The organism is Rhodomicrobium sp. R_RK_3, assembly GCF_002198715.1.
Taxonomy (GTDB): Bacteria; Pseudomonadota; Alphaproteobacteria; order Rhizobiales; family Rhodomicrobiaceae; genus R-RK-3.
Genome location: NZ_MWLK01000037.1, coordinates 1 through 55321, shown reverse-complemented (window position 1 = coordinate 55321; position 55321 = coordinate 1). Strand labels below are relative to the sequence as shown.

Below are 55321 nucleotides of genomic sequence, written 5' to 3'. Positions count from 1 at the left end.
CGGCGTCTTCGTCGGGCCGAGCGCCGGGTTCCTGATCGGCTTTCCCTTCACCGCGCTGGCCATCGGGCTTTTGACCGAGCGTTTTTGGGCCGGCCTGAATTTTTGGAAATCGCTCGCCATCCACCTGTTTGGCGGCATCGTCGTTATTCATGCCTTCGGCATTCCGGTCTTCGCTTATGTCGGCGGCCTGTCGCTGATCGACGCGACGATCGCCACGGCGGTGTTCGCGCCGGGCGGCGTGGTGAAATCGCTGATCGCGGCCTGGGTGACGATGTTCGTCAAGCGCGGCTACCCGGTCATCGCGCCGGGCGCCAGCCCCGCGGAGCAGCCATGAGCGGCACAACGCTCTTCACGCTGTTGGAGAGTGCCGCCGCCTCGGCGGGCGACGCACCTGCGGTAATCGCGCGAGGGCGGGCGACGTCCTTTGCCGAGTTCCGGGCCAATGTCGCCGCGCGCGCCTCCCGGCTTCTCGGCCATCTCGAACGGCCCGGCGCGGTGGCGATCCTAGCGCGGGACGGGGAGCATTTGCTCGAAGCCTTCTTCGCCTGCGCCGCCATCGGGCGACCGGCCATGCCGCTCGATCCCGATCTGCCGCCCGGCGGGCTGGATCGGCTGCGCGCGCGCTATCCGATTGCCGCCGTTCTCAACGACGCCGACGCGCCGGAGATCGGCACGCCGCGCCCCTTGCCGCCCGTCGAGGACAGCGTTGAATTCTACTGGGGGCTCACTTCCGGCACGACGGGCGAGCCCAAACTCTTCGCCCGCTCGCACGCCTCCTGGATCGCCAGTTTCGAGGCGGCCGAAAGCGTCTTTCCCTTCCCGCCGCGATCCCGCGTCCTGATCCCCGGCCCGCTGCACCAATCGCTGTTTCTGTACGGCGCTGTTCACGCGTTGTGCCGTGGGCACGCCGTCCTCGTCCCGGGGCCGCAATTCCGTACCAGCCGCCTCGCCGACGCGATCGCCAGCGCCACGCACCTCTACGCCGTCCCTTTCATGCTCGCCGAGATGGCGGACGCCGAACTGCCCGCCCCCAATCTGCGAACCATCTTCTGCGGCGGCGCGAAACTGCCCGGCGCGCTTCGGCAGCGTTGCGAGCGCATCTGGCCCGCTGACCTCGTCGAATTCTACGGGGCGTCGGAAACCAGCTTCGTGAGCTTCCATTCCACCAGCCGCCCCGCCAATGACGGCTCCGTCGGCTGGCCCTTCCCCGGCGTGGGCGTCGAGATGCGCGGCAGGGAAGGCCAGATCTTCATCGCCAGCCCGATGCTGTTTTCGCGCTATGTCGGCGAGCCGCTTGCCGGGCCATCGGTCAGCGTCGGCGACACGGGGTTTCTCGACGAGCAAGGCGCGCTGCATCTCACCGGACGCATCAATCGGATCATCAATTCCAAGGCGCTGAAGCTGCGCCCGGAAGCCATCGAGGCGGCGCTGCTGGAACTGCCGGAAATCCACCGTGCGGCAGTCGTTGAAATGCCGGACGCGACGCGCGGCTCCGTCGCCGCCGCCGCCATCGAATTCATTGCAGGCGTGCATCTCCCGCGGAAAAGCCTGTCGGCGCATTGCCGGATGAAACTCGGCGCGAAATACGCCCCGAGCCTCTATTACGCCGCCGACCGCCTGCCGCTCACCCGCAGCGGCAAGCTCGCCGTCGCCGACATCCGCGCCGCGCTGCTGTCGGGCGATCCGGCCTTCCGGCCCCTGCAATGAGCCCCCGCCGCGCCATCGTCATCGCCGCGCGGCGCACCGCCATCGGCAAGCTCGGCGGTATCCACCGCGCGCGCCCGCTCGAGGCTCTCGCCGCGCCGGTCGTGCAAGCGGTCCTCGCCGATGCCGGCCTCTCCCCTGGCGCCATCGACGAACTCATTCTCGGCAACGCGGTCGGCGGCGGCGGCAACCCGGCGCGCCTGATCGCTCTCGCCGCAGGATTGCCGGAATCCGTCCCCGCTTTGACCATAGACCGGCAATGCGCCTCCGGCCTCGACGCCATTATCCAGGGCGCCCGCCTGATCGAATCCGGCGCGGCCGATGCCGTCATCGCGGGCGGCGCCGAATCCGCCTCCACCGCCCCCTGGCGCATCGCCAAGCCTGCCAACCTCTATTCGGCCCTGCCGCAATTCTATTCCCAGCCGTCCTTCGCGCCCGCCTCAACCGGCGATCCCGGCATGATCGAAGCCGCCGAAAACGTCGCCCGCGAATTCGGCATCGGCCGCCAGCGCCAGGACGCCTTCGCCCTGGAGAGCCACCGCCGCGCCGCCCGGGCCGAAGCCTCCGGCATCCTCGCCGCCGAAATCGTCCCCCTCGGCGCGGACGCCCGCGATGAAGGTCCGCGGCCCTCACTGACCGAAACTCTGCTCGCCCGAATGCCGCCGCTCACCGGCCCCGAGGGCACCGTCACCGCCGGAAATTCCTGCCAGATCAACGATGCCGCCGCGCTGACCGTCATCGTCTCGGACGATCTTCACCGCCGGCTCGGCTCGCCGCCCGGCCTCGTCTTCGACCGCGCCGCCTCGGCGGGCGTCGCCCCCCGCATCCTCGGCTTCGCCGCCATGCCCGCCTTCCGCAAGCTCGGCATCGCGGCCGGCGGCGTCGGAGCCGTCGAGCTGAACGAAGCCTTCGCCGCCCAGGCGCTGGCTACCATCGACGTGCTAAAACTGTCTGCCGAAATCGTGAACACGCTCGGCGGCGCCCTCGCCTATGGCCATCCCTATGGCGCGAGCGGCGCGATCCTCGTCATACGTCTCTTCACGCGTCTGTGCCGAAACGCACAGGATGCAACGCCAGAAAGTGCTATCGCCATGGTTGCAGCAGCAGGCGGCTTGGGCGTTGCCGCAATTTTTCACGCAATATCTAGCTAAAACCTTGTTACATCGCAAAATCGTCACATCTTCAGATTACGTTCATAAAGGGCATTCATCGAGAGCCCGTTCGGATAGGCAGCTTTCCAGACTGGCACTCGGGCGCGCTTCGCAGTCTTATCCACCGCGATCCAAGGATGGCAGTGGACAGCGTTAAAATCTTTCTTTTGTAGCCGGCGGCGTTGAACTTAACGTCCAACCAGCGCGTTCTGAGTCGCGTGAAAAGCACCGACGGACGCGGCATTGGTCGTTCCCGAATCGGTCGCAACGCCCAGGCTGTGGATATTGGTGAATGGATCGTCCGATGGATAAATTGGTTCTGGGTTGGCGCGAATGGGTTTCCATGCCGCAACTCGGGCTGCCGGCGATCAGGGCCAAGATCGATACGGGCGCGCGCACATCCGCGCTGCACGCCTTCGCCATCGAGACCTTCGGCCCCGAGCATCAGCCCAAGGTGCGGTTCGGCGTGCATCCGGTCGAGGATCGCGACGATATCGAGGTCTGGTGCACCGCTAAGGTCGTCGACCGCCGCCAGGTCATCAGCTCGAACGGCCAGTCGGAGATGCGCTACATCATCCGCACGCCGGTGAAGGTCGGCGATCGCGAATGGCCGATCGAAATCTCGCTCTCCAATCGCGAGACCATGGCGCACCGGATGCTGCTCGGCCGCACCGCGCTGGAGCCGCAGGAAGCGGTGGTCGAGCCCTGGTCCGAGTATAAGCAGGGCCGGCTCAATTTCGACGTCTACAAGGGCAAGGTCGGCCAGCCGCCGGTGCATCGGCCGCTGCGCATCGCGCTGCTCACCATGGAGCCGGACAATTATTCCAACCGGCGCTTCATCGAGGCCGCCGAGTCGCGCGACCATGTCATCGAGCAGGTGCGCACCGCGCGCTGCTACATGAACATCAACACGCTGGCCAGCACCGTCCATTACGACGGCACCGTGCTGCCCTATTTCGACGCCGTGATCCCGCGCATCGGCTCCTCGATCACCGCCTACGGCACCGCCGTGGTGCGCCAGTTCGAGATGACCGGCGCCTATTGCCTGAACTCGGCAACCGCCATTAACAATTCGCGCGACAAGCTGCTCGGCCATCAGCTCATGGCGATGAGCAGCCTGCCGATGCCGGTCACCGCCTTCGCCAGTTCGCCCGACGACACCGACGACCTGATCGCCATGGTCGGCGGCCCGCCGCTGGTGGTGAAGCTGCTATGCAGCTCGCAGGGCAAGGGCGTGGTGCTGGCCGAGAACAAGAAGTCGGCGCAGTCGGTGATCGACGCCTTCCGCAACGCTGAGGCTAATTTCCTCGTGCAGCAGTTCATCGCCGACGCCGCCGGCCAGGACATCCGCTGTATCGTGCTCGACGGCAAGGTCATCGCCACCATGCGGCGCCAGGCGCCGTCCGACGATTTCCGGGCCAACCTGCATAAGGGCGGCTCGGCGCATGAGGTGAAGATCACCTCGGAGGAGCGCAAGCTGGTGGTGAAGGCGGCCCGCGTGATGGGCCTGAAATTCGCAGGCGTCGATCTTCTGCGCTCGTCGAAAGGGCCGCTGCTGCTGGAGGTGAACTCCTCCCCCGGCCTCGAAGGCATCGAGAAGACCACCCGCATCGACATTGCCGGTCATGTGATGGACTTCATCGAGACGCAGACCTTTCAATCGCGCGCCAGAATCCGGCGGCCGACAGTGGCGGCGGCCTGAGGCGCAAACGCGACCCGTCCGGCCCGAACTACGACCGTCAGGCGGCCTGATGTGCGGCGTAACTCCCCCTCGGCCCTCCCAGGGGGAGCGAAAAATCCGGTTACAACGGCAACAGCTCCGACTCGGCGGGAGAGCGGTCCAATCCGGCGCGAAACGCCATTTCGGCCGGTGGCTGCGGCTGAGCAAATCAGCGAATCCGTCGGCTGCGGTCGCGCCGTAACTCACGAAAATCAAAGCCATTTTCAACCGTTCGCTACAGGGCGAGTGAGTCTGACCGATCAAGACGGATCGGCCTGCATGCTTAAGCCGAGCAGAACCCCCTCGCGCGGCGCTGGCGAAATGCGGCCTTTATGGGGCCATCGCAGCCGTTTACGCCTGCCCGGCCAGATCCCTTGCGAGCCGGCGTCACATGCACGCCAAAATCCTGCGCTGGATGGAAGGCATTCTAGGAGCGTGGACAAGGACGGGGTGGTCCGATGGCCTACTCGCGCAATCGGGATGTCGCGATCGAGCGAATGGAACCCGCCCCGGCGGATGCTCGGCGGCGGACTCCTGAAGCCCAGCCCCCGATCCCGCCCTGCCTTGCGCGCCAGAGGCCCTCATGAGATTCCGGAAGAGCGCGCCCCGCGCGCTGATCGTGGTGGCGGCCCTCGTCATCGCGGGGCTGACTTGCGGCGCCAACACGCTGTTCGGCAGCATGACGTCGGCCGTCGAGCGGAGCCAGATCGACCTCATGCGGGCGATCATCGCCTTCAACCTGGAAGGCACCGCCACCAACGCGCTGGCGCGGGCGGAAATGACGGCGGCCGATCCCCTGGTGCGTAAGCTCCTCGCCGCGCAGGACAGGCCGGGGCTGCTCGCCCATACCCAGGCGATGTTCAACGAACAGCGCGACAAATATGGCGTCGACCAGGTGCAGTTCCACCTCGCGCCTGCCACCTCCTTCCTGCGCCTGCAGAACCCTGTCCTGTTCAGCGACGATCTGAGCCGCTACCGGCCGGTGGTGGTCGCGGTCAACCGCGAGCACGTGGCGCGCAAGGGCATCGAAATCGCGCGCACCGGGCCCGCCATTTTCGGCGTCGCGCCGATCCGCGACCTGGATAGCAATCACGTCGGCAGCGTCGAATTCGGCATGGATTTCGGCGCCCTGCTCGACCGGCTGAAGGCGGCCTATGGGCTGGAGCTGACCCTGTTCATCGACGAGGTGCCCCTGCGCAGTTTCGCGAACGGCATCCGCCCCGGCGTCATCACCGAACAAAATCGCGTCGGCCAGACCATGCGGCTCCAGTCCACCAACTGGACGCTGATGAGCCAACTGGTCAACGGTGAGGATCTGCGCATCCATGACGAGCCGCGCGACTGGGTCCGCAAGGCGGGCGGCATCCCCTATGGCGTGGTGCTACAGCCGCTGCGCAACAGCCCGGGCGAGACGCTCGGCGCCATCGTCATCGCCCGCAGCTTCGAGGCGACACGCGGCGCGGCGGGGCGCACGACCGTGCTGCAATGGCTCTTCGCGCTGTTCGGCTTTCTGCTGGTCGCCGGGACGATCTTGATCGTGATCCGGGGCTGGCTGGTGCGGCCGCTCGAGGCGATCTCTGCGCGTTTTGCCAGCGTCGGGAGAGGCGAGAGGCCAAAGGAGGATGAGGACGACCGGTTCCTATCCGCCGAGATGGCCGCGCTGGCGGCGGAGCATCGGCGCATCGCCGATCTGATCGATGGGACGACGCGATGAGGCGGTTCCTTCCCCTGCTGCTGGCCGCGCTGGCGGCGGCAGCGCCCGCCTTTGCCCAGGCGCCGCGCTCCCTGACCGAGCCGAGCTTCGACAGCCGTCCGGCCTTTCCCCCGGTTCCGCCCCGCGCGCCCGCCGAAATCCGCCCGCAACAGGCCCCGGCCGAGACCGCCACGGCGCAAGCGCCCGCGCCCGTCCAGGCCCCCCTCGAAGCGGGAACGCTGTGGCCGCTGCCCGAACGCCCGGTCGAGGACGCCCCGGCCGCCCCGGTCGAAGCGCCGGCGCCGCTGCCGGCCGAAAATGGCCCCCCACAGAGCCCCGCGCCGCCGCAAGCCCATCCAGACGCGCAGGCGCCGCGCGCGCTGACCGCGTTGCCGGTCGATAGCGGCCTGCCGCTGGTCGTCCGCGCCGCGCTGGCTTTCGTCGATGTCGAGGCGATCGACGAGAACAAGGAGATTTTCGCCGGGACGGTCGACCTGCGGCTCTCCTGGCTCGATGCACGCCTGCGTTATCCCGCCGAGGAGGCGCCGATCGGCTATCATGAGTGGCGCGGCGAGGCGGCGACGGCGCGGCTGGCCAAGATCTGGAGCCCGAAGGTCGGCCTGGCAAATCTGCGCGGCGAACCGACCCGGGAAAGCCGCAGCCTCCGGCTCTATCCGGATGGACGGCTGGAATTGCTGCGCCGGGTCGCGGGCACCTTCGGCTCACCGCTCAATGTCGAGCAATTTCCCTTCGACCGTCAGCAATTGCGGGCCGAACTGGTCTCGCTGGAGGAGACCGCCGACAAGGTCATGCTCGACTACCGGCAGGACGACCTGCTGTTCAGCCGAGCCGATCCCGACATCCAGATCGGCGGCTGGACCGTCGGCGCGGTCAACCTGACCCGCGACCCGCTCGCCGGCTGGTACGGCGAGAGCTATTCCCGGCTGCGCGTGGCGCTGGAGGTCGACCGGCGGGCGATCGAGACGGTTCCGGCCCTGTTCGTGCCACTGCTCGCCTCGCTGCTGATCCCGCTGCTGGCGATCTGGCTCAACCGCTCGAATAACGGCCAGTTCGAGATCAAGTCCTTCGAACTCACCAACATCGTCATCGGCGGCCTGTTCGCGGTGATCGCCCTGAACTTCACCATCAATTCGGAGCGCACGATTTTGGCGTCGAGCGCCAACACCGTGTCCCTGCTGTTCGGACTCAACTATGTCGCGCTGGCCGCGGCGCTGGTCATCAATGTCTGCCTGTTCCGCTTCAACGTAGTGCGGGTGCTGGCCGGCCGGCACGTCCAGCACGAGACCTTCAGCTACATCACCTGGGCGCTGCCGATCGCCATCGCGGCCACCGCTCTGGCGCTGATCCTGATCGCCGCCGCCTGAGACGCAGGCGCTTAGGCCAGCGCCCGGATCCGGAACGGCAATTGCCCCTTCTCCGGCGTCAGCGTGACGGTCGCGCTGATGCCGGCGGGCGTCTCGCCGACATATTCCGGGCGGAAGCGGCGCAGCAATTGCGTCAGCGCCAGCGTGTTTTCGACCAGCGATAGCGCCCCACCGATACAGGACCGCTTGCCCGCGCCGAAGGGCAGGTAGGAATATTTCGCCCGCTTGGTGGCGTTCTCCGGCGAGAAGCGGTCCGGGTCGAAATGGTCGGGGTTCTCCCAATATTTCGGGTGGTGGTGCACGATATAGGCGCACATCACCATCTTGTCGCCGGGCCGCACCTTATGGCCGCCGATCTCATCCTCGGCAACGGCCTGGCGGATGAAGCTCCAGATCGGTGGGTAGAGCCGCATCGTCTCCTGGATCACGGCGCGCGTGTAGCTGAGGCCGTGAACGTCCTCCCAGGTCGGCACGCGGTCGCCATAGGTCTCCTCGCCCTCGCGGCGGATGCGGTCGGCGACTTCGGGGTGCAGATGCAGCAGGTAGAACGCCCAGGCGAGCGTCAGCGCCGTCGTTTCGGTGCCGGCCCAGAGATATTGCTTCATCTCGTCGATGATCTGCGCCTCGGTGAATTCGGGCCGGGCCGGATCGGCCGCCGCTTCCTGCATCATCGACAGCAGCGTCGTGCCGCGCTCCGCATTGCGCGCCGGCGCCGCCAGCACGCCGCTCGGCACCGACAGCCATTTCAGGATCGCGTCGGCGGCGGCTTCCTCGGGCGAGACTTCGGCCGCGCCATTGACCTTCTTCATCCGGATAGAGCTGTGATGGCCCACGTCGGTATAAGTCTTCACCGCGCGAAAAATCACCTGCGGGTTGAACGGCACCTCGCGGTTGAACAGCGCCTTGCAGATCATGCTGGCGGCGAGGCCCCAGGTCTCCTCCAGCAAGTTCAGCGTCTCGCCGGTCTGGGCGAAGCGCTCCCATTCCTGGGTCTTGTCCTTCACCGAGGACAGCAGATACGGCAGATACTCCGTGAACATTTTTGGCGTGAAGGCCGGCTGCTGCGGCATCCGGATCTTTTGCCAGAGCGCGCCGTCGATGGTGATCATCGAATTGCCGAAGATCGGGCGCAGGCCGTCGAAATATTTGGCGTATTTGTCGGCGCCCTTGACCATCACCTGCTCGAAATACTGCACATCGCTCAGAAAGAAGATGCGCTCGTCCTTCAGGTTGATCGGCACGCAGCCGCCATAGCGGTCGTTCAGCCGCATCAGCACCTGCATCGGATGCGTTTCCTTGGTGAGCAGGCCGAGCTTGAACCAGACGCTTTCGGCTTCGCCGAGCGATTGCACATGCGTGTGCGCGATATCCATCGATGCCCCTTTCGAGCGACCGCTCTTGCCGGTGGCGGTGCTCGCTGATCGCCGGGAAATTATGTGATGTGGCGGCTTTCGCGCCGCGCTTCATGCCGTTACTTAGCACCGCGCCGCGCGAAGTGTCCAGCCGCAGGGGGGTCTATGGCCGCCGCATCCAGGCTGTTCGCATAATGCAATCATCGCCTGTGCTTACGAAGCATCACTCGGGAATTGATTGGCCGTCTCCGCACCCGTTCGGCGGAACAAAACTTTACCCTAAGTGACTAATCAGGCTATGAAACACATAAGGCACTACCGCGCAGCAATTCGGGGGAATCATGCGCTCGGCTAAAATCTCACTGAAAGCGCTGGCGATTTGCGCCCCGATTTTCGGGGCGGCGAATATCGCGGCGGCGGCGGATCTCGGCGGTTCTTATAAGGATGGCGGCGATCCGGCGGGCGATTATTCGATCGAATCGCTGAAGGTCGGCGGCATCTTGATCGTGAAGCCCAAATATGAGGGCTCCAAGGAATACGACGTTATCGGCTTTCCCTACATCCTGCCGAGCTTTTCCGGCACGCCTGGGTTCTTCAGCCGCATCGATGCGCGCGGGCTGGACGATGTCCGCTTCAAGGTGATCGATCGCGACGGCTTCGTCGCCGGACCGCTGGCCGGCTACAATCTCGGCCGCGACGAGGATGACGGCGACCGGCTCGAAGGGCTCGGCGATATCGATGGCGGCGTGGTGGTCGGCGGCTTCGTGGGCTATCGCTGGAACGCGCTGCTGTTTGACGTCTCCTATCACCAGATCCTCGGCGACAGCGACGGCTACGAGATCCGCTTCGGCGTCGAAAGCGAGCGCAAGATCACCGACCGCGTGACGCTGACCGGCCGCGTCGGCGCCACCTATGCCGATGACAGCTACATGCAGGATTTCTTCGGCGTCAGCGAGGCGCAGTCGGCGAACTCCGAGGCCGGTCTGCAGGCGTTCGATGCCGAGGCAGGGTTCAAGGACGTCTATGCCCAGGTCGGCATCAAGGCCGATCTCGACGAGCGCTGGTCGGCGCAGGCGAGCCTGCGCTACAGCCGCCTGCTCGGCGACGCGGCGGACAGCCCGGTGACGGAGTCCGAGGACCAGTTCATGGGCCTGTTCGGGCTGGCCTACAAGTTCAACGTCGACAAGTAAGCGCGGGGGCGCTGATAAGGGCGATGGGAAGAACGGCCCGCTTCGGCGGGCCGTTTTGCGTTTGAGGCGTGGGTTATCTTGACGCCGGCCTCTCCTCCGTCGTCCCGGACGACGCGCGGCGGCGAGCCGGGACCCGTCCTGGATCCGCGATCGCTGCGGCAAGAGGCGATGCGAATGGACCCCGGCTCTGACAGCCGGGGCGACGGAATGATCAATTCGCGAAGCGGAAATGCATGATGTCGCCGTCGTGCACGGTGTATTCCTTACCTTCGAGGCGCATGCGCCCGGCATCCTTGGCACCGGATTCGCCGGAATGGCGGATGAAATCGTCGTAGGCGATGGTTTCCGCGCGGATGAAGCCTTTTTCGAAATCCGTATGGATGACGCCTGCCGCCTGCGGCGCGAGCGTGCCCTTGCGCACCGTCCAGGCGCGGGATTCCTTCGGGCCGGCGGTGAAATAGGTGATCAGGTCGAGCAGTTGATAACCCGCGCGGATCAGCCGGTTCAGCCCCGGCTCGGTCAGGTTCAAGCTCTCCAGATACATCTGGCGCTCATCCGGCGGAAGCTGCGCCAGCTCCGCCTCGATCTTGGCCGAGATCACCACCGACACCGCACCCTCGGCCTTCGCCTTCTCCTCGACACGCTGCGAATAGGCATTGCCGGTCGCGGCGGCGCTCTCATCGACATTGCAGACATAGAGCACCGGCTTCGAGGTCAGCAATTGCAGCATGCGGAAGCGGCCGCGGTCCTCCGGCTCGATCTTGGCAAGGCGGGCGGCTTTGCCGTCGCTGAGCACAGCCAGCGCGGCGTCGATGACGACCAGCGTCGCCTTGGCGTCCTTGTCCTGGCCCTTGGCCTTTTTCTCAACGGCAACGCGGCGCTTCTCCAGGCTGTCGAGATCGGCGAGCATCAGCTCGGTCTCGACCGTCTCGGCATCGGAGAGCGGATCGACGCGGCCTTCGACATGGGTGACGTCCTCGTCGTCGAAGCAGCGCAGCACATAGGCAATGGCGTCGACCTCGCGGATATTGGCGAGGAACTGGTTGCCGAGACCTTCGCCCTTGGACGCGCCTTTGACGAGCCCGGCGATGTCGACGAAGGTTAGGCGCGTCGGCAGGATCTGCGCGGATTTGGCGATGGCGGCGATCTTGTCGAGACGCTCATCCGGGACGGGCACGTCGCCGACATTGGGCTCGATGGTGCAGAACGGATAGTTCGCGGCTTCGGCGGCAGCCGTCTGCGTCAGCGCGTTGAACAAGGTGGATTTGCCGACATTGGGCAATCCGACGATCCCGCATTTAAAACCCATCGAAATTCATCTTTCTTCAAAGCCATCGGAAACCCGCGCGCCGCCGAGGGGAGGCGCTGAGTTTCCGCTGAGTGCTTGTCCAATGTTTCCTGCCGGTCCGCAAGCCGGATAAGGCGCTTGCCGGGCGTTGGACTAATTGCGCCGCAGCCAGGCCACCAGCTTCGCGCCGAGCGAGGTCTCCGGTTGCGGCGCCCGGCCGGCGCCTGCAAAGGCCGGCTCACGCTTCGGCTCGGCCTTCTTGGGTGCCGGTTGGGCGGGCTTCGGTGCCGGTGCGGCCGCGACAGGCTCCGCCTGAGCGGGCGTCGGCACGGAGGCGGCGGTAACGGGCTCGACGGATGGCGGAGCGGCCTCGGGCGGTTCCGGCTTCGCCGCTGGCGCCGCTGCAACGACGGGCGCGGGCTTCGCTGCGGGCGCCGCCTTCGGCTTCTCGGTCACGGGGCGGCCCGCACGGGCAACTTCGTTCATGAACTTGGCGTCATTGCCGCCGACCAGATGCGCCGCGCCTTGCCCGATGGCGGTCAGCAGCGGCTCCAGCCATTCGCGATCCGCTTTGGCGAAATCATGCAGCACATAGCCCGCGACCGCCTCGCGATTGCCGGGATGGCCGACGCCAATACGCACACGCTGATAATCGTTGCCGATATGGGCCGAGATCGATTTCAGCCCATTATGCCCGGCATGGCCGCCGCCGAACTTCACCCGGATCTTGCCGGGCTCAAGGTCGATCTCGTCATGCAGCACGATCACATCGGCGGGCGACATCTTGTAGAAGCGCACCGCCTCGCTGACCGAGCGGCCGGACTCGTTCATATAAGTGCCGGGCTTGAGCAGCAGGTAGCGGGTGCGGCCGATATCGATCTCGGCCGCAAGCCCCTGGAAACGCTTGCGCCATTGCGCACCGCCATGCCGCTCGGCGATGGCGTCGACCGCCATGAAGCCGACATTATGCCGGTTACGCTCGTATTTCTCGCCTGGATTCCCCAGACCGACCAAGACCTTCATGGCGCGCCCGCTCAATTCCCAACTCCCCCATTGGCAAAGACCGGACTTATTCTGACGCCTCAGCCTCGTCGCTGGCAACCCCTTCTTCGGCCTCGGGTTTCATCGCCGAGGAGGTGGCAATGGTGGCGATGGTGAAGTCGCGGTCGGCGATCGTCGGGGTGACATTCGCGGGGAGCGTAACAGCCGAAATATGCACGCTGTCGCCGATATCAAGCCCGGCGAGGCTGATCTCGATGGACTCCGGGATGGCGTCAGCCGGGCAGCTCAGCTCGACCGTGTGGCGGACGATGTTCAAAACGCCGCCGCGCTTCAGGCCGGGAGACTTTTCCTCGTCCGTGAACTGCACCATGACTTCGACGTCCAGGCGCGAGGACTTGCTGACGCGCAGGAAATCGACATGCAGCGGGAAGTCGCGCACCGGGTCGAGCTGGATGGCGCGCGGAATGACGCGGATCTTCTCGCCCTCGATGTCGAGCATGTAGACGGTGGACAGGAAATGGCCGGTCTCGAGCTGGCGCCAAACCATCTTGCGCTCAATGGCGATCGACTGCGGCTGCTTGTTGCCGCCATAGACGATACCGGGGATGATCTCATCCTTGCGCATTTTCCGGGCGGCCGTGGAGCCCGTCGTGTCCCTGTTCTTGGCCCGTAATTCGAGCATTTCTGCCATCGGTTGTCTCCGGAATGAAAATGGGCCCGGTCAGGCCCAATCAGGCGCGGCGGCGGGCGCGCTCAAATGCCGCCATAATCTCGCGTCGCTTTATAGACGGAAAGGTCGGCGAACTCAATCGCCTCGCAACCACGTTGTCAATCAAAAAGGCTGGAAACCGATTCTTCCTTGGCCGTACGTGCTATCGCCTCACCGATCAGCGGCGCGACGGTGAGGAATTCGATGTTCGGCGTGGCGCGCGTCGTGTCCTTGGCGAGGATGGAGTCGGTGATGACAAGCGCCTTCAGCGCGGAATTGCGCACCCGCGTTTCGGCGCCTGGCGAGAGCACGCCGTGGGTGATGTAGGCGTAGACTTCCTTGGCGCCGCGCTCCATCAGCGCGTCGGCGGCGTTGACCAGCGTGCCGCCTGAATCGACGATGTCGTCGATGAAGATGCAGGTGCGGCCCGAGACATTGCCGATGACGCTGACGACTTCGGACTCGCCCGGCCGCTCGCGGCGCTTGTCGACGATGGCGAGCGGCGCGCCGATACGCTGGGCGACATTGCGCGCCCGCACCACGCCGCCGACGTCAGGCGAGACGACCGTGACGCCATTGGCGTCGAAGCGCTCCTTGATGGCGCGGACGATGACCGGCGCGGCGAAGAGATTGTCAGTCGGGATGTCGAAGAAGCCCTGGATCTGGCCGGCGTGCAGGTCGAGGGTGAGCACGCGGTCGGCGCCGGAGCGGGCGATCAGATTGGCGACCAGCTTGGCCGAGATCGGCGTGCGCGGTCCGACTTTGCGGTCCTGGCGGGCATAGCCGAAATAGGGGATCACCGCCGTGACGCGGCGCGCCGAGGCGCGCTTCAGAGCGTCGATGATGATCAGCAGCTCCATGAGATTGTCATTGGCGGGATAGGAGGTCGACTGCAGGACGAAGACGTCCTCGCCGCGCACATTCTCCTGGATCTCGACGAAGATCTCCATGTCGGCGAAGCGCCGGCAGACGCTTTGGGTCTGGGCGATGCCGAGATAGTCGGCGATGGCAGCGGATAGCGGCAGGTTGCTATTGCCGGAGACGAGTTTCATGCGAGAAAGCCTTCGCTTGGAGCATGATAATGCAAAAAACCGGCGCGCTAGGGTCCGATTATCTGGGCAGATGCTGAGTGATGTTCCACACAAGAACGGCCCGCTTTTAGCAGCGAGCCGTTCTTATGTAAACTGTATTGCCGAACAATAGGTTCGAATAAGCTGCCTAAGTCGCGGGCTTGATCAGCTTGGCGACGCTTCTTGCCGCTTCACCGGCTGCAAGCTCGGCCACCTGGCCCCAAGTGCCGTCGAGCGAGCCCTCAGGTACCTTGTTGCGCTGCACGACCGCCTTTTCCATGGTCTTGCCGGACGGATCGACCACGAGCCAGCGGATGGTGATCGGCTGCTGCCCGCTCTCCGCCGTGCCGAGCTGGACCGAACCGCGCACCGTATAGGCCGTCGGATCGTCGCTCTCGACCAGCTTGACGCCGGCCTGCTGCAGATGGCGCCGCATGGCCGAGGTCAGCGATGCCTGACCGTCACCCGGAGCGCCCGTCACCGGAGGCACCACCGCGATCGGAACGCCCGCATTCGCGCTCGGTGCCGCGGCCGGTTCCGCCGTCTGCGCCGACAGCACATTGGCGACGGGCTGAGCGGCGGCCTGGCGCGGCTGGCCGCCCTGAGCCGGAGCGGTGTTTTCGGTTGCATTGCCGGTCGACGCGGTGGTCCCGGCCGACGGCATCCAGGCCACGATCTGCTCGGTGGTCTTGGCGGCGATGCGCTGCATCGCGGCGTCGTCGACCAGCGTCCAGGGATCGCCGCCCTTCTTGCCTTCGATCAGTTCGTCGCCCTGCAGCCGCTTGGCGCGCTTGCCGGACTTATCCGTGACGTCCCAGATATAGGAGAGCTTGGTGCCCTTGGGGTCGGCGGCGGCGACGAGATAGCCGCGGATCGTATATTCGGCATCCTTGGACGCAACCACCGGGATGCCTTGCTGGCCGGCGGATGCGACCAGCAGCTCATTCATCTTCGACGAGACCTTCGCCGGAGCGCCGATAACCGGCGCAAAAGCGATCGGCTTTGCTTGCGCTTGCTGGGGCTGCTGCGGCGAGGTCAAGGCGCTGGCGACGGGGTCGCCGGAGCCGCTCGAACTGGTTTCGCAGCCAGCCAAAAATAAAGCGATTAAGCCCCCCAAAAGAGGCAACGCGACACGTCTCGCTCCGCAACGTGCCGTCTTGACGGTAACGCGCGTCACTGGTGAAGCTCCTCTAAGATTCATTGCCTCGCGCTCCAAAGGTCGATTTTGAGAATCGCGCGATGCTGCGCCGTTTCCACAGGGCAATGCGTAACCCCAAATCAAAGGATGCGTCCAGACACGTTCGAGCGCGCAAGACAAGCATCAACAGCATAACGGCGGGAAAAAGCCCCTGAAAGCCCCTTATCCACATCACATAATAACAATGGCGGAAATTTGGCGGCCATAATCGGGCTCCTTGCGGTGGACGGACCGGCGATAACTGTAGAAGAGCGAATCATCAGCGTAGGTGCATAGGCCGAGATTTTCGACCGAGGCGACGCCCGCCGCGAGGGCGCGGTCGTAGCAGAAGCCGGTGAGGTCGAAATGCCGGCGGCCGCTCTCGCCGCGCGGCGCAAAATAGCGGCTGTTATCCGCGTTGTCATCGGTGAAGGCCGCCTGGAATTCCGGGCCAACCTCGTAGGCGGCTTGCGAGATGGCCGGGCCGATGGCGACGCAGATACGCTCGCGCTTGGCGCCGAGCCCTTCCATCGCCCCGATAGCTGAATCGATCACCCCGGCTTTCGCGCCCCGCCAGCCGGCATGGGCCGCGCCGACCACACGCGCCTCGGCGTCGGCGAACAGCAGTGGCGTGCAATCCGCCGAGAGCACGCCGATGGCAAGGCCCGGCGTCGCCGTGACGATGGCGTCGGCCTTCGGCGCATTGGCCGGCGACCAGGGCGCGTCGGCGACAATGGCGTCCCTGCCGTGCACCTGATAGACGGTGATGAGCCGGTCCGGCACGGTGCCGAGCTTGGCCGCGACGAGCGCCCTGTTGCCGATGACCTTGCACGGGTCGTCGCTCGAGCCCAGGCCGCAATTGAGCGATGCATAAATCCCCTCGGAGACGCCTCCCTGCCGCGTGAAAAATCCGTGGCGGATGCCGGTTTGCTCCTTGAGAAGATCGCTGACGATCATCGGACTGCCCATCTCCTTTGCCGATCCGAGCGGGACGCTGTTCAAGCGTCGCCGCCGCGCCGCCGCATGCTGAGAGGATTAAACACGATTTTCTTGCCAAAATGCAGGCGGAACGCTGTCGAAATGGCAGCTATCCGCGCAGCGCAGGTCTGGCCTCGAACGGCGCGGGCGGCGGCAGGTCGCGGCTGGTCATCGCCATCACCTTGAACAGATTGCCCATCTGGAAGGGGTCGACCAGACGCCGGGCGCCGAGGAACAGCGCCGAGCGCTGCTCCCCTCTAGCGGCGGACATCAGCACCCGCAGCCGCGCCTCCAGCCCCAGCGACAGCAGGAATTCGCTCTGCGGCATCGGCCCCCAGACATTCAGACCGGCCGATTCGGCGGCGTGGGTCAGCTCGGCGAAATTGACATGGGCGCTCAGATCGGTCTCGCCCGGCGCTTCGAGCGGATTGGCATAGCCGTGCGTGCGGACCGCCTGCAGCGTGTCGCCATAATCGCGGCGCTCATAGCCGTAATCGGCGACCAGCACGGCGACCGGCGCGGATTGCGCGCGGCGTCCGAATTCGGCGATCAGCGCGGATGCGGAGGGCCGGTGCTCGAGGATGTCGCCCTCGCGCGGCGGCTCCGGAGGCATGAGTTCCACCGGCGGAACGGCGAGGCGCCCCGTCGAGAACGCCGGACGCCCGGCGGCGTTCAGCGAGACGACGCGCCGATGCCAGCTTCCCTTCTCGAACACATGCTGCTCGACCGGTAGCGCGTCGAAAAACTCATTGGCGATGACGATCAGCGGCTCATGCGGCACGGCCTGCACGGTCTGATGCCAGTTCGGCGCGCAAAAGGCGGACAAGACCTGCTGCTGCTTGGCGCGCAGGGCCTCGGAGGTCTCAACCAGATGGATTTGCGCCGCATCGATGAAGCCGGGCATGGCGCGGGCGGCGCGCAGCGCGTCCTGCATCAGCGTGCCGCGCCCCGGTCCCAGTTCGGCGAGGTTGAACGGCCGGGGCATCCCCATCGACTGCCAGACCGTATAGGCCCAGATGGCGATCAGCTCGCCGAAGATCTGGCTGACTTCCGGCGCGGTGACGAAATCGCCGCTCGCGCCGATCGGGTTGCCGCTGCGGTAATAGGCGGCCTCGCTGCCGGTCAGGCACCAGGCCATGTAATCGCCGACACTCATCGGCCCACGCTCGGCGAGGTGGTTTTTGAGGCTATCGATGGGAGAGCGGCCAATCTCGTCCATCAGAGCTCCGTCGTGACATAGTCTCCAGAGTATCGGCAGATGTTGAATTTCACAATCGTGTTAAGCCGCTACGGGATGACGCCGCGTCGCCCGCGCGATCAGGTAGACGCCATAGGCCAGCATCGGCAGCGAATAGACCATGCCTTCCGAGAAATAGGGCGTGGTGAAGTACTGGTTGAAATCCCATTCCTTGAAGAATTCGACGCCGATGCGCGCCAGCGCGTAGCCGCATAGGAACACGCCTGCCGTCAGGCCGGGAAATTTCAGCGAGCCGCGCGAATGGGTGAGATAGCGCAGGATCAGGAACAGCACGATGCCTTCGAAGAAGGCTTCGTAAAGCTGCGTCGGATGGCGCGGGCCGGGCAGGTGGCCGGACTCCAACACGCTGGCGGGGAAATCGACCGCCCAGGGCACGTCGGTCAGGCGGCCGTAGATCTCGCCATTGATGAAATTGGCGATGCGGCCGAAGAACAGCCCGAACGGCACCACGGCGGCGCAGAGATCGGCCAGCTTGAGCCAGGGGATGCGGTTGGCGCGGGCGAACAGCACGATGGCGGTAATGACGCCGGCGAGGCCGCCGTGAAAGGCCATGCCACCCTGCCAGACGGAGAAGACGCGCAGCGGATCGTGCAGGAAGAGATTGGGCTCATAGAGCAGGATGAAACCCAGCCGCCCGCCGATCACCGTGCCGAGCGTCGCCCAGAGCAGGAAGTCGTCCGCCTGCTCCGGCCGCATCGGCGCGGCGCCGCCCCACAGCGCCGGTTCGCGGAGCAGCCGGCGCATATAGAGCCAGCCCAGCGTCAGCCCGCTCAGATAGGCTAGCCCGTACCAGCGCACCTGCACGGGACCGAGCCCGATGGCGACCGGATCGATTCCTGGGAAAGGAATGGCCATCAAATCCATTGCGCGTGTCCTCCGTCGCGGCTTCCCGCGCATGTTCGAACGCGTTAGTTAGCAGAGCGCGCCGCCGCGAGCCAAGCCTTGATCCGGCGAGCTCGCGCCGCCAATATCCTGCATATGATCCGTGCCTGGACAATTTGACCATCGGAGACCACAGTTTCATGACACAGACCACCAGCCGCTTCTTCGACGAACTGGCCAAGCTGATGACCGACGCCGCCGGCGCCGCGCAGGGTTTTCGCCAGGACGCCGAAGGCTTTTTCCGTTCGCAGGCCGAGAAGGTGCTGCGCGATCTGGATGTGGTGCAGCGCGAGGACTTCGAAGCCGTCAAGGCGATGGCGTCGAAGGCGCTCGAGGAGAATGAACGGCTCGCCAAACGGGTCGAGGCGCTCGAGGCGGCGTCAGGTGTGACAACGCCCGCACAGCATCCGTAGTAAAAAGCGTTTTCCCCGTGGAGAAGATGGCGTCCGCCTTGCGGCTGCCGAGCGAACACTGCTACGCGCTTCGATGGGTACAGAGGGACTAAGGCGCTTCGGCGCTTCTCACCTTCTTTTTGCGCAGAGTACGCCCGCCAACGCAACGGAACGCGAAGGTTTTCGAATGGCATCTGCTCTACCGGATTTCACGCGCCTCACCAATCCGATCGATCTGACGGAACAGATCGCCTCGATCAACGACTGGCCGTTCGAGAGATCCGCCGATGACGAACTGACGGTGGCCATTGCGGGCACCTGGAGCGACTATCATCTGTCGCTCAACTGGCGCGACGATCTGGAGTCGCTGCATATTGCCTGCGCCTTCGACCTGAAGGTACCGATGTCGCGCACCGCCGAGGTCTACCGGCTCCTGGCGCAGATCAACGAGCAGCTCTGGATCGGCCATTTCGATCTGTGGGCGCATGACGGCGTGCTGCTCTACCGGCACAGCCTGATGCTGCATGGGGCCGAACCGACGCCGGGGCAATGCGAGGCGCTGTTGCAGGCGGCGCTGGAATCCTGCGAGCGCTATTATCAGGCGTTCCAATTCGTGGTCTGGGCGGGCAAGCGGGCGGAAGACGCCATCGCCACCGCCATGTTCGACACCGAAGGACAGGCATGAGCGAAACAGCCAATGCGCCGATATTGCTGGTCGGGGCGGGCCGCATGGGCGGCGCGCTGCTGAAGGGCTGGTTGGCGCAGGGCATCGAGCCGGGGCGGATTTTCGTCGAGGACCCGTCGCCTGGGGCCGGGATCGCCAGGATCATCGCCGAGGCGGGCCTCGGCACGGGCGTGCCGCCGGTGCCGCCGGGGGTGATCGTGCTGGCGGTGAAGCCGCAGCTCATGGATCAGGTGCTGCCGGGAGTCGCGCCCATGGCGGGGCCGGATACGGTGGTGCTGTCGATCGCGGCGGGGCGGACGATCGCCGCGATGGCGGCGCATTTCACGCAAGGTATCGCGATCGTGCGGGCGATGCCGAACACGCCCGCCGCGATCGGCCGGGGCATTTCGGCGCTCTATGCCAATGACACGGTGCGGCCCGAACAGGCGCAGCTTTGCGAGCGCTTGCTCGCGGCGGCGGGCGAGACGGTCTGGCTCGACGACGAGGCGCAGATGGACGCGGTGACGGCCGTGTCCGGCTCCGGTCCGGCTTATGTCTTCCTGCTGGCGGAATGTCTCGCGGAGGCGGGCGTCGCGGCCGGGCTGGCGCCGGAGCTGGCGGCCAGGCTGGCGCGGGCGACGGTGTCGGGCGCGGGCGAGCTGTTGCATCAATCAGAGCTCGATCCCGCCGAATTGCGCAAGAACGTGACCTCGCCGGGCGGCACCACCGCCGCGGCGCTCGCCGTGCTGATGGGCGAGCCCGGCGCCGCCGATGCGCCGCTGCGCGAGCTGCTGCGCAAGGCCGTCGATGCCGCGGCCCGGCGCTCGCGGGATTTGGCGAGCTAGGCCCGGGGAGCGGGCGAAACGGCGCGCGTGGTGGGGCTATGCTTACCCTCTAGTTCCGCTTAGCCCTCTCCCCTTGAGGGAGAGGGTGGGCGCGCAGCGACCGGGTGAGGGGACTTTGCAGCCCGCGTCTCGTCCACATCGCTCAGCAAATCTTCCCGGCTCGGCGCAAAACCCGAGGCAACCCACTTGGCTTCAAGCGCGCGCAGCAGCGCTCCGACGCGCGGGCCGGCCGGGATGCCGTGCGCCAAGAGATCCTGGCCTTTCAGCGGGAAGACCGGCGCCTTCCAGCGGCCGGGCAACGCGGCCAGTCCGCGCCAATCCTCATCCGATGTACCCGCCGAAGACCGTGCCCAGGTGATCAGCACGCGGTCGCGGAAAACGGAGGAGCCGAGCCGGTACAGCGCCTCGCGCGCGGCCGCTTCGCCCAGGCTTGGGTCGAGCACCGGCTCCAGCGCGGCCATCGCATCGAGCCGCGCCGCCTCGGCATTGGACAGCCGCAGCCGGAGCGCCAGACGCGCCGCGTCCTCCTCGACCATCACCGCCAGCGCGGCAAGCCTGCGGATCGGCGCGGGATTCTCGCCGAGTGCCGTCTCCAGCGCCGCCAGCCGTTCGAAATGCGCCAGCCGCGTCACGCCGCCGAGGATCAGTGTCAGCAGGCCGCTCTCGGCCATCGGCTCCAGCGCCGCCAAGGGCCGCCGCGTCACCAGAATGCGGAACAGCTCCGCATGCACCCGCTCCGGCGACAGTTTCGCCAACCCGGCCCTTTCGGCGACGCAGGCCGCCAGCCCCTCCGCGTCGGGCGCGCCGCCCGCATAATCGGCGGTGAAGCGGAAAAAGCGCAGGATGCGCAGATAATCCTCGCGGATGCGCTCGCGCGGCGCATGGATGAAACGCACCCTGCTCTCGCGCAGATCCGGCAAGCCGCCGAGCGGATCGATCACCCGCCCATCCGCCGCCGCGTAGAGCGCGTTGATGGTGAAATCCCGCCGCGCCGCATCCGCCGCCCAGTCGCGCGTAAAGGCCACCGTCGCGCGCCGCCCATGCGTCTCGACATCGCGCCGCAAGGTCGTCACCTCGAACGGCGTTCCCGCGACCACCACGGTGACGGTGCCGTGCTCGATGCCCGTCGGCACCGGCTTCAGCCCGGCTTCCTGCGTGAAGCGGATGATCTCGTCGGGACGCGCCGTGGCGGCGAAATCGATGTCGCCGACCGGCAGGCCCATCAGCGTGTTGCGCAGGGCGCCGCCGACGATGCGCGCCTCGTGGCCGTCGCGGTTCAGGGCGGCGAAGACGGCTTCGACGCCCCGGCGCTGAAACCAGGCCGCCCCGGCGACGCTCAGGCCGGTTTCGTCCGGCGGTGCTGCCATGGCATTGATCCGCTAGGGAGAAGAGATCTATTCAATATGGCCCGGAACCACCACGCCATCCTTGATATGCGGCGGTACGTAATGACCGCTGATGCTGCCGGTCTCCCACTGGCCGAGAATGACGATCGCGATCAGCATCAAACCCGCCCCGGCGGCCAGCAGCCAGAAGATCGGCGCGTTGGCCAGCATTTCCGCGCCCGGCTGGTTTTGCTGGCGCAGCGCGACATAGGTGAAATAGACGATCAGCGGAAGCAGCAGGAGCAGCAGGAGCAGCAGATTGATGAGGACGATCCTGATCATTCCGCGTAAAGCCTTTCATACATCATGCGCAGAATTCCAGCAGTAGCGCCCCAAATATATCGTTCGCCATAAGGCATTGCATAAAAATGACGGAGCTGTCCCTGCCATTCGCGCGAATGGCGCTGATGATTTGCGACGCTCATCAGAAAGGCAAGCGGGACTTCGAAGACTTCGGCCACTTCGCGCTCGTCGGCGGCGACCGAGAAAGCCGGCGCGATCACCGCCAGCACCGGCACGATGTTGAAGCCGGTCCGCGTGCGGTAGCCGTCCAACAGGCCGAGCGGGGTGACGAACCGGCGGTCGAGGCCGATCTCCTCGTGGGCCTCGCGCAGCGCAGTGTCGATGACGGTCGCGTCGCCCGGATCGACACGGCCGCCGGGGAAGGCGATCTGGCCCGCATGGGTGGGCAAATGCTCGGCGCGCAAAGTCAGCACGACCGTTGCGCCCGGCTCGCGGTCGACGATGCCGATCAGCACGCTAGCCGCGCGATAGCCGCCCGGCGGCGGCGGCGCGCCCAGCAGATCCGGGTTGAGGTCGTAATCGCCCCGGCCCAGCGCCTCGCTCCGGGCGACCGAATCCGCCTCCTCCACCGGCCGTGCATAAGCCTTTGCGCGCCGCTGAAAATCGTCCGCCGTAAACGCGCCGCTTTCTATTCTCATGCTCATTAACGTCCTCGCCGCTTTTCCATAGGCAATATAGGACCGCCATGCCACTGAAACAGCCGCCCGGCGCCGATGCCGGATGGCGGCAGGCATATCACGTGTGGCCCCTGTGCGGAGATGGCGCTTGCGCTCGGGGGGTGTTTCGCCAAATAGTTGATAAGTAGGTCATGCGCCGCCGCGACTGCCGGAACTGGCGCTTCTCAGTTCGAGTGAATGAGAGATGATGAATCTTACACAACCCGAAGCCGATATCGTCGAGCGCCTCGAGGCCACCAGCGCGAAGATGGCGCGTGTCAGGGACGCAGCCTCTTCCGTGATTTTCGGCCAGGAACATGTAATCGACCTGACATTGGTGACGCTGCTGTCCGGCGGTCACGCACTTTTGATCGGCGTGCCGGGCCTCGCCAAAACCAGCCTCGTCGATACGCTCGGCCGGGTGCTCGGGCTCGATAACAAGCGCATCCAGTTCACCCCGGACCTGATGCCGTCCGACATCGTCGGCTCGGAAGTTCTGGAGGAGACCGGTAACGGCTCGCGTTCCTTCCGCTTCATCAAGGGCCCGGTCTTCACGCAACTGCTGATGGCCGACGAAATCAACCGCGCCAGCCCGAAAACCCAGTCCGCGCTGCTGCAGGCGATGCAGGAACATCACGTCACCGTCGCCGGCCACCGTTACGACGTGCCGACGCCCTTCCACGTCCTGGCGACGCAGAATCCCCTCGAGCAGGAAGGCACTTACCCGCTTCCCGAGGCCCAGCTCGACCGCTTCCTGGTGCAGATCGACGTCACCTATCCCGACATGGTCGCCGAGCGGCGGATGCTGTTCGCCACCACCGGCACCGAGGACCGCCGCCCGCAGCCGATCCTGTCGGCGCAGGAATTGCTCGCCGCGCAGCGCCTCGTGCGCCAGATTCCGGTCGGCGAGCAGGTGGTCGAGGCCATTCTGAAGCTGGTCCGCTCCGCCCGTCCGGGCACGCCGGATGCCAGCGACCGAGTCAATAATTATGTCGCCTGGGGCCCCGGCCCGCGCGCCAGCCAGGCGCTGATGCTGGCCGTGCGCGCCCGCGCGCTGATCGACGGCCGCCTCGCGCCCTCCATCGACGACGTGGTGGCGCTCGCCGAGCCGATCCTGAAACACCGCATGGCGCTGTCCTTCGCGGCCCGTGCCGACGATGTCGCCATCACCGACGTCGTTGCGAGCTTGACCAAGCCGCTGGGCTAACCGACACTTAGAGGATGCGAGGATTGCAAGGGCAGAGAGAAGGCAAGTCGACTCACGAATTGGAATTGTCGGCCCACGCGCTGGCAAAACGATTGCCCTCTCTATTGGTCGAGGCCAGCCGGGTTGCGCAGACGGTGGCGCATGGCATTCACGGCCGGCGGCGTGCAGGGCCCGGCGAGACATTTTGGCAGTTCCGCCACTACGCCACCGGTGACAGCGCGCCTGCCATCGACTGGCGCCGATCAGCCTCCTCCGACCATCTCTACATCCGCGAGCGGGAATGGGAAGCGGCGCACACGCTGCGCATCTGGCCCGACCTGTCGCCCTCCATGGTGTTCCAGTCGCATATTGCGCCCGAGCCCAAGCGCGACCGGGCGCTGATCCTCGCCTTCGCCATCGGCGAATTGGCGCTGGCGGGCGGCGAGCGCGTCGGCCTGCTCGGCGGCAGCCCGCCGGCTTCGGGCCGCAAGGTGATCCAGAACATCGCCCTCTCCATCGCGCAGCAGGAAAAGAGCGGCGCCGCTTTCGGCAGCCTGCCGCCGCGCCCGCCGCTGAACCGCTTCTCCGAATGCATCCTGGTCAGCGATTTCCTCGATCCGCCGGAAGAATTGGCGGCGGCCTGCGAATATATCGCCGGACAGGGCGTGCGCGGACATCTGATCCATATCATCGATCCGGCGGAGGAAACGCTGCCCTATAATGGCCGCGTGGAATTTTCCGGCATCGAGAGCGGCGAACGTGTCCTCGCCGGCCGCGCCGAGGATCTGCGCAAGGCTTACGGGGAGCGGCTGAGGCTGCACAAGGAAGCCATCGTCAGCCTCGCGCGCCGCCTGGAATGGTCCTATCTCATGCATCACACCGATCGCCCGGCGGGCGAGGCGCTTCTGACGCTGCACACCCGCCTTTCCGGCCAGTCTTCGAGCTACCGCGCCAGAACGGCGTCGAAATCCGGCCTCGTCAACGATGAGCGCGTCGCCGGAGGAGCCTCATGACCATCGGCATGATCGGATTTCTGACGCCCTGGATGCTGGCGGGCCTCGTCGCCCTGCCGGTGATCTGGTGGCTGCTGCGCTTCACCCCGCCGCGCCCGGTCGAGATCGCCTTCCCGCCGATCCGCCTGCTGCTCGGCCTGCGCTCGCAGGAGGAAACCCCTTCGCGCAGCCCTTGGTGGCTGACGGCGCTCCGGATCCTGATCGCGGCGCTGATCATCGGCGCGCTCGCCGGTCCCGTCTACAATCCGCAGAAGGAGACCGCCGGCGCCAGCCGCAACCTGCTGATCGTCGTCGACAATGGCTGGGCCTCGGCGAGCCGCTGGCCGGAGCGCCAGAATATGCTGTCCTCGCTTTTGCAGCGGGCCGAGAGCAACAGCCAGGCGGTCGGGATTGTCGCCACGGCGGATGTGGGCTCGGCCGTGTCGCTCGAACCGATGACGCCGGTCAAGGCGCGCGAGCGGGCGAGCAGCCTCGTCCCCATGCCCTATGCCGGCAACCGCGCCGAGATCGCCGCTGCGCTCGACAAGACGCTCGGCGACACCAAGGGCTATGACGTGGTCTGGCTGAGCGACGGCATCGACGACGGCGGCGCCGATGCGCTGGCGGCAACGCTGAAGCGGGTGGCGGCGGGTGGTGAATTCGCTGTCGTCGCCGATGCGCCGGGCGGCGAACCGCTCGGCCTCGCCGGACATTCCAGCGCCCAGAAAGGGCTCGTTGCGCGCGTCACGACGCCGGGCGGCGCCCCGCGCGTCGGCAGCATCGCGGCGCTGAGCGGACGCGGCGCGCGCCTCGCCGAAACCGATTTTGCGCTAAAGGACGGCGAGCGCTCGACCGAAGTCGTCATCAACCTGCCGCTGGAATTGCGCAATCAGGTCACGCGCCTGGAGATCGACCGCGAAGCCTCCTCGGGCGCGGCCTATCTGCTCGACTCGCGCTCGCTCTGGCAGCGCTTCGGCATCATCTCCGGCGAAGCGCGCGAAGCCTCGCAGCCGCTCCTGTCGCCGACGCATTATATCGAGCGCGCCCTCGCGCCGCATGGCGAGGTGATGGTCGCCTCGACCGGCAATATCGAACGGGCCAGCGAAGCGCTGCTCGAGCGCAAGCCGTCCGTGGTCATCCTCGCCAATATCGGCCAGCTCATCGGCCAGACCGAGACGCGGCTGACGCAATGGGTCGAGAAGGGCGGCATGCTGCTGCGCTTCGCCGGCCCGCGCCTCGAAAAAGGCGGCGACGCGCTGCTGCCGGTGCCTTTGCGCGAAGGCGGCCGCACGCTCGGCGGCGCTTTGTCCTGGCGCACGCCGCAAAAGCTCGCCCCGTTCGAAGAGGAAAGCCCCTATTTCGGCCTGACCGCCCCGGCCGATGTGCTGGTCAACCGGCAGGTGCTGGCCGATCCGACCGCCGAACAGCGGCCCTCCGCCCAAATTTGGGCCCGGCTCGATGACGGCACGCCACTGGTCACCGCCTCCAAGCTCGGCGAAGGCTGGCTGGTGCTGTTCCACATCACCGCCAATTCCGACTGGTCGAACCTGCCGATGTCCGGCCTGTTCGTCGATATGCTCCGCCGCACCGCCGAGCTGTCCAACGCCGCTGACGCGCCCGAAGCCGGCGCCGGCGATGGCGGCACCGGCGCCTCGAAGGACAACGCCATCAACGCCTCGACGCGCACCGCATTCCTCACTCCGTGGCGGACGCTGGACGGCTTTGGCCGCATGGGCCAGCCGCCGGTGACGGCCAACGCGCTGCCCGCCGCCAACCCGGACAGCGTCTCCCCCAGCCCGCGCAACCCGCCCGGCTTCTACGGGCAGCCGGGCCGCACCCGCGCCCTCAACGTCATGCGGCCGGAGAGCGAACTCAAACCGCTCGATCCGGCCCGGCTTGGCGCCAATCTGCTCAGCTATGAGGCCCGTAAACCCGTGCTGCTGATGCCCTGGCTTCTCCTTGCAGCTTTTGGATTTTTCGCTGTGGATGCACTCGTGACCCTTGCCATGATGTCCGGAGGATTGCTTCAGGGCCGCCGCGCCGCCCGCGCCGCAGCCGCCATCGCGATCATCGCCCTGGCGGCCGCCGCCCTGGTCGCGGCACCGCGCCCGGCCTTCGCGCAGGCCACCGATCCCGCCGCAGACGATTTTGCGCTGAAGGCGGCGCTGACGACACGGCTCGCTTACGTCATCACCGGCGACGCCGCCTTGGATGAAGTCAGCCAGCGCGGCCTGCAGGGCCTGTCGCGGGTGATCGCCGCGCGCACCGCCATCGAGCCGGGCGAGCCGATGGGCGTCAATGTCGATAGCGACGAGCTGGTGTTCTTCCCGCTGCTCTACTGGCCCGTGCGAACCGATGCCGAGCCGCTGCCGGACGCGACGCTGGCCAAGGTCGATGCCTATATGAAGCAAGGCGGCATGATCGTCTTCGACACCAAGGACTACCAGATGCCGACCGGCTTCGGCGGCGGCATTCCCGGCCAGTCGCCGGCGCTCGCCAATCTGATCGGCAAGCTCGACACGCCGCGCCTGGAGCCTGTGCCCGAGGGGCATGTGCTGACCAAGGCCTTCTATCTGCTGAACGGCTTTCCGGGCCGCTGGGATGGCGGCACGCTCTGGGTCGAGGCGCGCGCGCCCGAGGAAAGCGGCGACGGCCGCCGCGCCCTCAAGGCGGACGGCGTCAGCTCGATCCTGATCACCTCGAATGATTTCGCTGGCGCCTGGGCGCGCGGTTCCGACAACCGGCCGCTTTACGCAACCGTGCCGGGCGGCGACCTGCAGCGCGAAATGGCCTATCGCGCCGGCATCAACATCGTGATGTACGCGCTGACGGGCAATTACAAAGCCGATCAGGTGCATGTCCCGGCGCTCCTGGAGCGGCTGGGCCAGTAACGGCATTTGCCGTCCCCGCTCAGGCGGGGACCCGCGAGCAACGGACGCCTGAAAATGCTGGATCTCCGCCTGCCGCGGGGATGACCAGAGTGAAGGTTATTGAATGAACTGGACCATCGAGTTTCTGCCCTTCTTGCCGATCCCCTATCTGGTCGGCGCCGGCATCGTCGGCCTGCTGATCACGCTGGTGCTGATCTGGCGGGGACGGCGCGGCACGCTTTTGCGCGTCGGCAGCCTCGCTTTGCTGATCCTGGCGCTCGCCAATCCGAATCTCAAGGAAGAGGAACGCGAGAAGCTCGCCAATATCGCCGTGGTGATGGTGGACCAGAGCGCCAGCCAGCGCATCGCCGGCCGCGAGCAGCGCACGGCTGAAATCCGCAGCCAGCTTGCAACGCGCTTCGGCTCGCTCGATCAGCTTGAAGTGCGCTGGGTGGAAAGCTCAGGCGGCACCTCCTCGAGCGCCGAGGAAACCACGCTCTTCGCCGATCTCAACCGCGCTTTGTCCGACATCCCCGCCGAACGCCTCGCCGGCGTCGTCATGCTGACCGACGGTCAGATCCACGACGTGCCCACCGAAGTGAAGAAGCTCGGCTTCGACGCGCCGGTGCATGCGCTGATCGTCGGCACGCCCAATGAATTCGACAACCGGCTGGAGGTGATCTCAGCGCCCCGCTTCGGCCTCGTCGGCAGCGAGCAGACGGTCGAGCTGCGCGCCGTGACCAGCCGCAAGGACGGCGCCTCGCATCCCGCCATCCTGCGCGTCCGCCGCGCCGACCAGACCGAGGAGACGCTGAGCGTCCCCTATGGCGATGTCGTCAAGCTGCCCTTCCCCTTCCCCCATGCCGGCACCACCCTGATGGAGGTCGAACTGGCGGGCGAGGACGGCGAGCTGACTCTGGCCAATAACCGCGTCGCGCTGCAGGCCGAGGGCGTGCGCGAAAATCTGCGGGTGCTGCTGGTCTCGGGCGAGCCCCACGCGGGCGAGCGCACCTGGCGCAACCTCCTGCGCTCCGACGCTTCCGTGGATCTGGTGCATTTCACCATTTTGCGCCCGCCGGAAAAGCAGGACGGCACGCCGATCAACCAGCTCTCGCTGATCGCCTTCCCGACCCGCGAGTTGTTTTCCGAAAAGCTGTCCGAATTCGACCTGATCATCTTCGACCGCTATCAGCGCCGCGGCGTCCTTCCGCTGATCTATCTCGACAATGTCGCCCGCTATGTCGAGGACGGCGGCGCCGTGCTGGTCGCGGCGGGTTCCGACTATGCCGGCGATGTCAGCCTGTTCCGCACGCCGCTCGGCGACGTGCTGCCCGCCCAGCCGACCGGGCGCACCATCGAGCAGCCTTTCCGCCCGAAGGTCACCGAGATCGGCGAGCGCCACCCGGTAACGGCTGGCCTGCCGGGCGCCAACGTCACGCCCGAGGAGGAGCCGCATTGGGGCCGCTGGTTCCGCGCCGTCGAATCCACCGCGCTGGAAGGCAATGTCGTCATGGACGGGCCGGACAAGGCGCCGCTCCTGATCCTGTCGCGGCGCGGCAAGGGCAGGGTGGCGACCTTCCTGTCAGACCACGTCTGGCTCTGGGCGCGCGGCTATGAAGGCGGCGGCCCGCATTCCGACCTGCTGCGCCGCCTGTCGCACTGGCTGATGAAGGAGCCCGATCTCGAAGAGGAATATCTGAAGGCCACCGCCGACCGGCAGGGCATCGTGCTCGAGCGCCGCAGCATGAAGGACGAGGTCGGCGAGGCCACCGTCACGACCCCGACCGACAAGAGCGTCACCGTGCCGATGGAAAAGGTCGGGCCGGGTCTGTGGCGCGGCCGCCTGACCGCGACCGAGCCGGGCCTGCACAAGATCGCCATGGACGAATTGACGGCGGTCGCGCTGGTCGGCGCGGCCAACAGCCGGGAATTCTCCAAGGTCGCCGCGACCGACGAGCCGATCCGCCCGATCGCCGACGCGACCGGCGGCGGCCAGTTCTGGATGGGCGGCACCAACGGCGCCGCCGCCCGCGACCTGCCGCGTCTCGCCATGCTGCAATCCGCCACGCGCTACCACGGCCAGAACTGGCTCGGCCTGAAGGACCGCGAGGCCTATGTGGTGCGCGGCGTGCAATATACGCCGCTGCTGTCGGGCTATCTGGCGCTCGCCTTGTTCCTCGGCATGATCATGCTGACCTGGTTCCGGGAGAGCCGGTAGCCTGGACCAAGACCGTGCCTGGAGACGCTATCCCTTGCCGAGGATGCCGCGCAGTTTTTCGCGTTCTGCGTCGCTGAGGGGCGCGGGAGCGGCCATCACCTCCGCGCGGGGGCGGCGGAAGAGGCGGTAGGCCAGAAAGCCGCCGCCGATGAGCAGCAGCAGCGGCGCGAGCCACAGCAGCACCGTCTTTGCCGTCAGCCTGGGCCGCAGCAGGATGAACTCGCCATAGCGCGCGACGACAAAGTCGATGACCGCCGCGCGGTCGTCGCCGGCCTTCAGGCGTTCGCGCACGATCAGCCGCAGGTCGCGGGCGAGCGGGGCGTCGGAATCGTCGATGGACTGGTTCTGGCAGACGAGGCAGCGCAATTCGGCGGAGATCTCGCGGGCCTTATGCTCCATCGCCGGGTCCGAGAGCATTTCGTCCGGCTGCACGGCGCGCGCCGGTCCGCAAGCGAGAGCCAGCACAAGCACCAGCACGGACAGTGGTAAACCGCGCCGCATCACGCTTGACCGGCGACAGGTTCAGCCGGCGCCCGCCGCCGCGCAGGCGCGCCGATGCGCAGGCGCCGGTCGCTCAGCGAGACGCCGCCGCCGATGAACATGATGACCGCGCCGATCCAGATCAGCCGGACCAGCGGGTTGAAGTACATCCGCACGGCCACGGACGAGCCGTCCTTGGCCGCGTCGCCCATGACCAGATAGAAATCGCCTGCCCAGCTCGCATGGATGGCGGCCTCGCTGGTGCCGGTCGGTGGGGCGGTGTACTGGCGCTTGGACGGCGCGAGTTCGACGATCGGCTTGCCGCCACGGCTCAGCTCGAAATCGCCGAAGGTTTCCTGGTAGTTCGGCCCTTGCTGGGCGGCGACCTTTTCGAACAGCACCTCATAGCCGGCGAAGGCGATGCGGTCGCCCGGCTTCATCGCCTGGATGTGCTCGACGCGCCAGGCGCTGGTCGCGGTGATCCCGAGCACGGCGACCCCGACGCCCAGATGCGCGATCATGCCGCCGATGCTGGAGCGCGGCAGGCCCGACAGCCGGCGCAGCACTTCCGGCCAAGGCGCGGCGAAAGCTTTTACGCGGAAGGCAGTCTCCGACAGCGCGCCCATGATCAGCCACACGCCGACGCCGATGCCGAGCGCCGCGAGCATCGAGCTGCCCGGCTTGAGGATCAGCGCCACGATGCCCGCCGTCACCGCGAAGGCGCCCGCAACGCTCAGCCGCCGGGCGGCTTCACGCAGATTGCCGCGCTTCCACGGCAGCAGCGGGCCAAAGGGCAGCGTGATGAGCAGGATCAGCGTCAGCGGCACGAAGACCGAATTGAAATAGGGCGGCCCGACCGAGATCTTGTCGCCGGTGATCGATTCCAGGGCCAACGGGTAGAGCGTGCCGATCAGCACGGCGGCGCAGATCGTCATCAGCAGCAGATTGTTGAAGACCAGGCTGCCTTCGCGCGAGACCGGCGCGAACAGCGCGCCTTGCCGCAGTTGCGGCGCGCGCCATGCGAAAAGCGCAAGGCCCCCGCCGGTGAAGATGCCGAGGATGGCGAGGATGAAGACGCCGCGCGCCGGATCGACGGCGAAGGCATGGACGGAGGTCAGCACGCCGGAGCGGACCAGGAACGTCCCCATCAGGCTGAGCGCGAAGGTGACGATGGCCAGCAGGATGGTCCACACTTTCAGCGCGTCGCGCTTCTCCATCACCACGGCGGAATGCAGCAAAGCCGTGCCCGCGAGCCAGGGCATGAAGGAGGCGTTCTCCACCGGGTCCCAGAACCACCAGCCGCCCCAGCCGAGCTCGTAATAGGCCCACCAGGAGCCCATGGCGATGCCGACGGTGAGGAACATCCAGGCGGCGAGCGTCCAGGGCCGCACCCAGCGCGCCCAAGCAGCGCCGATATGGCCTTCCATCAAGGCGGCGATGGCGAAGGAGAAGGCCATCGAGAAACCGACATAGCCCGTATAGAGCAGCGGCGGATGGATCGCCAAGGCGGGGTCTTGCAGGATCGGGTTCAGCCCCTGGCCCTCGAAGGGCGCCGGCCAGATGCGGGTAAACGGGTTCGAAGTGACGATGATGAAGGCGAGGAAGGCGATGCCGATCGAGCCTTGCACCGCCAGCACGTTGGATTTCAGCCGCGCCGGCAGATTGTTGCCGAAGGCCGCGACCGCCGCGCCGAAAATGGCCAGGATCAGCACCCAGAGCAGCATCGAGCCTTCATGATTGCCCCAGGCGCCGGAGATTTTGTAGATCAGCGGTTTATCGGCGTGGGAATTGGCGAAGACGTTCTGCACCGAGAAATCGGAGACGACATAGCACCAGATCAGCGCCCAGAAGGACAATGCCAGCAGCGCGCATTGCGCCAGCGCGGCGGGGGCGGCGATGCCGCGCGGCTCGTCATCGCCCGACCACATGCTCCAGGCCACCGAGCCCGTCTGCAGACAGGCGACGGCAAAGGCGAGAATGAGAGCGAAATGGCCGATTTCAACGATCATGCGAGACCGCCTGTCCTTATCATTATTGGGTCGCGGGCTCCGCGTGGGCTTCGCCGCCGCGCCATGTGCCCTGCTTCTTCAGGCTGTCGGCCACTTCGCGCGGCATATAGGTTTCGTCATGCTTGGCCAGCACATTGTCGGCGATGAAGCGGCCGCCGGGATCGAGCTTGCCTTCGGCGATGACGCCCTGCCCCTCGCGGAAGAGGTCCGGCAGCAGGCCGCGATAATTCACCGTGATGGCGCGCGAGCCGTCGCCGATCTCGAATTCAACATCGGTGCCGCCGTGTTTCTTCAGGCTGCCCGCCGAGACCATGCCGCCGAGCCGGAAGCGCGTGCCGGGCTGCACCGACTGCGCGGCGACTTCGCTCGGGCTGTAGAAGAAGACGATGGATTCGCGCAGCGCGGACAGCACCAGGAAGGCCGCCAGGCCGAGCACGGCGAGGCCGGAAAGGATGAGGACGGATCGGCGCTGCTTTCGGGTCATCTCTTGCAAGAACCTCGCTGTTGCATCATCAGGACGTGAGGCCGAGCGTCTTCGCCATCTGGTCGATCTGGGCGAGCGCTTCCTGATTGCCGGCGAATTGCCCTTGCGCCCGTTTCAGCGCGTCCAGGGCCTCGTCCCGCCGTCCGAGCACCGTATAGGCTCGCATCAGTTTAAGCCAGCCTTCCAGATCGGAGCCATCGGCCTTCAGCCGCTCGGCCAGTCCGGCGACCATCTTGTCGATCATCGCCGCCTGTTCGGGAGCCGATGGCGCGCCGGCCAGCCGCGCGTCGACATCGGTCAGCCGCTGCTGCACGATATTGCGCACATTGTCGGGCAAAGTTTGGGCGAGCAGCTTGCGGTAGCGGCCGGCGGCTTCGCTGAGCTTGCCGCCCTGCTCGTCGGCCATGCCGAGCCAGAATTGCGCCCGCTCATTCTGCGGCTCGAGGCTTAAAACCTTCTGGAACGCCGCGGCGGCCTCTCCGCTCACCTTATTGCCGCCCGCCAGCGTCAGCGCCTCGCCGAGATCGCCGAGGCGGTCGGGGGTCTCGCCAACCAGCCGGATGGCGTTCTTCAGCGCCTTGGCCGCGTCGTCATAGCGCCCGAGCCGCAGGTAGACCGGCGCGATCACCGCCCAGCCCGCGCCATCCTCGGGATTGGTGGCCAGCCGCGCCTCGACACGGGCGACGAGGCTTTCGATGGAGGGCTGGCTGTCCTCGGGCGCCGCGCGGGCGTGCAGCGGCTGGTCCGGCAGGTTCGGCGAGCCGAACACGAGATAGGCGGCCATCGAGATCGTCGCCAGCAGGCCGATGATGACATAGGGCGCCGACGCCGAGCCGCGCGGCGGTCCGGCCGCGTGAAAGTCGTCCGAGGCGGCGAGGATGCGGCGGGAGACTTCGATGCGCGCCGCCTGGGCTTCGGCCTCGCCGAGCAGGCCGCGCGCCGTCTCCTCCTCGATCTCCTCGAGTTGCTGTTTGTAGACCGCGACATCGTGGCTCTGCGCGGCGGCGCGTTCACCTTGCCGCCAGTAGGGCCGCACGATCAGCAGCGCGGCGAAGGCGGTCAGCGCGGCAAAGACGGTCCAGAGAAGCATTGGCGGTTCGCCCGATCTTGATTGAACCCTGCATATCAAGGCTTGCGGGGAGGTAATCAAGTAGAAACGCGCGGCGCGGCCCTCCGCCACAGCCCAAATACGAAAAAGCCCGCCACGAGGGCGGGCATTTCCAAACATTCCTGATGAAATCTTCGTCGGCTTAGCTGACGGCCTTCCAGGTGCCGTCATCCTGGCGGCAGGCTTTGCCGACCATGGTCTGCGGCCGGTCGTCGATATAGACGGTGTGCTCATATTCGCGGCAGGTCCGCCCGGCCGAACGGTAGGAACGGCGCGGCTTGATATGCCCGCGATGGCCGGACCGCTCGTTGCGCCATTCCTCGTCGTCATCGTCTTCGAGCGCGCGATATTCGGCTTCGAGCGCATAGCGCCGGTCGGCCTCGTCCATGTCGCGGCCGATGCTGCTGCCGATCAGGCCGCCGACGACCACGCCCGTAGCCGTCGCCAGCACGCGGCCGGCGCCATGTCCAAACTGATTGCCGATGATGCCGCCGGCCACGGCGCCGACGACAGTTCCGCCTTCCTGATGGCTGCCGGCCGGACCGCAAGCCCAAAGCGGAAGCAGCAGAGCGCCCACGCCAAGAAATCTGATGAGTTTCATGACTTCCCCGTTTGTGAGAGTCCGCCTGGGCGGCCGACTCAATCCCAACCTGCAATAAGCCCCTATTGTGTCCTGGTAGAAACCCCTAATCTGGCTTTTTTGCGACTATTATGCCGCCGGCAGGGTCAGCTTGGCGCGCACGCCGCCGGTCGGCGCCTGCTGCAGCACGAAACTGCCGTAATACATTTCCGAGAGATCGGCGACGATGGATAGCCCCAGCCCGGAGCCCGGCTTGGTCTCGTCGAGCCGCTTGCCGCGCCGCACGACGCTCTCCAATTCGGAAAGCGGCAGGCCCGGCCCGTCATCGTCGACGAGCACGGTCAGGTTGCGGGTGTTGCTGGCCGTCTTGGCCGAGCCATCCGTCGCCACGGAGATTTTCACCTTGGCGTCCGCCCATTTGCAGGCATTGTCGAGCAGATTGCCGACCATCTCCTGCAAATCCTGCTTCTCGCCCCGGAATTTGGCGTCGGACGGGCATTCGACCACGAAGCTGATATTGCGGTCGGAATAGATGCGCGACAGGGCGTGGGTCAACGAGTTCACGGTCTCGCTGACATCGGTGACGCCGCCGACGATGCTGACGCGCGCGGCGATCTGGGCGCGGGTCAGATGGTGGGTGATATATTCGCGCATCAGTTCGGCCTGATCGGCGACCTTCTGGCCGAACTCGTCTTCGCGCTCGCGGGCCTCGTTGGTGATGACGCTGAGCGGCGTCTTCAGCGCATGGGCGAGATTGCCGACATGGGTGCGGGCGCGCTCGATGATGGCCTGGTTCGACTGGATCAGCGCGTTGAGTTCTTCCTGCAGCGGCTGGATTTCCTCCGGCAGGCTGCCTTCGAGGCGCGAGGCCTTGCCCGAGCGGATCGCCACCAGCTTTTCGCCGATCTCATCCAGCGGGCGCAGGCCGAAACGGACCTGGAAGAAGGTCGCGATCAGCAGCCCCGCGCCGAGCATACAGAAGGCGATCACCAGCATGGTGCTGAAGGCGGCGACCTCGTCGCCGATCTCGCCCGCATCGCCCGCGACCGCATAGGCATAGCGCCGCTGCTGGTCCTTCTGGGTGATGGTGATCTCGCGCTCCAGCACCCGCAGCGCCTGCTGTTCCGGCCCGGCGAGATACGCCTTGCGGATCTCGGTCTCGTCGGGGACGACGCCCATCTGGCTCGGTAGCTTCAGCGCCTCCGAAGCGAGCGATACGGATTTGAAATCGACGGGCGGCCCGCCCAGCGATTTGATCTCCCAATACCAGCCCGACGAGGGCAGGCTGAACAGCGGCTCGCCGAGATTGGCAGGCTCCATCACGTCAATGCCCTGGTCGGGTGAGGTGATGGCGATCAAATATTCGAGATATTGATTGAGCCGCGCATCGAAGCTGCGCTCGACGGCGTCGCGGTAAAGTGAGACCAGGACGGCCGCAGCGAAGGGGAGGACGAGAAGCGTCCAGATGGCGGAAGAAAAGAACAGACGCCGCGATAGCGAGTTACGCTTCATTTTCAGGTGCATTGAGCCTGTAGCCGAGGCCTCGAACCGTGAGGATCAAATCCGGTGAAATCTTCTTGCGCAGCCGCCCGACGAACACTTCGATGGTGTTGGAATCGCGGTCGAAATCCTGCTCGTAGAGATGTTCGACCAGTTCAAGGCGCGGCACGACCCGGCCCTGATGGTGCATGAGATAGGCCAGCAGCCGGTATTCGAGCGAGGTCAGCTTGACCGGCACGCCGTCCATGGTGACCCGCGCCATCTTGGTGTCGAGCCGCAAGGGTCCGCATTCGATCTCGCTCTTGGCGTGGCCGGCGCTGCGGCGCAAAAGCGCGCGCACCCGAGCCAGCACCTCCTCGACATGGAACGGCTTGGCAACGTAATCGTCCGCGCCCGCATCGATGCCGGCGACCTTGTCGCTCCAGCGGTCGCGGGCGGTCAGGATCAGCACGGGCATGCGGCGGTCGTCGCGGCGCCAGCTTTCGAGCACGCTGAGACCATCGAGCTTGGGCAGGCCGAGATCGAGGATGACAGCGTCATAAGGCTCGGTATCGCCGAGAAAATGGCCTTCCTCGCCGTCGAACGCGGTGTCGACGGCGTAGCCCGCCTGGCTCAGAACGGAGACGAGCTGCCGGCTGAGGTCCCGATCATCCTCGACTACGAGAAGCCGCATATTCGTTGCCCGTGATTTGTTGCGAATGCTCCGTTGAAGGTTTTGCAACAAAACCACCGGGCGGGCAATCGGCATTTGGGCACAACTTCATCCCGGCGCCTCGCTGGTGGCGGCGATTTGCACACGTCGGACTTCGCCCTGACCTGAAATGATCACGATTTGGAAGTAAGCATCGCCGCCTTCGCCGCACAGGGCGACCCGCAATATTCTCACTTCGCCGAACTGCTTTTTGATCTCGTTCTGCAGCACGCCGAACGACTTATATTGATTGGCGGTCCAATTGGGCGCGCAACTGCTCTGGGCCGCGACGCCGGTCGCCCCCAAGGAAAAGGCGGCCGTGGCCGCGAGCAGCAATGGATGCGCGAGTCTCATTGGGCTTGCATTCTCTTTCAGCCGTGAAGAATGCAGAGACACAGTGAATGCGTCATGAACATAGCATAGCCTGCCATTGGGGTGGCAGGATGGCCTAGCGGAAAAATATATAGGGGCCGAGCAGCGCCGTGGGCGTGCGGCCGCGCGCCCAGCTCCTGGTGGTGTCGTGGCGGTGGCACGAGGTCGCCCCGGCGGTGGTGTCGTCCAAATCTCCGGCCCAGACCAAGCAGTTGACGGCGTAAATCCGGCACCAGTCGGCGGCCGTCAGCTGAGCTTTGGCGGGCAGCAGCGGCGCCCTTCCATCGGCTTCCCGCAAAATGTCCTGACAGGTTCGCGCAAGGTCCGGCTCGGCGCCGCGCCGGCCGGAGGTGGTTTGCAGGCGGTTGCGAATCACCCAGGCGAGCGGGGCGTGGAGCTCTTCCGGCTGGCCGCCGCCGAGCCGGGCGACGGTGCGGGCACAGATATCGAGTTCGACCTGTCCGAAATATCTGATCATGGTATCGGCTTGAACATGGATGCGAGTGGCCGTCGCATCCGGGTTTCAGCTATATCATCTCAAGAATATTGATAATTTGCTATAAAACATCCTAATTCACCCTCCGGGTTAATAACTACGTAAGCTTACCCATGTCACTCCCCGCAAATGGCCCGGAAGGCGGCGTTGTGCTGGCGGATTTGCACTGCGGTTTGCGGACTATCCTTACGCGAATAAGTAATGGGCTCCATGGCGAGGCAGGTGGTGTCAGTCACGGCGGTCGGGGTCGTGCTCTGGCAGGCTGCGAGAATCAACGCGGCGGCGAGCGGCGCGAGCGGTCTGGACATGGCGGGCTTGCTCCTTCAGCGAGCGCGCCGCCGCCCGGTCCTCGCCGGCCTGGATCTGGCGGCGTTCGGATAGGAACGCCGCGAGGCCGGTGAGGAAGCGGAAGGCCGCGCTTAAAGCATTGAGGATGGAGAGCATGAGCCTATTGCGCGCCGTCCCTGGGCGCTTCGCCGAGGAAGATGGCGGCGACACCGGCGAGGGCGGCCAGGGCGCCAAAAATCTGGTTCCAGTCCTGTTCGGTCAGGCCGAGCAGGCCGAAACCGGCGAGGAACGCGGCAATGCCGGCATAGGTGGACGGCTCGCGCAGGCGCTTGATGATGAAATCCATGGGAAACCTCAGATATTGGCGGGTTGGTCGGCTTTGGCGGGGGCGGCGCGCAGCAGTGACAGCGCGGCGGCGTGAGTGGCGATCAGCCTGCGCGACCAGCCGAGGCCGAAGGTCGGGAACAGCCGCTGCAGCAGGCCGTAGCTCTGCATCCGCCGCGCCATGAATTCGGCGAGCAGCTTTTCCGGCTGCGCGGCGGCGATGGCGGCCAGGGTGACGGGGCCGATCTGGCCGTCGGCCTTGACGTTGGCGGCCTGTTGCAGGAAGCGCCGGGCGCGGCCGACGCCCTGATTGACCGCGCAATCGAACACCGCGAGGTCGAGCCCGGAAGGCAGCGCGCCGCAGCAGGCGGTCTCCCAATAGCGCTCGCGGTAGATGGCGGCGGCTTCCTTCCTGGTCAGAGCGCGGACGTCGGCCTTGGTCACGGCACTGCGGCGGTAGTCGCGCAGCACGGCGAGGGTGATGCCGAGATTGGTCGCGCCGCCGGGATCGAGCGGGTGATCCGAATAGCCGCCCTCGAAGGTGAGGACATGGGCGAGCGCGGCGTTGAATGTCTTCTGCAAGCGGGTATCTCCATGGGGTGGCGGCGGGTCAGTGCTTGGCGGCGTTGCGGCGCTCGCGCCAGAACGCCCAGAGCCGGATCAGGCCGAAGGCGAGGCCGACGACGAGCGTCGCGGTGGTGAGCACCTGGTTGAGTTCGGTCAGCCAGGGCGACCAGGCCGGTGCCGAGACGAGACCGCCCGCGAGCGCCGCGTCGGAGAGGTTTTGCTGGTTGGTGGTGTGGGTCATGTCGCCTCGCTGGTGTGGGGCGGCGGGTGGTTCAGCTCACCACGGCGCTGGTGTCGCTGCGCCGCCAGTCGGTGCCGTCGGAGAAGGCCGGGACCGCCCCACCGGTCGCATCGCTGACGAAGACGAAGGCGCCCGTTCCGGCAGTCGCGGCGCTGGGCAGGGTCGCGACGGTGAAGCTGGGGAGACGGGGCGCGCCGTTGGCGGCGGCGACGAGGGTCAGGCCGATGTCGAAGGTGCTGCCGTCGGCCGAGGTCTTGAAGCTGAAATCGTCATTGCCGAGACAGCCGATTTCGGCGCGGCCGGAAAAGGCGGTCTGGAACAGGAAGCTGGCCGTATCGCCGGCGGCGTTCTTGTTGAGCTTCACCTGCACGCCGCTGCCGATGTGGTTGAACAGCACGGCGCCCGACGCGACGGAGAGCTTGTTGGTGGCATCCGCCGTGGTGTTGACGCCGAGGCGGGCGGCGTTCTGGGTCGCCGCGCCGGTCCAGGCTGCGCCGTCGAAGGCGAGGACGATGTCCTCGTCGGCGATCCAGAGCAGCCAGCCCTCGCGCGGGGCATGGAACGACCACGCCCCGTCCTGGCGGGCGGCGATTTTGCCGTCTTTGCCCGACCAAGCGCCGGTGGCTGAGGCCGCGATGAGATAGCGGTCGCCGTCCGCAGGAGAGCCGGGCGGCGCGGCGAGATCGCGGTCGAGCACCGAGAGCATGACGATGGCGTCGAGCGCCAGCAGCGCGGCGTTATGGGTGACGTGCTTCTGGGCTTGGGCGGCTTCGATGAAGGGCAATGCGAGGTGGGTGCTGGGTGGCATGGTCGATCCTTTTGCCGTGCCGCAGATGGGCGCACCGCGAACGCTGTGCTCGCGGGAAGAGTCTTATGTGCATCGGCGCATCCGCGCCGATGGTGTGCCCACTTGGCCGTGGGCCCCGGGGGGTAAACGGGAAGGCCGGACTCGCGGCCGGGCGCATTGCATCGGATCAAGTGGTCTTGTAAGAAGACTGTGCCCCAGGCCGCAGGCGGAGCGTCCGCGTAGGCCCCCCGGGGCCCACGGCCAAGTGGGCAAACGGCCAGCGCGGAGGCGCTGGCCAACGCTAAGAGTCTTGCCGCAATCACTGCGCCCGAGGCTGTCACCCGCCGGGAGCGCAGCGTCCGCGTCAGGGCACCAATGCCTCACGCACGGCGCCCCGCCCATAGGACGCGCCGAGCTGATAGACCCTGACCGTGTACTCCGCTTGCGGCGCGCCGAAATCGGCCGTCTGTTCGGCGTCGGTGTAGACCGCCAACGGCGTCGTCGCCGCGAGCGTGCGGACCACCGCCGCGCCGTCCATGACATCGACCTCATAGGCCTCGGCATCCTCGCCGAGCGGCACCTCGAGCTGGTCCCAGCCATCGCCGCCGATGCGGGTGCGTCGGACCCATGCAATCTCCAGCCCCCCCGCCACTCGCCGCCCGCCGACATGCACCGGCGACAGCGGCCGCAAGCCGACGCCGTCGAATGCGCGCACCACGCTCCGGTATGACGCATCGCCGATGTCGTAGCGGCTCGGGCCGTATTTCCAGTTGAAGGCGAGGCCGATATCCGCCTGCGCCATGTCCACCTGCACCAGCGCGCCGTTCAGCAGCACGAACCGCGCACCCGCAGCGACCGGCGCGCGCATCGCGCCCTCCGTGCCCGCTTGCCCGCGCAGCAGGCCGGTCAGCTCGTAGGTCCGCGCGCCGATGAGCGCGGCATCGCGGAACTGCACGACCTCCCATGCGCCATCGGCATTCTCGACGGCACAGACATTTGCGCCTCCGAGCACCAGCAATTCGCCCGCCGACGACAATTCGCCCGCGGACAGCACCACCCGTAAGCTGTTGCCCTCGTCCCAGCGCGACGTCGGCCCGTCGTAAAACGCGGCGTCCGTCACCCCGACTACCGCAGGCGTCGTGGCAAGCGCCTTTAGCGCGAAGCCTGATGTCGTCGGCGAGCGGTAGAACGCCACACTGCCCGGCCATGGATCACCAAAAGCCGCAACGGTCCCGGCGTGAGCGACCTCGTCGCCGCGAATGAGCGGCAGATCGAGGAACACCCCCAATTGCTGCCCATAGATCGCGGGCGCCGCCGCGACAGGGGCGCGCACCGGACTGGCGAAAGCATCGTAAAGCTGCGGCTCGATCGACATCGCTTCGGCCTCGACCCCCTCGCCGACGGTCAACCCGGTCAGGCGCAACGGCACGCTCCGCCCATTCGCATCGAGGCTCACCACGTCCGACGCATCAAGCGCGATCCGCGACGGCGGCAGCACGAAGGCCCCGCGCTCGCGGCTCGCCCAGGTTTCCTGCACCATGGTCTCGGCGATGCCGCGCGCGGCCTGATAGGTCGTCACCATGGGCAACCGCGCCGAGGCGATCCGCGCCGCATTGCCGGAGATGCGCCGCCCCTCCGCCGAGCCCTGCTGATAATCGCGGTCGCCATCGATGAAGATGACTTTCGCCGAGCGCGGCAGGTCGCTTTCCTGCGCGCGGGTCAGCTCGTAGCGCGGCCGGCTGGGCGAGGTCTCGACCAGCTCATCGGCAGTCAGGCTGGCCGCGATGCCCGCCCGCCCACGATGGGCGAAGCGGATGCGGCCTTGCGCCTCAAAGCTGTCGAAGAAGAAGGCGGCTTCCAGCGGCTGCAAGGCATCGCGCGCCGACATCACCCGGTCGATGACATAGCCTGCCATCGCACCGGCGAGCTGCCCGGCGTCGAAATCTGAGAAGCCGTGATCGCCCAGCAGCTTGGCGACGGTCTCGGCGAGCGGGGCGTCGGAGACGCGGCCGGTCAGCCAATGGCCGAGCTGCCAGTTGTCGCCATCCGACCAGACCGTGCGCAGCGCCGGGAAGGCGGGGTAGGGCCGCGCATCCCAGGTGTAGAGCATGATGCGCGCGGCATCGACCATGCGGCCGTCATAGACGCCGCTGGCCGGGTTCTGCGCCTCGGCGAAATCGGCGTGCGCCGCGTCGTACCATTCCAGGAAGGCGCGCAGATACCGCCGCTGGATCAGGTCGTCGCGGATGCCGCGCGAGAAATGGGGGAAAAAGCTCTCCGAACTTTTCGGATCGTAAAAGACGTTCGGCTGGTTCGAGCCCTTGTCGACGGCCGGACAGCCCAGCTCGGTGAACCAGATCGGCTTGCCCTCCGGCACCCACCCGGTCGGCGTGCCGCTCTCGACGCCGCCGGGGCGGTCGAAATGCGGCTGCGACCACCAGGAGCGCAGATCCTTGAAGCGGAACACCCACGGCTTGGCATAAGCGGCATCGGTGATCGGCGTGCGGATTTGCGCGGCGCGGTCGGCCTCGGAGGCATAGAAGAAGTCAAACCCCTCGCCGCCCTCGATATTGGCCTTCAGATAGTCGAGGTCGTGGATGAAGCGGGTGCCGCCGGCATAGTCGAGATGATCGGTGCCGTCGCGCCAGTCGGAGAGCGGCCAGTAATTGTCGATGGCGACCGCGTCGATATTGGCGTCCGACCAGAGCGGGTCGAGATGGAAGTGGACATCGCCCGAGCCGTCGGCGGGCTGGTGGCCGAAATATTCCGACCAGTCCGCCGCATAGGTGACCTTCGCGCCCGGCAGGATGGTCTTCACATCCGCCGCCAGCGCGATCAGCGCAAGGACGAACGGGTAGCTGCTGGCGCTGTCGCGAACCCAGGTCAGGCCGCGCATTTCCGAGCCGATGACGAAGGCATCGACGCCGCCCGCCGCCGCGCAGAGTTCTGCGCAATGCAGGATGAAGCGGCGGTAGCTCCATTCATCCGGGCCGCTGTAGATGACCGCGCCGCCCGCGATGGAGAAATCCGCAGGCGCGGCGGTGCCGACGAAGGCGTCGATCTGCGCCTGCGCGGCGCTCGTCTGATCCGGACTGCCGATCTCGCCCGGCGCCGGATCGCAGGTGATGCGCCCGCGCCAGGGAAAAGCCGGCTGATCGGCCCCGCCGGTGTAGGGATCGGCAAGGCCGTTCGCTTCGGGAATGTCCATCAGCAGGAACGGCGTAAAAATCACGTCGAAGCCGCGCGCGGACAAATCCGCGATGGCGGCGATGATCGTCTTGTCCGACGGCGTGCCGCCATAGGCCGGGCGCACGCCATGGGTCGAGACCGCCTCCGCCGCGGCGCGCGTCAGGCCGGCGACGCCCCAGGAGATCGGCGTGGTGCCTTCGCCCTTGTCATGGCTGTCGACCTTCGGCTTGATCTCACACGCGCCGCAGCGCAGATCCGAGCCGAACCAGGCCGAGAACAGCGAGATCGCGCCGCAATTGGGCAGCGTCGCCTGCAACTGGTCCATGGAGACGGCGAAATCGCTCGGCCCCAGCGTCGTATGCCGGTTCTCCGAATAGCTGCCGCCGCCGCCGGCATCGACGCGCACCTCGCCCGGGTGATAGGCGAATTCGCCCGCTGCCGGGATCAGCGTCATGCCGCGCACCTGTCCCTCGAAGGCATCGACGGCGCGAAACACCTCGAAATTGAGCTGCGGGATGCGGTTGCCGAAATCCTCCAGCGGCAGACGCTCGAAGACGACATAGGCCGTGCCGCGATAGGCGGGCGCGTTGCCCGCGCCTTCCTTGGCCTCGATCAGGCTGTCGGGCGCTTGCGTTTCGGAGCCGGTATAGACGCGGTAGATGTAATCCGAGAGCGTGATCTCGTCGCCATCGGCCCAGACCCGGCCGAGCCGCGTGATTTCCCCCTCGCAGAGGGCGACAGCGAAATTGGCGAAGTAGCGGTAGGTGCTGCGGCTCGCGCCGCCGCCGCTGTTGAGGCCCTTGCCCGAGCCGCCCGCGCTGGCGCTGGTCACTTCCTCCTCGAAATTCGTCGCCCAGATGATCTGGCCGCCGAGCCGGGCGCGTCCGTAGAGGCGCGGCATGTCCGCGCCTTCGGTCGAGGCGGTGACGTTGAGGTCGGCGAGGCGCGGGCCGTCGCGGGCGATTTCCTGTCCGGTCGCGCCGAACAGCGACTGATCGATATAGGCCCCTGCCAGCGCGCCGACCGCCCGGCCGAGCGCCGCCCCGGTCAGGGTGGCGCCGAGGAAGGAGAAGCCGCCGGGCAGCAGCGCCGAACCCGCCGCCGAGCCGATCGCCGAAAGTGCCAGTGTCGCCATGTAGTTGAGTCCCTGAAGATGATGGGTCGCGGCGGTTCAGACTCAGACCGGCTCGGGGAAGCGGAAGGCGGCGGCGATGCGGCGGCGCCACCATGGCGAGAGGCAGATCTCGCAGACCGGGGCGCCTTCGACGGCGTGAATCATCCGGTCCGGGGCGGTGAGGATGGCCGAGTGCTTGGCCGCCGCGCCCGGACGCAGGCGGAACACCAGCACGTCGCCCGGCCGGGCGTCGGCAGTGTTGACGCGGGTCAGATGGCGCGCGGCAGCCTCGAGCATGGTTTCGACGCCGGAGGCTTCGGCCCAGTCGCGGCTATAGGGCGGCGGCGCCTCGGCGGGACGGCCAAACGCTTCCGCATAGACGCCGCGCACCAGGCCGAGGCAGTCGCAGCCGACGCCCTTCAGCGAAGCTTGATGATGGTACGGCGTGCCCAGCCACGAGCGGGCCAGCGCAACGATGTCCGCTCGCATTGGAGAGATCCTTGGCGGAGGTCAGGCATTCATGCTGGCGCCGTCATTGCCTGGATCGCCGGAGACGGGATAGGCGAGCACGAAGCGGTTGCCGGGGATGTGCGGGAAGCCGCGGAAATTGACGGCGTTGGCGAATTTGGCCTGGCAGGTCGGGAAGGTCTTGTCGCAGCCCGCCGTGATGGTGAAGGCGTCGCCGGGCGCGATGGGGCTTGGCATGGAGCGCCAGAGTTCGATTTCGGCGGATGGGTTGGAGAGGCTGAAGCGTTTCACCTCCATCTGGCGGCCGGCATTGGCGCCCTCCGTCCAGGAGAGCAGGCCGCCCGCGAACCAGTTCTCGGCGAAGGCGTCGAGGCCGGTGGCGGTGAAGAGGTAGCGGGTGGCGGCGGCGGCGACCGCGCCGCTGCCGGTGAAGGCCGGGTCGTCCAGATCGATGCCGCAGCGGGCATCGCCGAGCGTCGCGTCGCAGGCATATTGGTAGGTGCGGCCCTGCTGCTGGTCGAGCGCATGGGCGAGGCCGCGCAGCTCGGCGGTGAAGGCCGTCTCGCCGCGCTTCACCTCGCCGATGGAGCCGCTCATCATCAGGAGGCGCTGGGAGGGCTCGGCCCAATTCACGCGCCAGATCTCGATCCGCGCGGCGTCGAAGAGGCCGCCGGCGAGGTCGGATTCGTTGAGACGGTCGGACTGCAATGCGCCGCTGACGTCGAGATTGTCGATGGACAGGCCGACGGATTGGCGGATGTCGGAGCTGGTGAAGCCGCTGGCGGCCCCGAAGGTGGTGCCGTCGAAGGCGATGTCGCGGTCGTGGTCGGTGAAGCCGTAGACGGTGGCGTCGGCGCGGATGAGACGCCAGCACCACGCCAGGGTGGTCGCGCCCGAGTCGAGGTGCGTCTGAAGGCCGGGGGGGAGGGTTTTCATGGAGACTCACAGTTTGGCGGCCGCTCCGGGGCGCAGGGCCGCGAGTCGGGACTATCCGTTGACCCGCCGGGGCCCACGGCCAAGTGGGCAAACCCATCGGCGCGGATGCGCCGATGCACGTAAGAGTCTTGCCGCGGGCAAAGCGTCTCCGCTGACCCGAAAGAACCCAGGTTCAGGCCCGGATCTCGACCACCGGGATTGCCGGGATCGAGCCGTGGCGGAAACCGTCGAGATTCACCGAGAGCTGGTCGGTGTCGAAGCGGACGGGCACGTCGAATTCGAAGCCTGCGGTGATGGCGCTGCCCGTCTCTGGGATGGCGCCCGCCTCGAAGCTGACCAGCCCCGTGGCGTAGTCGCAGAGGAAATCCACGCCCTCGGTCTGCGGCACCCCATCCACGGCGACGAGCAGCGCGCCCGCGACCGGCTTGGTGATCGCGCGCGACCAGGGCGCGAAGCTGGAGCCATAGGTTTTGACGAGCTGGAACTCCGCAGTCGCCCCATCGCCGTTGCCGATGGCTTGGTCACTCGCCGCCACCACGCCGCTCGCCGCGCAGCTTTTGCAATCGGCATGATCCTTCCAGCGGAAGCCGTGCAGACGCCCGCGCCGCTCCTCGAAGAACGCGATCACCGCCTGCAGGTCATCGAGCGATTTGACGCCGAAGCCCGCATCGTAGCGGCGGCGGCTGTCGGCCCAGCGCTGGTTGCGCTCCTCATGCCCCGAGCCGAGCACGACGATGTCGGTGCGCCGCTCCGGCCCGCCGCTGGCGCCGAAGGAGATCGCGGTCGGGAAGCGGATGTCGTGAAAGGCCATGGGGGTCCTGGGGGATGAGAAGCACTGTCATCCCCGCGAAAGCGGGGATCCAGTAAAGGGCAAACTGTCTCAAAGGCACGGTCTTCGCCGCGACCGCCGCGGAGTACTGGATTCCCGCCTTCGCGGGAATGACAACTATAAGGACGACGGATGCAGCCGATGCCGCGCCAAGATCTCGGAGATCAACGCAAACACCGTGCTCGCGGCAAGACTCTTACGTGTGCATCGGCGCATCCGCGCCGATGGTGTGCCCACTTGGCCGTGGGCCCCGGGGGGTCAACGGAGACACCCGGACGCGCGGCCTTGCTTACAGCCAGCCCCTATAAATTCCGCTGCCCCCTGCCGACCGCGCGAGACAGCATCGCCCCGATCTGAGTCTCGGAGCGCCGGAAACTCTCGGCATCGGGCGTCGAAATATGCATCGTCACGGACACCGCGCCGCCGCCTTGCGTGCGCACGCCCAGCCTGCCATCGGTACCGCGCGCCAGCGGCATGATCGCCTCCGGACCGGCCTCGCCCGCGAGCCCCGTTCTCCCGCCGCCGAGCGGAAAGCTGACCGGCGCGGCGATCACCCCACCTTGCGCGAACGGCTTCGGCATCGGCGATCCGACCACCCCGCCCTTCGCGAACGGCGTCACGCCCTTGAGCAACCCGGCCAGCCCGTCGCCGATGGCGCTGCTGAAGGGCTGCACCGCCGAGCGCAGCGCCACGCGCGAGAGGTCGAGCGCCAGGGATCGCAGCGTATTGCCAAAACTCTCACCGGAGAAGACGGCGTCCTCGAACGCGCCTGTGATCTTGCGCCCGAAGGCGCTGCCGAGCCGTTCGAGCTCCATCAGCTTTTGCCGCGCCTCGGTGGTGTCGGCGCCGACGCGGACGGACAGGCTGGCGACGGTCTCGGTCATCGGAAATCCTCAGCTATCGGGGAAGCGGCGCATGAGATCGGCAAAATCCGCCCGCGCGAAGGGCGAGGCCGCGCCGGGCAGACCGGCCGCCCCGCGCAAGGCGAGCCTCAATTCGCGCGGCGTCATCGACCAGAAGGCGGCGGGCGCGAGCCTCAGCACGCCGAGACCGGCGGCAATGGCATCGTCCCAGGGGAAGGGCGTCAGTCCGCCGCTTCCCCCGCCGACTTTCCCGGCGTCCGGTCCTCCGCGATCGGCTTTGCCGCGCCGAAGGTCGCGGTCAGCAACGCGACGACGATCTCCACGAACCCGGCCGCACCGCCATCGGCCTGCATCCGCGCGACCTGTGCTTCGTCCAGCTCATTGCCGCCGCCGCGCAGACCGGCCGCGATGATGCGGATGGCATCGCGCGCGCCGAGCCGGCCGGCCTCGAACCGCTCCGCCAGCGCCAGCATATCCGACGCGCCGAACGCGTCCTCGAGCTCCGCCAGCGCGCCGAGCGTCAGGCAGAGCCGGTAGGGCCGTCCGTCGAGCACGGCCTCGACCTCTCCGCGATGGCGGTTGACCATGGCTTGGCCCTCAAGCGGCGGCAAAAGTCAGCGCGCCGGCGGATTCCAGCGCGATTTCGAAAGTCAGCTCGTTGTCGTGGCTGCCGGAATATTCGAGCGCGGTGATCTGGAACGCGCCCTCGACCGTGCCGAAATCGGGGATCGCCACCTGCCAGTCGCGGATGGTCCCGGCGAAGAAATAGCCGCGCACGGTCTCATCCGATGCGGCGTCCTTGAAGATGCCGCTGCCGGAAAGCCGCGCGGTCTTCACCCCCGCCCCGGCCAGCAATTCGCGCCATTCATCGGCGGATTCGGTGTGGGTGATGTCGACGGTCGCCGCATTGAAGGCGAGGCTGCGGGCGCGCAGGCCAGCGACGGTCGCAAAACTGCCGGAGCCGGTCGCATCGACTTTCAGCAGGAGGTTCTTGCCGCGTTGGGCCGCCATGGGGATCTCCAAAAATGGGGGGCTAGATCAGCGGCGCGGTCATCGCGCGGAAGCGCAGCACGCCGTGATATGTCTCGCCATCGGGGTCGCGTTTCAGGTCGGAAAACTGGTGCGCGAGATTGACCAGCCGGTTGTCGTCGAGTGTCAGCTCGGCGCCGTCGAGCACCTCGCGCACGGCGTCGGCGATGGCATAGGCTTCGCGCTTGCCCTCCTGGCGCGACCAGACATGCAGCATCAGCACATGCTCGGAGCCGCGCTCGGTGCCGGTGCTCCAGTCGCGCAATTGCATCTGGTCGATGACGACGAAGGGGAAGGCGGCGTTTTGCGGCACGTGGTCGTAGAGGCCGGTGTCGATCAGGGCGGTGAGTTGCGCGTCGGCGGCGAGGGCGGTGTAGACGGTTTTTTGCAGGTCCCAGCCAGGATTGGTCATGAAGAGGTCCTTTGCGGGAGGGTGATTATGGAGGCGTCATTCCCGCGAAGGGGGGAAAGTAATGGGGCTGGCATCGGCCGGAGGGCTGAACGCAACTTCCGCGGCCACTGGATTTCCGCCTTCGCGGGAAGGACAGGAATGGCTAGGGTTTGCCCGGCGCTGCGAGCCAGCGCTTGACCGCGTCCACGATGCCGGGGCGCGCATCATCCAGCGACGGCTCAAGCCATGGCGTCGCGGCTCGGCCGAGGCTGCCGAATTCGAGATGCCAGCCATAATCGAGCGGCGTGCCGACCTTGTACCCGGCGCCATCGCTCGCGGCTTCCACCGTCAGCGAGGCGGCGAGCGCGCCGGAGCGGCTATCGGGCGGCTGGCCGTCCGCAAGCTTTACACGCGCAGCGCCGCAAATGCTTTCCGCCGCCGTCTCCAAAACCTCCGCAAGGCCACTCGGGTCGGCGATCCGTTCCAGGGCGTCGCCAAAAGCTCCAAGCCCTTCAATACGCGCGTCCAGCTTCATTGATCGCGCCTTTCGCAAAGGCAGCTCAGGAAGCGCCCGCGACCATCCTTGTCCAGCACGGCGAGGATGTGAAACACCTCAGACCCCCGCCGGAACCGCATCGCCGGCACCACATCCGCGCGGTGGCGGATCATGATCAGCACCGCCGCCGTCCCCGTCACCCGGTCCGCGCCCACCACCTCCTTGCCGCCCGTCGCCTCGACCAGACCCCAGACCTCAGCGACCTCCTCCCAGGAGACGGCAGCGCCGCCGCCGCCATCCCCGGTGCGCTCCGCCCGCTCGATGGTCAAACGGTGGCGCAGCCGTCCGATGCGCGGCCTCACAGTTTCGCCCCGCGATAGGGCGCGATCAAGCTGGCGACGCTGCCCGGCACCGGGTCGGCGCTCTCGCCGAACAGCACCGGCTCGCGCGCTTCGTACCAATGCGCGACCAGGAGCTTGATCGCCAGGCGCACCGGCATCGGCACGTCCTCGGCGGCCTCGCCATAGCCGGCGGTGAAGGCGATCTCGATGCCGTTGACGGCGCGGCCGGGCAGCGGCCAGCTTTGCCCATCATGCCGGGCGAGGCGCGGCCGCCTCGACGCCGCGTCGACGGCAAACAGCGCGGGATCGAGCGTCACCGAGCTGCCGGTCGGGCCGTAGAGCCGCACCGCGTCGACGCCGATCAGCGGCGCCAGCGGCAATTCGACAGGCGCGGCCTCGGGCCATCGGTCGAGATAGAGCGACCAGCTCTGGCTGATCAGCGCGAGATCGAGGCAGCGCTCGATATGGAGCCGCGCCGCCAGGATCAGGCTGGCAACCAGCACGTCCTCGGCATCGCCATCGACGCGGCAATGGGCCTTGGCCTCGGCCAGCGTGATCGGCTCGACGGAAGGGCCGGCGGTCAAAATCAGGGGCATTTTGCGGACCTCGGGAGGGGAAGGCGCGGGCGCAAAGGACCGCCGCCCGAAGGCAGCGATCCGATTTGCGGGACAGAAGAGAGATAAGAGTTGAGGCCGCGATGGGGGAGGGCATCGCGGCCTCGGGCCCGGACGGGCCATCGCGCTGGGGGGCAGCGCTTAGTGGTTACCTATGTAGGTTTGCCCGCGTCCGACAGGAATAGGAAAAGCAAAATTTTTTACCTCGGCATAGAGCCGGGAATCTGCGTACCGGGACGAAACGGGCCTTGCTGCACCAAACGGCATATAAGGAGTATAACCGATTGGTTATGGCTATCATTTCAAGGAGATACAGACGCAACCCCGTTGCTCTGATAGTTTAGAGACGGAGATTTCGAATCGCCCCTCATCGATTCGATTTCCCCAGATTTCAGCGAAACTGTGGCAGGCGTGGCCGATTTGCATAAGGAGCATTACAACATCCTAGATCACGATGATTTTGGCTTGGGTCGGACCAAAATCATGAACGGTGATCTGGTTCTTACATTTAGAGCGGGATGACGATCGGGAGACCGGCGCCGCTTTCCCCATCCCGCTCTATGGCCAAAGCGGCCAACCGGGATCAGGCGTCGGCGAATTTCAGCAGCTTGATGGCGTTGAAATCCTGGACACCGCCGCCGACGCGCTTGGTGGTGTAGAACAGCACATAGGGCTTGGACGAGAACGGGTCGCGCAGGATGCGGATGCCGATGCGGTCGACCACCAGATAGCCGCGCCCGAAATCGCCGAAAGCGATCGAATAGCTGTCGGCGGCGATGGCCGGCATATCCTCGGTTTCGGCGATCGGGAAGGTCATCAGCGTCGCGCCCTGCCCGGCCTGCTCGCCCGGACGCCAGATGTAATTGCCGTCATCGTCCTTGATCTTGCGGATCTCGGCCTGGGTGGAGCGGTTCATCACCCAATGCGCATTGGCGCGGTAGGCCGATTTCAGGGTGTAGACGAGGTCGATCAGCGTGTCGGCCGCGCTGCCGGCGGCGAAACCGCCATCCGCGCCGGTCAGGATGTAGCCGATCTTGTCCCAGGCCCAGCTCGACTCGGCGATCTTGGTGTAGCTGAGGAAGCCTTTCGGCTTGTTGGTGCCGTCGCCCGAGACGAAGGCGAGATTTTCCTGCTCGGCGAAGGCGATGCGGACTTCCTCGGCCACCCATTCGTCGATATTGACGGCGGCGTCCTCCAGCAGCGTCTGGGTCGCCGCCGGCATGGCGTAGAGCTCCATGGTCGGAAAGGCGAGTTCGGCCAGGGTCGGCGCGTTGGTCTGTGCGCGTGTGCCGGTCTCGGCAACCCAGCCGGTCGCCGCGCCGGTGATGGCGAAGGGTTTCTTGTAGACATTGCGGGAGACCTGCCGGATGCCGGAAATCGCCCGGATCGGCGAGGCGTCGCGCAGCGCGCGCATGACGCCGGCCTCGATCTCCTCCGGCACCAGATAGCCGCCATCGGCATCGACGCTGGCGGAGAGCGACTTCTCCTCCAGCCGGCGCAGATTTTGCGCCTCGCCGCGCCGCATATAGGTCTCGAAGGCGGCCTTGTGCTCGGCCGTGACGCCGCTCCAGGCCGCGCCGCCGCCCCGCTGCGGGCGCGACGCCTTCAGCACGAGCTGGTCGACCGTGGACTTGTAGTCGTCGAGGGCGCGGTTGATGCGGTCGAGCTTTTCCGTGGTCACCACGTCGGCCGACATGCGCCGCTCGATCTCGCCGAGGCGGCGGTCATTGGTGTCCTTGAACGCCTCGAAGGCGCTGAGGAAATCGTCATAGCTCTCGCCGATGCCGGAAGCGCCCGGCCGCGCGGCCTTGTTCTCCCACTCGGCAGGAGCGGTATAGTCGGTCATGTCATCCTCATGGGTTGCTGGAAGCGGTGCGGGCGACGCCCGGCGCAGGGCGGCGCGCGTGAATGGTTCAAGGGGGCTGGCTGGAAAGCGACCGGCGAGCCTGCGATCCGCACAACTCGGCAATCTTAACCCCGTCGCCCGGCGGGCGAGAGCCGGGGCATACTCGCCTCTCCGCGACCAGGGTGCCCGCTGGTCCGCGCGTGGGTCCCGCCGCTGACGGCCCCCGGGACGACAGAGGCGGAGGCGCGAATAAAAAGGACCGAGGGCAAGGCGTGCCGGGCGGGGAGGCGAGGCTCCATTGACGCCGCGTCCGGTCTGATCTCCGAGAGCAATTCCGGCGCCGTTACCAGCTCGCGCACGCCCTCGGTGCGCTCCTCGCCGAAGGCTTCGACTGGCACCATTCGGCGAGCGTGGCGATGTCCAGGCGGGCGCAATTGGGCCTGACGCCCGAGCAGGCCTCCCGGTCCCGAGCCTGGGCAAGAGATGAGGATCGCGGGAAAGGCTTCCGGCGCAATTCTCACGGTCGCGCAAGACGGAGGCCCCCGCCCGGCCGGGTCTCGCGCCGCGCCGGGGAGAGCGCGGCGGGGCGAGATCCGGGGCGGCCCGAAGGGCCGGCGCTCAGAGCCGGGGAAAAGGCGGCGAGCGTCCGGCACGGCCGGGCGGGGGACCCTGCTGAGGGCGCGCCGCGCTTTACGGCGCTCACGCGCGCACCGGGCAGCATGGGGAAGGTGACGATGGAGACCTCCCAAAGGTCGATTTCGACCAGGCGGCGCTGGCCGGTGCGGGCGTCGCGCAGCGCTTTCTGGGCGCGGAAGCCGATGGAGAGGCCGTCGATGGCCCCTTCGCGCAGCAGCGCCAGGATCTCGCGGGCACGGGCGACGCCCTCGATCAGCCGGCCGCGCACATAGAGCCCGCGCGCATCCTCGCGGATCTCGTCCCAGGCGCCGATGGGCTCGGCCGGGTCGTGCTGGAACAGCATGCGGATGTTCTGCGCACCGCGCCGGGCGAGCGAGGCGCGGAAGGCGCCCGGCATGACCAGGTCGCGGCTCTGGTCCTCGGCGCCGAACAGGCTGGCATAGCCTTCGAAGGCGCCATGGGCGGCAAGCCGCGGGCGGGCGAGACTGACGGGTGATGGCACGGGGCGGTCGCCTCTCGCGGATGGGCGCGGGCGCCGCGCTGCCGGCGGCAGGGCGGGCTGGCGCCGGGGCGGAAATGGGAAAGCCGCCCGGAGGCGGCGCTTGACGCGGCGAAGGGGAGGCACGGTGCGCCTGGCGAAGCGCTAGCCGCGCCCGACCGGCTCGACCAGCGTGCCGACGACGCGCCGCACCCCGGCAGCACGGCCGGCTGGCGCCGGGGGCGGAAATGGCAAAGCCGCCCGCAGGCGGTTCTCGTCGCAGCGAAGGGGAGGCACCGTCCGTCCGGCGAAGCGCTAACCGCGCGCGGCCGGCTCGACCAGCTTGCCGACGACCCGCCGCACCGCCGGCAGCAGCACCAGCAGCGCCGGGAAGGCGATGAGCCAGGACAGCTCCCACGCGCCGATCCAGGCGCCGATCAGCCCCCGCTCCAGCCCGACATTCTTCAGCGTCGAGACGAAGGAAATCAGCCCCGACATCAGGATGGAGACGAAGAGCGGCACCAGCAGGGCCGCGTAGCGCGCAGGCAGGCGCTTGAGTTTCGGTATCGACATAATGCCTCGAATGATGCGCCCCACGCGCCTGCCACGAGCGGAGCCCGTGGCAAATCCCGATTGCGGCAGCGTAGCCGGGCGGCAGCCGCGCCGGCTGACGTCGATGCTTTGCAGCTGCGCTTTCGATGCGGCGTGGCGTTTATAGCGAGGCGCGGATGGCGAGGCAAGGCGCGGAAGCGGAGCGGGAGGCAGCCAACCGGATTCCGGGGGCGCGAGGCCGGCCATAGGTGCCGCGCTCGCGGCCAGGAGGCCGGGCGCACGCGCACAATCCCGCAGCCGCGCCAACGGCAAACGGCGGATGGCAAGTCGAGCGTATCGAGCCCCCGCGCGAAGCGTAGGTCATCCGGTGCCCGCGCGCCCAGCCGGTTACCCGGCGCCCACACTCGCGTCACCCACGCCGAGCGGCCCGAGCCCGACCGCCGCGCGCTTCTCGTCGACGGTGAGGAAATCCGCGCGCTGGACGCGGTCCCACAGGCTGGCGCGATCGGCGGACAGCGCGTCGACCGCATCGAGCGCCGGGCGCAGTTGCAGCCACTCGCCATAGGCCGGCCCGAGCCAGACCGACAGCGCCTTCAGCGTCCGCCCGACGAGGCCTAGCACCGTCTGCCGCCAGAAGACGCGGTTCGCCTCCTGGTAGTTCGAATAGGTATTGTCGCCAGGGATGCCGAGCAGCATCGGCGGCACGCCGAGCGCCAGCGCGATCTCCCGCGCCGCCACATGTTTCGCCTCGATGAAATCCATGTCCTTCGGCGACAGCGACATGGTCTTCCAGTCCAGCCCGCCCTCCAGCAGCAGCGGACGCCCGGCATTCATCGCACCCTGGTAATTCTCGGCGAGCTCCGCCTTCAGCCGCGCGAACTGCTCCTCGCTCAGATGCCCGTCGGCACCCGTATAGACCAGCGCGCCGGACGGGCGCGCCGCGTTGTCGAGCAGCGCCTTGTTCCAGGCCGACGCCGCATTATGCAGATCGACCGCCGCCGACGCCGCCTCGACCGGGCTCATCCCGTAATAATCGTTCGACGGGTTGAACAGCGCCATATGCAGGATCGGCCGCAGCCCGCGCTCCGGCGACTGGCGGAAGCGCACCGACACGCCATTGGCGCTATAGTCATAAGCCTCCGGCCAGCCATCGCCGCCCGCGACGATCTTCATCCGGTCGGGCCTGAGCACGTGTAATTCGCGCAAGCTACCACCGACGCTGACCGCCTCGATATACGCATTGCCGGCGATGAGCAGATATCCGTACCAGTCCTCGAGCAGGTCGGTGCCGCAGCAGCCGGCATTCGGCGCGGCGATGAGGTCGAGCAGCGGGTGCTCGGCGATCTCGGCGGCGCCGTTGAACAGGCGGATCGGCACCGAGGCAGCGGATTCGGCGATCAGCCGGATGGCGCGGTAGACCACCGGATTGCGCGCATAGCCCTCGCGCGCGAAACCGGCATAGTCGCGCGGCGTCCAGACCGGCTGGCCGGTGTGGTGCAGGGCGATCAGGGGCGCGGTGGCGGAGGATTTTGTGGCGGGGGC

General features: G+C 66.9%; 56 protein-coding genes and 1 pseudogene (1 of these 57 cut by a window edge). 15 read left to right on the top strand and 42 right to left on the bottom strand.

Annotated elements, in window-relative coordinates; genetic code table 11:
* The 7 genes and pseudogenes from BLEFHOIH_RS23810 to BLEFHOIH_RS23785 form a co-directional block, all read left to right on the top strand.
* A protein-coding gene (locus BLEFHOIH_RS23810; protein WP_088348550.1) for a biotin transporter BioY crosses the window boundary here: on the top strand, positions 1-334 show its 3' portion. It extends 233 nt beyond the left edge of the window; the window shows 334 of its 567 coding nt (coding positions 234-567); the start codon falls outside the window, past its left edge; the stop codon is at positions 332-334.
* Entirely contained in the window at positions 331-1707 is a 1377-nt protein-coding gene (locus BLEFHOIH_RS23805) for an AMP-binding protein (protein WP_088348549.1), read from the top strand. The genes BLEFHOIH_RS23810 and BLEFHOIH_RS23805 overlap by 4 nt, the downstream gene beginning before the upstream one ends.
* Entirely contained in the window at positions 1704-2855 is a 1152-nt protein-coding gene (locus tag BLEFHOIH_RS23800; RefSeq protein ID WP_088348548.1) for a thiolase family protein, read from the top strand. Before BLEFHOIH_RS23805 ends, BLEFHOIH_RS23800 begins: the two co-directional genes overlap by 4 nt.
* Positions 2856-3147: 292 nt before the next feature.
* Positions 3148-3567: pseudogene (locus BLEFHOIH_RS27655) on the top strand (RimK/LysX family protein); the annotation flags it as partial.
* Positions 3568-3639: 72 nt separating this feature from the next.
* Positions 3640-4557 (top strand): 30S ribosomal protein S6--L-glutamate ligase, encoded by a 918-nt coding sequence (gene rimK / locus BLEFHOIH_RS23795; protein ID WP_348626068.1) that lies wholly within the window; start codon positions 3640-3642, stop codon positions 4555-4557.
* 601 nt (positions 4558-5158) lie between these two features.
* Positions 5159-6289, top strand: a complete 1131-nt coding sequence (locus BLEFHOIH_RS23790; RefSeq protein ID WP_088348546.1) for a cache domain-containing protein — start codon at positions 5159-5161, stop codon at positions 6287-6289.
* Entirely contained in the window at positions 6286-7653 is a 1368-nt protein-coding gene (locus BLEFHOIH_RS23785; protein ID WP_088348545.1) for a hypothetical protein, read from the top strand. The genes BLEFHOIH_RS23790 and BLEFHOIH_RS23785 overlap by 4 nt, the downstream gene beginning before the upstream one ends.
* An 11-nt stretch (positions 7654-7664) precedes the next feature.
* On the opposite strand, the gene BLEFHOIH_RS23780 is transcribed toward BLEFHOIH_RS23785, so the two are convergent.
* On the bottom strand, positions 7665-9026 hold the full coding sequence (locus BLEFHOIH_RS23780; protein ID WP_088348544.1) for a cytochrome P450: 1362 nt from the start codon (positions 9024-9026) through the stop codon (positions 7665-7667).
* Between the two features lie 320 nt (positions 9027-9346).
* Here BLEFHOIH_RS23780 and BLEFHOIH_RS23775 point away from each other — a divergent pair, with 320 nt between their 5' ends.
* Positions 9347-10195 carry a MipA/OmpV family protein gene (locus BLEFHOIH_RS23775; protein ID WP_088348543.1) on the top strand — a complete coding sequence of 283 codons (849 nt, stop codon included), beginning with the start codon at positions 9347-9349 and terminating at the stop codon, positions 10193-10195.
* Positions 10196-10406: 211 nt separating this feature from the next.
* Here BLEFHOIH_RS23775 and ychF read toward each other — a convergent pair whose 3' ends face one another.
* The 8 genes from ychF to lgt form a co-directional block, all read right to left on the bottom strand.
* On the bottom strand, positions 10407-11504 hold the full coding sequence (gene ychF, locus BLEFHOIH_RS23770; protein ID WP_088348542.1) for a redox-regulated ATPase YchF: 1098 nt from the start codon (positions 11502-11504) through the stop codon (positions 10407-10409).
* A 132-nt stretch (positions 11505-11636) separates the two neighbouring features.
* A complete protein-coding gene (gene pth, locus BLEFHOIH_RS23765; RefSeq protein ID WP_088348541.1) occupies positions 11637-12506 on the bottom strand; it encodes an aminoacyl-tRNA hydrolase in 870 nt (289 codons plus the stop codon).
* Between the two features lie 46 nt (positions 12507-12552).
* A complete protein-coding gene (locus BLEFHOIH_RS23760) occupies positions 12553-13176 on the bottom strand; it encodes a 50S ribosomal protein L25/general stress protein Ctc (protein ID WP_088348540.1) in 624 nt (207 codons plus the stop codon).
* A 137-nt stretch (positions 13177-13313) separates the two neighbouring features.
* The gene (locus BLEFHOIH_RS23755; RefSeq protein ID WP_088348539.1) at positions 13314-14246 is read right to left on the bottom strand and encodes a ribose-phosphate pyrophosphokinase; all 933 of its coding nucleotides are present in this window, start codon (positions 14244-14246) and stop codon (positions 13314-13316) included.
* Positions 14247-14412: 166 nt separating this feature from the next.
* Positions 14413-15357 carry a hypothetical protein gene (locus tag BLEFHOIH_RS23750; RefSeq protein ID WP_088348538.1) on the bottom strand — a complete coding sequence of 315 codons (945 nt, stop codon included), beginning with the start codon at positions 15355-15357 and terminating at the stop codon, positions 14413-14415.
* A gap of 276 nt (positions 15358-15633) precedes the next feature.
* Positions 15634-16398, bottom strand: coding sequence for a peptidoglycan editing factor PgeF (pgeF, locus tag BLEFHOIH_RS23745; protein ID WP_088348720.1), 765 nt, complete (start codon positions 16396-16398; stop codon positions 15634-15636).
* Positions 16399-16528: 130 nt separating this feature from the next.
* The gene (locus BLEFHOIH_RS23740) at positions 16529-17638 is read right to left on the bottom strand and encodes an SAM-dependent methyltransferase (protein WP_088348537.1); all 1110 of its coding nucleotides are present in this window, start codon (positions 17636-17638) and stop codon (positions 16529-16531) included.
* 60 nt (positions 17639-17698) lie between these two features.
* Positions 17699-18541 carry a prolipoprotein diacylglyceryl transferase gene (gene lgt / locus BLEFHOIH_RS23735; protein WP_088348536.1) on the bottom strand — a complete coding sequence of 281 codons (843 nt, stop codon included), beginning with the start codon at positions 18539-18541 and terminating at the stop codon, positions 17699-17701.
* A gap of 158 nt (positions 18542-18699) precedes the next feature.
* Between lgt and BLEFHOIH_RS23730 the strand changes: the two genes are divergently transcribed.
* From BLEFHOIH_RS23730 to proC, 3 genes are all read left to right on the top strand, one after another.
* Positions 18700-18972 carry an accessory factor UbiK family protein gene (locus tag BLEFHOIH_RS23730; protein WP_088348535.1) on the top strand — a complete coding sequence of 91 codons (273 nt, stop codon included), beginning with the start codon at positions 18700-18702 and terminating at the stop codon, positions 18970-18972.
* Positions 18973-19138: 166 nt separating this feature from the next.
* Entirely contained in the window at positions 19139-19636 is a 498-nt protein-coding gene (locus BLEFHOIH_RS23725) for a YbjN domain-containing protein (protein ID WP_088348534.1), read from the top strand.
* Positions 19633-20460 (top strand): pyrroline-5-carboxylate reductase, encoded by an 828-nt coding sequence (proC, locus tag BLEFHOIH_RS23720; RefSeq protein WP_088348533.1) that lies wholly within the window; start codon positions 19633-19635, stop codon positions 20458-20460. Before BLEFHOIH_RS23725 ends, proC begins: the two co-directional genes overlap by 4 nt.
* Positions 20461-20519: 59 nt before the next feature.
* Here proC and BLEFHOIH_RS23715 read toward each other — a convergent pair whose 3' ends face one another.
* Genes BLEFHOIH_RS23715 through BLEFHOIH_RS23705 form a run of 3 tightly spaced genes read right to left on the bottom strand, consistent with a single transcriptional unit; the run spans position 20520 to position 22792 of the window.
* Positions 20520-21827: a CCA tRNA nucleotidyltransferase gene (locus BLEFHOIH_RS23715; protein WP_088348532.1), complete on the bottom strand. Its 1308-nt coding sequence runs from the start codon at positions 21825-21827 to the stop codon at positions 20520-20522.
* A gap of 27 nt (positions 21828-21854) precedes the next feature.
* Entirely contained in the window at positions 21855-22127 is a 273-nt protein-coding gene (locus BLEFHOIH_RS23710) for a DUF6111 family protein (protein WP_088348531.1), read from the bottom strand.
* Positions 22124-22792: a CoA pyrophosphatase gene (locus BLEFHOIH_RS23705; protein ID WP_245297169.1), complete on the bottom strand. Its 669-nt coding sequence runs from the start codon at positions 22790-22792 to the stop codon at positions 22124-22126. Before BLEFHOIH_RS23705 ends, BLEFHOIH_RS23710 begins: the two co-directional genes overlap by 4 nt.
* A 217-nt stretch (positions 22793-23009) precedes the next feature.
* Here BLEFHOIH_RS23705 and BLEFHOIH_RS23700 point away from each other — a divergent pair, with 217 nt between their 5' ends.
* The 4 genes from BLEFHOIH_RS23700 to BLEFHOIH_RS23685 all read left to right on the top strand — a co-directional run bounded on the left by BLEFHOIH_RS23700 (position 23010) and on the right by BLEFHOIH_RS23685 (position 30070).
* Entirely contained in the window at positions 23010-24011 is a 1002-nt protein-coding gene (locus tag BLEFHOIH_RS23700) for a MoxR family ATPase (RefSeq protein ID WP_088348530.1), read from the top strand.
* Positions 24012-24103: 92 nt separating this feature from the next.
* Complete coding sequence (locus BLEFHOIH_RS23695) at positions 24104-25003, top strand: DUF58 domain-containing protein (RefSeq protein WP_245297168.1); 900 nt, start codon at positions 24104-24106, stop codon at positions 25001-25003.
* Positions 25000-27873: a DUF4159 domain-containing protein gene (locus BLEFHOIH_RS23690; protein WP_088348528.1), complete on the top strand. Its 2874-nt coding sequence runs from the start codon at positions 25000-25002 to the stop codon at positions 27871-27873. Before BLEFHOIH_RS23695 ends, BLEFHOIH_RS23690 begins: the two co-directional genes overlap by 4 nt.
* A gap of 103 nt (positions 27874-27976) precedes the next feature.
* Entirely contained in the window at positions 27977-30070 is a 2094-nt protein-coding gene (locus BLEFHOIH_RS23685; protein ID WP_088348527.1) for a hypothetical protein, read from the top strand.
* 27 nt (positions 30071-30097) lie between these two features.
* Here BLEFHOIH_RS23685 and BLEFHOIH_RS23680 read toward each other — a convergent pair whose 3' ends face one another.
* From BLEFHOIH_RS23680 to BLEFHOIH_RS23530, 30 genes are all read right to left on the bottom strand, one after another.
* Positions 30098-30571 (bottom strand): cytochrome c-type biogenesis protein, encoded by a 474-nt coding sequence (locus BLEFHOIH_RS23680; RefSeq protein ID WP_088348526.1) that lies wholly within the window; start codon positions 30569-30571, stop codon positions 30098-30100.
* Complete coding sequence (locus BLEFHOIH_RS23675; protein WP_088348525.1) at positions 30571-32559, bottom strand: heme lyase CcmF/NrfE family subunit; 1989 nt, start codon at positions 32557-32559, stop codon at positions 30571-30573. Before BLEFHOIH_RS23675 ends, BLEFHOIH_RS23680 begins: the two co-directional genes overlap by 1 nt.
* A 22-nt stretch (positions 32560-32581) precedes the next feature.
* Positions 32582-33043, bottom strand: a complete 462-nt coding sequence (gene ccmE / locus BLEFHOIH_RS23670; protein ID WP_088348524.1) for a cytochrome c maturation protein CcmE — start codon at positions 33041-33043, stop codon at positions 32582-32584.
* Positions 33044-33071: 28 nt separating this feature from the next.
* Positions 33072-34133: a c-type cytochrome biogenesis protein CcmI gene (ccmI, locus tag BLEFHOIH_RS23665; RefSeq protein ID WP_170937351.1), complete on the bottom strand. Its 1062-nt coding sequence runs from the start codon at positions 34131-34133 to the stop codon at positions 33072-33074.
* 160 nt (positions 34134-34293) lie between these two features.
* On the bottom strand, positions 34294-34752 hold the full coding sequence (locus tag BLEFHOIH_RS23660; RefSeq protein WP_088348522.1) for an RT0821/Lpp0805 family surface protein: 459 nt from the start codon (positions 34750-34752) through the stop codon (positions 34294-34296).
* 108 nt (positions 34753-34860) lie between these two features.
* Positions 34861-36243 carry an ATP-binding protein gene (locus tag BLEFHOIH_RS23655; protein WP_088348521.1) on the bottom strand — a complete coding sequence of 461 codons (1383 nt, stop codon included), beginning with the start codon at positions 36241-36243 and terminating at the stop codon, positions 34861-34863.
* Positions 36233-36904 (bottom strand): response regulator transcription factor, encoded by a 672-nt coding sequence (locus BLEFHOIH_RS23650; RefSeq protein ID WP_088348520.1) that lies wholly within the window; start codon positions 36902-36904, stop codon positions 36233-36235. The genes BLEFHOIH_RS23655 and BLEFHOIH_RS23650 overlap by 11 nt, the downstream gene beginning before the upstream one ends.
* A gap of 87 nt (positions 36905-36991) precedes the next feature.
* Positions 36992-37276, bottom strand: coding sequence for a hypothetical protein (locus BLEFHOIH_RS23645; RefSeq protein WP_125461875.1), 285 nt, complete (start codon positions 37274-37276; stop codon positions 36992-36994).
* A 94-nt stretch (positions 37277-37370) separates the two neighbouring features.
* Positions 37371-37772, bottom strand: coding sequence for a hypothetical protein (locus BLEFHOIH_RS23640; RefSeq protein ID WP_088348518.1), 402 nt, complete (start codon positions 37770-37772; stop codon positions 37371-37373).
* Positions 37773-38018: 246 nt separating this feature from the next.
* A complete protein-coding gene (locus BLEFHOIH_RS26450) occupies positions 38019-38234 on the bottom strand; it encodes a hypothetical protein (RefSeq protein WP_125461874.1) in 216 nt (71 codons plus the stop codon).
* Between the two features lie 4 nt (positions 38235-38238).
* Positions 38239-38424, bottom strand: a complete 186-nt coding sequence (locus BLEFHOIH_RS23630) for a hypothetical protein (protein WP_088348516.1) — start codon at positions 38422-38424, stop codon at positions 38239-38241.
* 8 nt (positions 38425-38432) lie between these two features.
* The gene (locus BLEFHOIH_RS23625) at positions 38433-38984 is read right to left on the bottom strand and encodes a glycosyl hydrolase 108 family protein (RefSeq protein ID WP_088348515.1); all 552 of its coding nucleotides are present in this window, start codon (positions 38982-38984) and stop codon (positions 38433-38435) included.
* 28 nt (positions 38985-39012) lie between these two features.
* Entirely contained in the window at positions 39013-39210 is a 198-nt protein-coding gene (locus tag BLEFHOIH_RS23620) for a hypothetical protein (RefSeq protein ID WP_088348514.1), read from the bottom strand.
* 31 nt (positions 39211-39241) lie between these two features.
* A complete protein-coding gene (locus tag BLEFHOIH_RS23615) occupies positions 39242-40018 on the bottom strand; it encodes a DUF2793 domain-containing protein (protein WP_088348513.1) in 777 nt (258 codons plus the stop codon).
* 343 nt (positions 40019-40361) lie between these two features.
* A complete protein-coding gene (locus tag BLEFHOIH_RS23610; RefSeq protein ID WP_088348512.1) occupies positions 40362-44321 on the bottom strand; it encodes a glycoside hydrolase/phage tail family protein in 3960 nt (1319 codons plus the stop codon).
* Between the two features lie 42 nt (positions 44322-44363).
* Positions 44364-44789: an NlpC/P60 family protein gene (locus tag BLEFHOIH_RS23605; protein ID WP_088348511.1), complete on the bottom strand. Its 426-nt coding sequence runs from the start codon at positions 44787-44789 to the stop codon at positions 44364-44366.
* Positions 44790-44810: 21 nt separating this feature from the next.
* Positions 44811-45704 carry a DUF2163 domain-containing protein gene (locus BLEFHOIH_RS23600; RefSeq protein WP_088348510.1) on the bottom strand — a complete coding sequence of 298 codons (894 nt, stop codon included), beginning with the start codon at positions 45702-45704 and terminating at the stop codon, positions 44811-44813.
* Positions 45705-45876: 172 nt separating this feature from the next.
* Positions 45877-46515 (bottom strand): DUF2460 domain-containing protein, encoded by a 639-nt coding sequence (locus tag BLEFHOIH_RS23595; protein ID WP_088348509.1) that lies wholly within the window; start codon positions 46513-46515, stop codon positions 45877-45879.
* 320 nt (positions 46516-46835) lie between these two features.
* Positions 46836-47417: a phage tail tape measure protein gene (locus BLEFHOIH_RS23590; RefSeq protein WP_088348508.1), complete on the bottom strand. Its 582-nt coding sequence runs from the start codon at positions 47415-47417 to the stop codon at positions 46836-46838.
* A 9-nt stretch (positions 47418-47426) separates the two neighbouring features.
* A complete protein-coding gene (locus BLEFHOIH_RS23585) occupies positions 47427-47621 on the bottom strand; it encodes a rcc01693 family protein (RefSeq protein WP_088348507.1) in 195 nt (64 codons plus the stop codon).
* Positions 47618-47983, bottom strand: a complete 366-nt coding sequence (locus BLEFHOIH_RS23580) for a gene transfer agent family protein (protein ID WP_088348718.1) — start codon at positions 47981-47983, stop codon at positions 47618-47620. The genes BLEFHOIH_RS23585 and BLEFHOIH_RS23580 overlap by 4 nt, the downstream gene beginning before the upstream one ends.
* A gap of 10 nt (positions 47984-47993) precedes the next feature.
* On the bottom strand, positions 47994-48407 hold the full coding sequence (locus BLEFHOIH_RS23575) for a phage major tail protein, TP901-1 family (RefSeq protein WP_088348506.1): 414 nt from the start codon (positions 48405-48407) through the stop codon (positions 47994-47996).
* A 22-nt stretch (positions 48408-48429) separates the two neighbouring features.
* Complete coding sequence (locus tag BLEFHOIH_RS23570; protein ID WP_088348505.1) at positions 48430-48837, bottom strand: DUF3168 domain-containing protein; 408 nt, start codon at positions 48835-48837, stop codon at positions 48430-48432.
* 142 nt (positions 48838-48979) lie between these two features.
* Positions 48980-49351: a hypothetical protein gene (locus tag BLEFHOIH_RS23565; protein WP_088348504.1), complete on the bottom strand. Its 372-nt coding sequence runs from the start codon at positions 49349-49351 to the stop codon at positions 48980-48982.
* Positions 49348-49674, bottom strand: coding sequence for a phage head closure protein (locus tag BLEFHOIH_RS23560; RefSeq protein ID WP_088348503.1), 327 nt, complete (start codon positions 49672-49674; stop codon positions 49348-49350). Before BLEFHOIH_RS23560 ends, BLEFHOIH_RS23565 begins: the two co-directional genes overlap by 4 nt.
* A complete protein-coding gene (locus tag BLEFHOIH_RS23555) occupies positions 49671-50249 on the bottom strand; it encodes a head-tail connector protein (RefSeq protein ID WP_088348502.1) in 579 nt (192 codons plus the stop codon). Before BLEFHOIH_RS23555 ends, BLEFHOIH_RS23560 begins: the two co-directional genes overlap by 4 nt.
* Positions 50250-50850: 601 nt before the next feature.
* Positions 50851-52113, bottom strand: coding sequence for a phage major capsid protein (locus BLEFHOIH_RS23550; RefSeq protein ID WP_088348501.1), 1263 nt, complete (start codon positions 52111-52113; stop codon positions 50851-50853).
* A gap of 517 nt (positions 52114-52630) precedes the next feature.
* Positions 52631-53251, bottom strand: a complete 621-nt coding sequence (locus BLEFHOIH_RS23540) for an HK97 family phage prohead protease (protein ID WP_170937350.1) — start codon at positions 53249-53251, stop codon at positions 52631-52633.
* 291 nt (positions 53252-53542) lie between these two features.
* Entirely contained in the window at positions 53543-53800 is a 258-nt protein-coding gene (locus BLEFHOIH_RS23535; RefSeq protein WP_088348499.1) for a DUF2798 domain-containing protein, read from the bottom strand.
* 366 nt (positions 53801-54166) lie between these two features.
* The coding region (locus BLEFHOIH_RS23530; protein ID WP_210191857.1) for a phage portal protein at positions 54167-55321 on the bottom strand (1155 nt) is incomplete at its 5' end.

Excerpts from the sequence above, each read along its gene's own strand:
- BLEFHOIH_RS23630 (WP_088348516.1), bottom strand. The coding sequence starts at position 38,424 with ATGGATTTCATCATCAAGCGCCTGCGCGAGCCGTCCACCTATGCCGGC.
- BLEFHOIH_RS26450 (WP_125461874.1), bottom strand. The coding sequence starts at position 38,234 with ATGCTCTCCATCCTCAATGCTTTAAGCGCGGCCTTCCGCTTCCTCACC.
- BLEFHOIH_RS23730 (WP_088348535.1), top strand. The coding sequence starts at position 18,700 with ATGACACAGACCACCAGCCGCTTCTTCGACGAACTGGCCAAGCTGATG.
- proC (WP_088348533.1), top strand. The coding sequence starts at position 19,633 with ATGAGCGAAACAGCCAATGCGCCGATATTGCTGGTCGGGGCGGGCCGC.
- BLEFHOIH_RS23615 (WP_088348513.1), bottom strand. The coding sequence starts at position 40,018 with ATGCCACCCAGCACCCACCTCGCATTGCCCTTCATCGAAGCCGCCCAA.
- BLEFHOIH_RS23685 (WP_088348527.1), top strand. The coding sequence starts at position 27,977 with ATGAACTGGACCATCGAGTTTCTGCCCTTCTTGCCGATCCCCTATCTG.
- BLEFHOIH_RS23700 (WP_088348530.1), top strand. The coding sequence starts at position 23,010 with ATGATGAATCTTACACAACCCGAAGCCGATATCGTCGAGCGCCTCGAG.
- BLEFHOIH_RS23640 (WP_088348518.1), bottom strand. The coding sequence starts at position 37,772 with ATGATCAGATATTTCGGACAGGTCGAACTCGATATCTGTGCCCGCACC.
- BLEFHOIH_RS23780 (WP_088348544.1), bottom strand. The coding sequence starts at position 9,026 with ATGGATATCGCGCACACGCATGTGCAATCGCTCGGCGAAGCCGAAAGC.
- BLEFHOIH_RS23610 (WP_088348512.1), bottom strand. The coding sequence starts at position 44,321 with ATGGCGACACTGGCACTTTCGGCGATCGGCTCGGCGGCGGGTTCGGCG.
- ychF (WP_088348542.1), bottom strand. The coding sequence starts at position 11,504 with ATGGGTTTTAAATGCGGGATCGTCGGATTGCCCAATGTCGGCAAATCC.
- BLEFHOIH_RS23800 (WP_088348548.1), top strand. The coding sequence starts at position 1,704 with ATGAGCCCCCGCCGCGCCATCGTCATCGCCGCGCGGCGCACCGCCATC.
- pgeF (WP_088348720.1), bottom strand. The coding sequence starts at position 16,398 with ATGATCGTCAGCGATCTTCTCAAGGAGCAAACCGGCATCCGCCACGGA.
- BLEFHOIH_RS23550 (WP_088348501.1), bottom strand. The coding sequence starts at position 52,113 with ATGACCGACTATACCGCTCCTGCCGAGTGGGAGAACAAGGCCGCGCGG.
- BLEFHOIH_RS23570 (WP_088348505.1), bottom strand. The coding sequence starts at position 48,837 with ATGACCAATCCTGGCTGGGACCTGCAAAAAACCGTCTACACCGCCCTC.
- lgt (WP_088348536.1), bottom strand. The coding sequence starts at position 18,541 with ATGGATTTGATGGCCATTCCTTTCCCAGGAATCGATCCGGTCGCCATC.
- BLEFHOIH_RS23600 (WP_088348510.1), bottom strand. The coding sequence starts at position 45,704 with ATGAAAACCCTCCCCCCCGGCCTTCAGACGCACCTCGACTCGGGCGCG.
- BLEFHOIH_RS23580 (WP_088348718.1), bottom strand. The coding sequence starts at position 47,983 with ATGGTCAACCGCCATCGCGGAGAGGTCGAGGCCGTGCTCGACGGACGG.
- BLEFHOIH_RS23650 (WP_088348520.1), bottom strand. The coding sequence starts at position 36,904 with ATGCGGCTTCTCGTAGTCGAGGATGATCGGGACCTCAGCCGGCAGCTC.
- BLEFHOIH_RS23620 (WP_088348514.1), bottom strand. The coding sequence starts at position 39,210 with ATGACCCACACCACCAACCAGCAAAACCTCTCCGACGCGGCGCTCGCG.
- BLEFHOIH_RS23755 (WP_088348539.1), bottom strand. The coding sequence starts at position 14,246 with ATGAAACTCGTCTCCGGCAATAGCAACCTGCCGCTATCCGCTGCCATC.
- BLEFHOIH_RS23790 (WP_088348546.1), top strand. The coding sequence starts at position 5,159 with ATGAGATTCCGGAAGAGCGCGCCCCGCGCGCTGATCGTGGTGGCGGCC.
- BLEFHOIH_RS23590 (WP_088348508.1), bottom strand. The coding sequence starts at position 47,417 with ATGACCGAGACCGTCGCCAGCCTGTCCGTCCGCGTCGGCGCCGACACC.
- BLEFHOIH_RS23760 (WP_088348540.1), bottom strand. The coding sequence starts at position 13,176 with ATGGCAGAAATGCTCGAATTACGGGCCAAGAACAGGGACACGACGGGC.
- BLEFHOIH_RS23655 (WP_088348521.1), bottom strand. The coding sequence starts at position 36,243 with ATGAAGCGTAACTCGCTATCGCGGCGTCTGTTCTTTTCTTCCGCCATC.
- BLEFHOIH_RS23595 (WP_088348509.1), bottom strand. The coding sequence starts at position 46,515 with ATGGCCTTTCACGACATCCGCTTCCCGACCGCGATCTCCTTCGGCGCC.
- BLEFHOIH_RS23715 (WP_088348532.1), bottom strand. The coding sequence starts at position 21,827 with ATGGCAGCACCGCCGGACGAAACCGGCCTGAGCGTCGCCGGGGCGGCC.
- BLEFHOIH_RS23710 (WP_088348531.1), bottom strand. The coding sequence starts at position 22,127 with ATGATCAGGATCGTCCTCATCAATCTGCTGCTCCTGCTGCTCCTGCTG.
- BLEFHOIH_RS23675 (WP_088348525.1), bottom strand. The coding sequence starts at position 32,559 with ATGATCGTTGAAATCGGCCATTTCGCTCTCATTCTCGCCTTTGCCGTC.
- BLEFHOIH_RS23535 (WP_088348499.1), bottom strand. The coding sequence starts at position 53,800 with ATGTCGATACCGAAACTCAAGCGCCTGCCTGCGCGCTACGCGGCCCTG.
- BLEFHOIH_RS23690 (WP_088348528.1), top strand. The coding sequence starts at position 25,000 with ATGACCATCGGCATGATCGGATTTCTGACGCCCTGGATGCTGGCGGGC.
- BLEFHOIH_RS23575 (WP_088348506.1), bottom strand. The coding sequence starts at position 48,407 with ATGGCGGCCCAACGCGGCAAGAACCTCCTGCTGAAAGTCGATGCGACC.
- BLEFHOIH_RS23680 (WP_088348526.1), bottom strand. The coding sequence starts at position 30,571 with ATGCGGCGCGGTTTACCACTGTCCGTGCTGGTGCTTGTGCTGGCTCTC.
- BLEFHOIH_RS23660 (WP_088348522.1), bottom strand. The coding sequence starts at position 34,752 with ATGAAACTCATCAGATTTCTTGGCGTGGGCGCTCTGCTGCTTCCGCTT.
- pth (WP_088348541.1), bottom strand. The coding sequence starts at position 12,506 with ATGAAGGTCTTGGTCGGTCTGGGGAATCCAGGCGAGAAATACGAGCGT.
- BLEFHOIH_RS23805 (WP_088348549.1), top strand. The coding sequence starts at position 331 with ATGAGCGGCACAACGCTCTTCACGCTGTTGGAGAGTGCCGCCGCCTCG.
- BLEFHOIH_RS23725 (WP_088348534.1), top strand. The coding sequence starts at position 19,139 with ATGGCATCTGCTCTACCGGATTTCACGCGCCTCACCAATCCGATCGAT.
- BLEFHOIH_RS23645 (WP_125461875.1), bottom strand. The coding sequence starts at position 37,276 with ATGAGACTCGCGCATCCATTGCTGCTCGCGGCCACGGCCGCCTTTTCC.
- ccmE (WP_088348524.1), bottom strand. The coding sequence starts at position 33,043 with ATGACCCGAAAGCAGCGCCGATCCGTCCTCATCCTTTCCGGCCTCGCC.
- BLEFHOIH_RS23565 (WP_088348504.1), bottom strand. The coding sequence starts at position 49,351 with ATGAAGCTGGACGCGCGTATTGAAGGGCTTGGAGCTTTTGGCGACGCC.
- ccmI (WP_170937351.1), bottom strand. The coding sequence starts at position 34,133 with ATGCTTCTCTGGACCGTCTTTGCCGCGCTGACCGCCTTCGCCGCGCTG.
- BLEFHOIH_RS23705 (WP_245297169.1), bottom strand. The coding sequence starts at position 22,792 with ATGAGCATGAGAATAGAAAGCGGCGCGTTTACGGCGGACGATTTTCAG.
- BLEFHOIH_RS23740 (WP_088348537.1), bottom strand. The coding sequence starts at position 17,638 with ATGGACGAGATTGGCCGCTCTCCCATCGATAGCCTCAAAAACCACCTC.
- BLEFHOIH_RS23605 (WP_088348511.1), bottom strand. The coding sequence starts at position 44,789 with ATGCGAGCGGACATCGTTGCGCTGGCCCGCTCGTGGCTGGGCACGCCG.
- BLEFHOIH_RS23775 (WP_088348543.1), top strand. The coding sequence starts at position 9,347 with ATGCGCTCGGCTAAAATCTCACTGAAAGCGCTGGCGATTTGCGCCCCG.
- BLEFHOIH_RS23555 (WP_088348502.1), bottom strand. The coding sequence starts at position 50,249 with ATGCCCCTGATTTTGACCGCCGGCCCTTCCGTCGAGCCGATCACGCTG.
- BLEFHOIH_RS23785 (WP_088348545.1), top strand. The coding sequence starts at position 6,286 with ATGAGGCGGTTCCTTCCCCTGCTGCTGGCCGCGCTGGCGGCGGCAGCG.